The organism is Bacillus cereus group sp. N31, from assembly GCF_016483245.1.
In the GTDB taxonomy this organism is placed as follows: Bacteria; Bacillota; Bacilli; order Bacillales; family Bacillaceae_G; genus Bacillus_A; species Bacillus_A toyonensis.
The window spans coordinates 57,672-115,342 of the sequence record NZ_JAEHCH010000016.1 but is presented as its reverse complement, the minus strand read 5'-3'; the positions used below and the strand labels follow the sequence as shown (position 1 = coordinate 115,342).

Here is a 57,671-nt window from a genome sequence, read left to right as displayed (position 1 = left end):
CGATTTCAACTCCCCTTGTAAATCAGGATGAAATAACAAAAGGGCATACGTAAAGAAAATCATAATAGAAAATGTACAACTTAAAAAATGAGCAGCATATGTACGCTTATTACGAAAAATATTATTAAACGCGAACTGACGAAAAGTCATGCCTTTTCCCTCCTAACAAAGAAAGGACATCCATAATCTTTTGATAAAAGGCTTGCCTGCTTTCACCACAATAAATTTCATTATATAATTGACCATCTTTAATAAATATAACTCTGCTGCAAAAGCTCGCTGCATACGGATCATGTGTAACTAACATCATCGTTGCTTTTTCTTCTTTATTAAGAGTATCTAGCATCTCCATTACATCATTTGAAGATTTAGAGTCTAAATTCCCTGTTGGTTCATCTGCAAGTAATAATTGTGGTTTATGAACGATAGCACGAGCGATTGCAGTTCTTTGAGCTTGCCCCCCTGATATTTCAAACGTTCTTTTACTCAATATATCTGCAATATTTAATTTCTCTGCAATATCTTCCACTCGTTTGTTCATTTCTTGTACAGATACACCATCTAGTGTCATCGGCAATACAATGTTTTCTTTCACTGTAAGTGTGCTAAGTAAATTAAATGATTGAAAAACAAATCCTAATTGTTTCCTACGAAATAAAGCTAAACTGTCTGATGATAACTGAAAAGGATTTGTACCATTTATTAATATTTCTCCCGATGTAGGAGAATCAATAGTAGATACCATATTTAATAATGTTGTTTTCCCGCTACCTGATGGTCCCATAATTCCTACAAATTCACCTTCTTGAATTGATAAATCAATATCTACCAATGCTTTAAAAGGTATTTTCCCTTTATATACTTTACTAATACTTTTTGCATGTAAAATTTCCATTTATATTCTCCCTTCATTTCCACTGCTCACTATAAAGTGTAAATGAATTGTCTTATAGCACATATTGATTCATCTTTCATTTATCTTACACGCTTGTAAGATTTCTAAAAAAACTGATAACAAATCTATTTCCAATATATAATCAACGTATATCTATCTTATAATATTTGTATAGTGGTATGGAATACAATGCTTCTTACTTCTAGTCGCTGAAACACCTTGTATTCTTTATTAGCAACATGCAATATATTATAAAGAATAACTATACAACTTCAAAACAATGAATAACAAGTTATCATATAGTACGAAAAAAAGCTCAGAGTTTTAGCTCTAAGCTTTTTTACTGATTTCATATGCAATATAGCTCCCTTCAAAGAGCTATATTTTTTATCCACTCTGATTTACTCAATACATAATGATTAAATAGTCGATTTTCTATCGTCTGTTGGCTCATATAAATAAATCCGCATTTTTCAATAACTTTATTTGATGGTACATTTTTAATTAAAGCAATTGCGTTGAGGACATTTACATTTGTTTTTTTAAACAAATAGTCAATTAAGCCTTTAGTCGCTTTTGTAGCATAGCCATTATTTTGATATTCACTTGAGATAGCATACATTATCTCTCTGTTTGGTGAAGGGAGTTCTTCTTTAATACCTGTGCAGCACCATCCAATGAATTCATTTGTAGCTTGCTTAAATATTCCTAGCTTTAACATATGATTATCTATGTTATTCGTAGTTTTCACTGCCTCAAGAAATGCTTTATTTGCTGGTATTTCATCATTGATAATCCAATTAACCCTCTGTTCTTTCGTTGATTTCCAGTCTGGCAAAAATTTTTCTATTTCCGGTTGATTCGATATTTTATAAATACTCTCAGCATCTTTCATAGTAAACTCTTGTAGATATATATCTCCACAGTCTATTCTAAATAACTTAGTTGAACTCTCTGCTCCCATGTTAATCCCCCTAAATAATTATAGCGCCTTAATCTGTTTCGTAAGTTCTATAAATCGTTCATCAAGTTCTTTATATTCTTTATCATTAGAAGTTAAAAAGCTTAATTTTCCTAATACTTCTTGTCTCTCTGTTTCTAACGTTAAACGTAACTCTTCAATTTCATCTCTTGTTTTAGGAGGTTCTTCTAGCTGTTTTTGTATCGTATGATTTGAAAACACGAGTTTTGTGTTAGTTGTTTTCTCTAGAAAATATCGATCGTGAGAAACGATAACTAGTGTTCCATTATACTCCGCTAATGTATTTTCAAGCTGTTCACGTGAAGGCAGATCAAGGTGATTTGTCGGTTCATCTAAAATGAGTACGTCTTTTTCATCTAAAATATAAGCCATTAACTTACATTTCACTCGTTCTCCCATGCTCATATGTTCAATCGGCTCTTTCCATTGAGAAGCTTGGAACCCTAAATGTTTCATTAAATTTTGGACTTTCCCTCTTTCTTCAAATGAATCTTTAAAAAATAAATCTTCTGGCGTTTTATCAAGTGGTAAATCAAATACTTCTTGTGTTAAATAACCGATGTTTGCAGATGGTGAAACCCATACTTCTCCTTCCACAGTTTCCGTTCCCATAATCATCTTTAGTAATGTTGTTTTCCCACTACCGTTTGGTCCAACAATCGCAACCTTCTCACCGTGCTGAATTGTAAAATTAACGTTTTCAAATAATATTTTTCCATGAAAGTCTTTTTTTAATTGTTTTACTTCTAAAAAGCGTTTTCCTACTTTTTTACTCGCTTGAATAGAGAACTCAACTGCGTACTCCTCTTTCACACGTTCTACTTTCGTTTTCTCTAGCTCTTTTTCGAGACGTTTTCGTTTTGACTTAACTTGCGCATCCATTCGCTTCGCTTTTACACGATAAAATTCTTTAACACCTTCTTGTTTTGTAGACTGTGCGTGTGCCTTTTGTGACCATGAACTTAATTCTTTTATATGTGTTTCTACTTGTTCAATCTTTTTTTGCTGCTTTTCATATTCACGTTGTTGCTTCAGTCTTTTTTGCTCACGTGCTTTCATATAACTCGTATAATTACCGCTATGCTCAATTAATTTTTTATCCTCAATTGACCATATTTTTGTTGCGACAACATCTAAAAAATATCGATCATGCGATACAACGATAACTGTACCTTTCATATTTTTTATTTGTTTAATGAGAAATTCCGTACTCATCTCATCTAAATGATTTGTCGGTTCGTCTAATATTAAGACATTAGGATTTTTCGCAAATCCTTTTGCTAAGCGAACTTTCAGCTTTTCACCACCACTTAAAGTATGAAAATCGTTCGTTGGCACGCCCCATTTTGCAAGAAGCTCTGCTTCTTTTGCAATCACATCCTTACTAATAAAAGATTCTATTTCTTGTTCAACATATGCTGTTGTCATATTCATTTGCTGCCACTCAACAATTCCTTTTGATGGCTCAATCTTCCCAATTATTAATTGAAGTAACGTTGATTTACCAGCACCATTTTTACCGATTAATCCGATTACATCCCCTTGTTTTACTACTACATTCATTTTTTCTAACAAAGCATTTTCCTTTATATCAACATACACATCATTTAATTTTAAAAGCTCTTTCATATTACCGATCCCTTTCATAAAGGGAGAACAAAAAAATCCTCCCAAAGTAATTTTGGCAGGATTAGTCATTACATTATTTATACCCAAATAAGCTATTACGCAAATCAAATAGCAATACCGTTGAATGGAATTGGGCAGACTAATCCTATTTTTTACAAATTGAAATTTATTTAATTTCAACATTTAAAAATAAGATTAGTTAATCATCGTCCACCCATCATTCCTTTCCGTCGTTAGTAACCATATTGTACCATAATAGTACTGTATGAGTAAATGTAATTATATGTGCTTTTAAAAAGATTGCTTTCTTTAAGGTCTATTTATCAATTCTAAACTTCATATTGAACAAGCATACACCACATTTGTTGTACTACTTGCATTAGATTCCCCTAGTAATAAAATTCTAAACATCCCCCTCTTATATAATTTTTATATAAATTCATCATAAATCATATATTATACATACTAAATTTCAGTTCTTATAATAAAGGTATCATTTTTAAGGGGGATTCTACAATGGAATTTAGCAAACTCGGAAACAGTGGGTTAACAGTAAGTAAGATTGCATACGGGAACTGGATAAACCATGGCGGAAAGGTAAATGTAGATACTGCAAATAATTGTGTGAAAACCGCACTAGATGTCGGAATTACAACGTTTGATACTGCTGATGTTTATTCGGACACGATAGCCGAAGAAATACTAGGCCGGTCTTTAAAAGGCATACGGAGAGAAAGTATAGAACTATGTACAAAAGTATGTCATCCGACCGGACCTGGAAAAAATGATCGTGGATTGTCGCGAAAACATATTATTGAAAATTGTAATGCATCATTAAAACGGTTGCAGACAGACTACATTGATGTCTATTATGCACATAGATTTGATACAACAACTCCCCTTGAAGAAACGATGTTAGCTTTTGCTGATCTTGTAAGACAAGGTAAAGTCCTTTACTTAGGCATAAGTGAGTGGACATCAGAACAAATCACCCGTGGTGCAGCACTTGCACGAGAATTAAGCATTCCACTTATCGCTAGCCAACCTCAATATTCGATGTTGTGGCGAGTTATTGAAACTGATGTAATACCAACATGTCAACGTGAGGGACTTGGTCAAGTTGTTTGGTCTCCCCTTGCACAAGGTATTCTCACAGGAAAATATCAACCTGGTAAACCATTGCCGAATCAATCACGTGCTAACTCTGATGCTGGTAAACCATTTTTCCAAAAACTCGTGCAACGCTGGATGAGCGATGATGTACTCAATGCAATTCAGAAACTTAATCCCATCGCACAAGAAACTAATCTTACCTTACCTCAACTTGCAGTTACTTGGGTATTACAAAATCCAGCTGTTTCCTCTGCAATTATTGGTGCATCAAATCCAGAGCAAATAAGAGAAAACGTAATTGCTTCTAGCGTTAAATTACAACCTGAAATTATGGATCAAATTGATGGTGTACTAAAAGATTTCATTGAGTATGATCCGAGCAAAACAGGTTAAAACACCTTTTTGTTCTACCTATAAAGAAGCTTTCCATTTCAAATCTACACCGACCCTCCTATACAGGTGGGTTATTATCTTTTACATTCACATTGTGAAGTTGTATAAACCTCTCTAACAACTGTTAAAAAGTTCTCTAACACAACGGACTGTTCATCTAGTCTCCATCCAGCATATAAATTTATTTTCGGGGTATTTTCTTGAATTTCTTTATATGTAACCCCCGGTTTTTTATAACTTTCCACTGATGATGGAACGACAGAAATCCCCATTCCTGCTGCAACTAAATTCACAATCGTTTGCATTTGAATCGCTTCTTGAACAATATTTAAACTTACTCCATGTTCCCAAAAGTAACTAATAATTACATCATAAAAGTTTGTACCAAAATGACGTGGAAATAAAATAAATGGTTCATCCACTAATGATTTAATTGGAATGTTACGTAACATAACGAAAGGGTGCTCTTCATGCAAAACCAATTTTAAATATTCTACAGAACAAACTTCGGAAGTTAAAATTTCATTATTCTGCTTGGAACGAATAAATCCAATATGAATTTGTTTTTCATAGAGTGCTTTTATTTGTTGATCTGTTGTCATTTCGCGTAATATGAGCTGAATTTTAGGAAACCGTTCTCGAAATTTTTTAATACATTTATAACGGTTTCTGTAGAATCGACAAACCCAACTATTAAATGTCCTATCTTTCCTTCATCCGCAAGCTGTGTTTCTTTAATCGTTCTATCTACTTGAAGTAGCGTTTGTCGCGCACCTTCTAAAAATATTTTCCCGGCATCGGTAAGCTCAACCATTCTCTTTGTCCGGTAAAAAAGTTGAACCCCTAATTCATCTTCTAATTTACGAATCTCTTGGCTTAAAGGCGGTTGTGCCATCATAAGACGCTCTGCTGCACGACTAAAGTTTAATTCTTCTGCCACTGTTATAAAATATCTCATTTTCCGAATATCTATTGCAATCCCCCCTATTATTAACAACTAGCAAAGAAGCCTTCCTTCTAATAAATCGTAAATAAAAAACAGGAGAAAATATATCAATCCCTTTTCTTTTTTATCATAAATCATTTCATTGTAAATACGAGATGAAAATCATTAAAAATTCTAAATTACAAGTATAACAGTGAATATTATCCTCAAGAGCATCTTATGATAAGTTGAATTATATGTTTTCAGCAATTTTATTACTTGCATATATTATTTCATTTACCATTTTAGTTGAGTAACTAGTTTTTGATATTGTATTCACCTAATTGTAAAAACAAAGAATCATTTATTATTCAATAAAATTTTATTGTTTTTCAATAAAATTTTATTGATTATTTTCCCTTAATAAGCTATTATAAGTTTGCAGAAAATATGAAAGTAAGGATTGAATTTATGGACAAGACATTAAAAATCACAAAATCAAATATGTTTTTAAAGATTTTTCTCATCCCGATTATAGTAGGGATTATTGTTGGTATACTAACTAAATTGGGTCAAGGTATACTTCCAGGAAATTGGAATTCATTAGCTAACCTAGGAAGTGTTTGGTTAGTTCCATCTTTTTTTGTGGCTAGTCTTAGTTATTCTAAGCGTACAGCCATGCTTTCCGGTATACTTGCGCTGCTAGGTATGGTTTTAGGCTATTATGGTTATGCAATAATTATTAAAAATGTAGCTCACTCTGTTTATTTTATATCTGTATGGATTGTATGTGCATGTATAGGAGGAACCATCTTCGGAATTGCAGGTTTTCTATGGAAAGATACTACAAATCCTCTTCATAAATTCGGAAGCGCACTTATAAGTGGAGTTTTTGTAACGGATGGGCTTCACATTCTTTTAAATTTTGAAGACTACAGTCACATGTTACCTGTTGGATATACCGAAGTGATAGTCGGAATTATCTTGATTCTTGTATTGGAACGCTCTAATGCTAATCGAATTTCTTCTTTTTTAGTGGTGATTCCTATCATTATTTTAGGTTTAATTGGATATAAATTATTAAGTTTGTTTGCTTAATTACAATTCATAAAGCTAGCTCTTTCAAAGGGGTAGCTTTTTTCTTACAAAAAATTATCTATCAATTAACTTATTATTAAATCCTTCTAATTTAACAGTCGTATTTATTATCGTTTCATTTACTCGCTATAAAATAAGGCTAAAAAACTTAACTCCAAAGTTCTTTAGCCTAGATCACATTTTTACACATTAAAAAATGTTGTTCGTACAACGGTACCTTTACCAACTTCTGAATGAATTTCTACACGATGCCCTAATTGTTTCGTAATTTCATATACAAGATATAACCCCATTCCAGTTGATTCTTTAAAATCTCTACCATTTTCTCCTGTAAAAAACGGTTTAAATACTCTTGGTAAATCTTGCTTCGGTATCCCGACGCCACTATCGGCTATTTCAAGTACAACAGTATTACCTTCCTTACATGCTTTCACTTTAATCTTTTCTCTACTACCTGATGAGTATTTAATCGCATTCGATATAATTTGTCCTATTAAAAATTGCAACCATTTCGCATCACTTTCTACAGTAATACCTTTATCAATTTCAAGCTCTGGATATACAAAATTCCGGATAAAGAAGCGTTTATGTTCATGCACGGAATCATTTACTACTTTATGTAGTTGGACTCTTTCTACATAAAAATCTTGTGTAAATGCTTCTAAACGCGCGACATATAATGCCATCTCTAATCCCTTTTTCAAGCGATCTGTTTCCTCATTAATACTTTCAAAACGCGAATCCACTTCATCCTGTGTAATTAATTCTATTACAGATAGAGGTGTTTTCATTTGATGAATCCACTGATTCATAAAGGTTAAATGATCATTATTTTTTCTTTCTTGTAATTGCAGCTGATTTTGATAATGACGATATTGTGCATCAAGTAAATCTTGGAGAGCAGTAGATACAACTGCAAAATCAGATTTTTGAACGGATTCATCCAAAGATTGCAATGGATTTGCTAAACGCTCATAAAAAGAACGCTGTGTAAAATAACGAAATATTAAGTAGCTTACCATAAAAAAAGCACCTAAAAACATTGCATATAATGCTGTTGTAATATGATTATGTCCATCAAACCAATATACGAGGAATATGGCTAGTAGTTGGAGCACTGTAAAACAAATAAGTGGTATATGGTCACGTATAAACAGCCTTATCATTTTTCTACACCATTTTCCCAAGTAATATGCAACCTATATCCAACACTACGAATTGTTTCAATCGCATCCTCAATATGTAATGTTTTTAACTTTTTACGCACACGTGTTGTATTTACACTTAATGTATTATCATCAACGTAAGATTCACTATCCCATAACTTATTAAGTAACACTTCTCTACTCACAACACGCGGATAATTTTTCATTAACATTTCTAATAAAATGGCTTCGTTTCTCGTTATATCAATCTCTTGATTCCGCAACTTCAATACAAGCCTTTCGGGATATAAACTAAGTCCTTGTTGCTCAACCATTCGTTCTTCTAGTTTCGGTGCATAATCACCGTAAGCACGTCTTAAATGGCTACGAATTTTTGCCATTACAACTTCATAATGAAAAGGCTTCGGAATAAAATCATCGCCACCATTTTCTAACGCCATAACCTGATCCATCGTACCTTCACGGGCCGAGATAAATAAAATTGGACATGTGGAAACTCCGCGAATTTGACGACACCAATAGTAACCGTCAAAGCTTGGTAAATTAATATCTAATAAAACTAACTCTGGTTGTTCTTCTAAAAATATGTCTAACACATTTTGAAAATCCGATATTACAATTCCTTGGTAACCGTATTTCGCAACATAAGTTGATAATAGCTCCGCAATTTTCATATCATCTTCGACAATCATAATTTTGACCATTCTTAAACTCCTTTTAATTCACAATCTCAAATATACTTATACAAAGTAAATACTACCTCTTTTTATTTCATCCGTAAATTAAAAAAGGATACTTTTAAAAAACAGCATCCTTCTTCTAGTATTCTTATTTAATATTAAATTTACTCCAATTAAAACCTAGCTTTTCCGCATATTCCATTCCTAGTTCCATCCGCGTCGTTTTTAGTGGATCCACAACTTGGCAAACTTTTAAATTACCTGCTGCTGATAATAAAAGAGTTGCATCTGCTTTAGACATTTCTAATTCCTCATGTAAAAATGTCACCATATTATGTACGGCACGATTCGCTGCATCGTCTAACAATTTCTCTGAAGCAATCGTCATTACTTTTTCTTTTTGGATAGCCATTGGTAGTGGCCATTTCTTTCCTTTTATAATCTGAACTGTTACCGTCACCTCACCAGCAACCTCTACTCCACTAACACCAATTTCACCATCACCCATCGCTGCATGTAAATCGCCTAATGCTAATAGAGCACCAGGAACATTTACAGGTAATAACAATGTTGTCCCTTCTTTTATCTCTTTACAGTCCATATTTCCGCCATGGTCATGCGGTGTTCCACAGGAAATACTCTCCTCTTTCGGTGCAGTACCAATCACACCGATCATTGGATTAATCGGAATTTGCAGTTCATTTGAAAACAAAACATGATTATTATGTATTGGGACGATTTTCACTGTATTTTCATTTAGCACTTCACCCATTACACCGAGGTTCGCACCTGTAGTTAAAACACCCTGCTCTGCAATTTTAATCTTTTCAATCGTTACGGCCAATATATCATCCGGTTCTGCACCTGTAATATATACAGGCCCAGTCGCTGGATTAATTCGGTTCCAATCTAATTCTTGGAACACAACATCTTCAGAATCAATTTGGTTTTCAAAGCAATCATATGTTTCAAATACAAGACGGCTCCCAATTTCCACTTCCATACACGGCTTATTTTCTGGTGACATTGCGTAAATAATGTCATCTTTATGAATTCGATACATAATACCTCTCTCCTTTTCTATTTATCTACTATTACTAATTAACTTTTTTTATACAAACTCCTATTAAAATCAAATATTATTTTTATGTAAAAAAGCACGTAGCTTATTTTATAACATACACTCTTTACTATAACAGAAAGGTGGTATCACTATGCCCCTTATTCCATATAACGAAAGCGATGTTGATTTACTAGCTCGTTTAATTCGTGCTGAAGCTGAAGGAGAAGGCCGACAAGGTGAACAGCTTGTTGGCTGCGTTGTTGTGAATCGTGTATTTTGCGATTGCTTAGATTTCAAACAACTCCGTACCGTTCGTGATGCTGTATATCAAAGCCCCGGTGGATTTGAAGCGGTACAATATGGATATTTTTATCAACGCGCTCGTGAGTCAGAAAAAGAAATTGCAAGAAAGGTTTTACAAGGTGAATGGCGCTGGCCAGCACGATGGGCTCTTTGGTATTTCCGTCCAGTTGGAGCTTGCCCACCTGAATGGTATAATCAGCCGTTTGTAGGGCAATTTAAAAGCCATTGTTTTTATGAGCCAAGTGGTGATGAATGTCCAAAACTGTATACACGGTAGTAAAATTTACAACGCAAGCACTTAGATCTTTGAGTACTTGCGTTGCTTTTAGCTATATATTAGAAATCTAATAAAGTGATGATTTTTTTGATGCCTACCACATGTATTAATAACGGTATACGTGGGCCACTTGATTGATTCATAACGAGCCTATATATAATGGTGAATAATAGCTTTTGATTTCCTTTCATTATTTTTTTATTTTCATGATGACAAATCGTATACAGTTGCTCCATTAAATTAGAATATTCTTTATTAGAACGAAGTGTTTTACAAACTTCTTCCACCCAGTTTTTCTGTCTATCTTCTAATGTGTTATAAAACTCCGTATTCTTCTCTTTATTTACCGTAATCAATTTTTCAGATTGAAAATTTCTTATCCAATACTCTGCACGATTACTTATCGCAATCATTTCAGGTAATGCATAACTCCTATCTATTTTCTCTAATATATTTTGTAAAATAGAGGAATCAAAATTTAATAGTGGTAAAGTACTTGCAACTTGATTAAACTTTGGATATTCTTTAAATCGGTTATCAACTCTAGAAAGTTTAATTGCATCAAATAAATCTTCATTTTTTAGTGCTTCATTTTCATAACTATCTTTCAATCGTTCATACTCTGTATAATTTCGGATCACATCTTCATCAAGGCCAATATGAAAAGCTGCGCCTGGCCTATATTTTGCAAACATAAAAAGAATTACTTCTGGTACATACACTTTTAATAAGTCGCTAGGTGTAATGCTATTTCCTGAAGAACTAGACATTTTTTCATGATTACCTTTAAGACCAATGAAATCATAAGCAACGTAATGAGGCGCTTCACGATTGAATATTTCCCTTACAATTTCTTTTGATACATTGTAACTACCTGTTTCCGATGAATGATCTCTTCCGCCTGGTTCAAAAATAACATCCTCTATCATCCATCTCATCGGCCAATCAATTTTCCAATTCAGTTTCATTTTATTTGTATTTACTACCGATAATTCATTTTCATTTCCGCATTCACATGCATACCGTACTGTTTCTAATACTTCATCAAATTGTGTAATCGTTGTTGTATCTTTCCCGCACCTCTCGCAATATAACGTAACTGGATAAAAGTTTTCTCTATCTTCTTCAAAGTGAACTCCTGTTTTAAAACGCATTAAAATATCATATATTTCTTTTCTTTTATGCAAAGCCTCTAATATATTGCCATTATACCTTCCGCTTCTATATTCAGCATGTTGATATATGAATTCCACTTCAATCCCAAATGCTTGAAGCGATTTCTCAAACTCTTTTTCAAAATGCTCTGCATATGAGTTATGACATCCATGCGGATCAGGGATATCACAGTACGGCATACCAATGTATCTTGCAAAAGATGGATCAATATTTTTAGGAACTTTTCTAAACCTGTCATAATCATCCCATGAAAAGATAAAACGAGTCTTTTTCCCTAAATTTTGCAGAGCTCTTACAACAAAATAAGTCGTTACTATTTCACGGAAGTTTCCAATGTGAACAGAACCAGATGGACTAATTCCAGATGCACAAACAAAAGTTTCTTTATTTGGATGTTTTCTAATTAATTCATGTGCTACTTCATACGCCCAATGCATATGTCACTCACCTCAATTATTTTTTGTTTTCACATTTTCAGTTTTATACAACAAAAAAACTCCCACCCCCAAGATTATTCATCTTGAGGACGAGAGTTATTAGCTTCGCGGTACCACCTCAGTTTGTTAATACGTCACCATATTAACCTTTTCAGGTACGGCAAAATATGCTTATACCCTATCTCTATAACGGGAGAACCCGTCGCATCATCCCTAAATAAATTAGTTCCTTGCGCAGCTCCAAGTCTTTTTTCATTAAGATGTATACCGCTCTTTCTCAGCTACCAGAGCTCTCTGTACGTATTCTTTCTTAACTACTCTTCTCTTCCATGCCATTTTAAATGTTGATTTTTACATATGATAATTTATTACACGTTTATTGTCAAATTTTTCTGAACGGTAATACATTACATATAATTATCTAAAAAAATGTTTTATCGCTTCTAATTGAATCTTGTGGCTACATTCATCACAACAATATATCCCTTTCGATTTCTCTTTAAACCGCTTATATTGTTCACTACCTTCATATACTCGGAATATATTTTTACAAGAAAAGCAAACAACCTCATAAAACATCATATGCATTTTCCTCTCTGTGTTTATACACTTTTTTAATATGAGAAGGTCTGTTTTCTACATTGCAAATCTTAAGATTCTCTCGCTAAAAGGTTTACCTCTATTTTTATCGAATTATATAAATATCTTATAATGCGAGGTGAACATCTTGTTTAGTAATATAGAATTAGTTTTAGATGCTAAAGCAACTTTAGCTGAAGGACCATGTTGGAATGAAAAAAAGCAACTTTTATATTGGGTTGATATTATGGAGAAAACATTATGCATCTATAATCCCACTAACAATACAAACCGGGTAATTGCCCTTAATCAGCAAATCGGCTGTGTTGTTCCATATGTAGAGGATGTAGTACTTTTAGCAATGGAAAACGGATTTTACTCTCTTAACCTGAAAACAGAAAAACTGACACATATTTATGATCCTGAACCACATTTAGTAGAAAATCGTTTTAATGATGGGAAATGTGATCCAGCTGGTCGCTTCTGGGCGGGTACTACTGATTTAAATGGAATAAATGCTGCAGGTTCCTTATATTGTTTATATAATAATTTGAGCGTTGAGAAAAAAGTTTCATATGTAAATACATCAAATGGAATCGCTTGGTCACCTGATCATACATACCTTTATTTTATTGATACACCTACTAAAAAAGTAGTTCGTTTTCATTATGATATACGTACTGGAGAAATTAGTAATCCAACTGATGTTATCCTTTTTCCTGAAAATGATGGTTTACCTGATGGGATGACAATCGATGAAGAAGGTAGCTTATGGATTGCACATTGGGGTGGTTCGAAGATTACTAGATGGAATCCTTTGACTGGAGAACAAATATTAAGTGTTCCAATTCCTGCCTTATATGTAACGTCGTGTACATTTGGAGGCCCTAATTCAACTGACTTATATGTTACGACAGCCAGAACAAGAATGACGGATGAAGAATTAAAAAAGTACCCACATGCTGGTGGTATCTTTCGAATTCAAACGAATATAAAAGGCTGTCCTACCTATTCATTTTGCAGTGAACATATTGGAGCTGAAACAATATGAATCGTATCGATTACATAAGACAAGAAGAAAAGAAATATCATGACCTTTGTTATGAACAATATAAACTATTTGAGACTGGATCTTGGCTTTACAAACCAGTTAAAACAGTTATGGACATGATGGACTATTTCGAAAGACAAAACAACTTGCAAGTACTTGACCTCGGATCTGGCGTTGGAAGAAATAGTATTCCAATTGCACAAAAGATAAAAAATTGTAGCGGCACTGTTACTTGTGTCGATTTACTTCATTCTGCTTTAACAAAGTTACAAGTTTATAGCAAAGTACATGGAGTATTTGGAGTAATAAAAACGGAACAAATAGCAATTGAAAACTACGATATTCCTCCTAACACTTATGACTATATCGTTGCAGTATCAAGTTTAGAGCATGTTAAATCAGAAGAAGATTTAACAAACGTGCTCCATTCTATGAAAAAAGGGACAAAAAACGGCGGTATTAATTGTTTAATTATTAACTCTAACATACAAGAAATTGATTTAAAAACGAATGAAGAATTAGAAGCTTTAATTGAAATTAATCTCCCAACCGAAGAAATGATACGTCTATTAAAAAGTATTTATAAAGGATGGAAAGAAGTAAAAGTTGAAATAAAAGAATTAGCTTTTGATATAGTTCGAAATGAAAGACACATTCAATTAAAAACAAATGCTATTACTTTTGTCGTTCAGCAATAATCGTATAAAAAGAGAAGAATATTTCTCTCGGACTCATTTTTATTATACGAAATTTGTATATTTAAATATTTACGAAACAAAACAAAAAAACCATGCTTTGACGTTGTCTATCTAAAGCATGGTTCCTATTCGAGATACTATAAAACTACTCAATTATTAAGAGAATTCATTAACTGGAAGAAATAATCAGGTTCATGAGTCTTATGTAAGTTATACCATGAATGAAGTGTATCCGGCGCAAGTACATCCAATTTTTTCAGTACTTCCATTGCGAACTCCAGAGGGGCTACTCCAGATGCAGTAATGAGATTTTGGTCAGATGCTACAGGTCCCATTTCATACAAATTTTCTCCATTATAATTCGGGCAAACCATTTTCATATAATCTAAACTATTACTTGTATGCTTTCTATCATCTAAGAATTCATAATTTGCAAGCCCTACAGTTGCACCACAAATTGCAGCAACAATTACGCCCATCTTTAAAGCTTCATCAACTTTTTGCAAAATAGGTTTATGTATATTTTCACTCCAAGTATTTCCTCCAGGTAAAATTAATAGATCGTTACTCTCAAACACACATTCATCTAGGGAAATATCTGGCTTTATATTCAAGCCTCCCATTGAAATAACCGTTTCTTTATTTACTCCTACTGTAATTACTTTTAAAGGCGCTAAACCTTTTTTGAAATATCTTCCCGTATTCAGTTCAGCAATTAAATGTCCGTATTCCCAATCTGACATCGTATGAAATACATATAAATAAGCTTTTCTTGTTTGCATTCAATAACACTCCGTTCAAGTACTTTATTCTCTATTACAGCACAACTATTAATTTCAACAAGTGCTACATTAAGTTTAACATTATATTCTATATTTATGGTTTAAAATTCCAAATAGAATACCCATAAAAATCTATTATCACATAAATAAAAGAGCACTCGTTTCCGCAAGTGCTCTTTTCGGGGATTTTGAGATATCCTATTAACGAAAGTTAAGGTTACTTAAAGTTAAGAGGTATTTATAATATATGCTCGTCCTCTTTATTGGTTCATATTCAACATATAGAGATTGTTAGTAATACTTACAATTCTTTATTTATTGTTCTTTCTTACATTTTATCATTAGAAAATTGATTGAAGGCTTATTTTCCATGTTCTTATTTGGTTCGTCAATTTCCGAAACTTGTACTAGTCCATATTCATTAAAATCATGTTTTATAGATTCAGAATCATAGAAGAACATTTTTACACCTTCCATTATCTCAAAATAATCTTGGTCCAACTGTTTCCCTTTTCCGTACATTGGCGCTTTTTTAGAAACCGTTGTAAAAACCATATATCCGCTTGGTTTTAACTGATTATAACAATCTTTAATAAATTTCTCACACTCATGCTTATTCAACAAATGAAGAAGTGCATGACTAAATATCCCATCATAAAGATTGTTATCAAAAGGCATATCATTTACTGAACCGTGATACATACTAATATTTTCTAGTCCGTTTTGCTTTGCTAAATCGATGGCTGTTTTTGAAATTTCAATACCTGTTACATTTATCCTATTATCAATAAAAACCTTTGCATTTCTTCCATATCCAATACCCGGAACTAATATATCCTTAACGTTCTTTTCAAGAAAAAAATCTTTCGTCATAATTGCGGATTCTGTAGGTTCAAATCCCCACATCGTTTGTTTTTCAATAAAACTTGATTCCCAAAATTCCATTATGTATCTATCTCCTTATTTTCAATCCATTTTTAGTATCAAAGTAAAGGCAAATTTTTTGTGTTGTTGGTATATAGTTTTTTCTTCTATTCATACGACTTACCTTAGTCATCGTAGCCCCATTGAATATAGCATAATAATAAGCCTATATCTATTATAAAGATTGGTTAAAAATCTACCCTATTTTATTAATCCTTACGTTTATAGAAAATAAAAAAACAGCCAATATTTTTATTGTAGTATTGGCTGTTTCTCATGAAAAATTATCTTTTTATATTGTATTGATCTAATACTTTTTCTAACATGTCTAAAGTTATTGGTTGTGCTTGTTTTATTAATTGATAACCAATACGCCCATTCGATTCCGCTGTAACTTGCTGTAAATTTTTCACATCATGAATCCCTTTTTCTCTTAATTGCATATAAAGTTGTTGTTCTGACATTTTTGCCCGTATCAAATTTGCTTTTACAATCTTTCCGTTTTCAACAATTACAATGCTACTTCCATTTAGGAATTGCTCCACCTTCCGTGATTTCAATTCAAAGAAATGAATGATAAGTAGTATGCCCGAAAATATGATAGCGGCAAAGATAGATGGAACTACTTTCCTACTTAATACAGGTTCTACAATAATACGTCCAATTGATACAACTATAATTATTTCAGCTCTCGTCATTTGGCTAACAGATGTACTACCTGTCATTTTTAAAACAATAATTCCAGTAAGGGTTAAAATAATACTTTCCCAAATTATATTCATAATAGCCCAATCCTTTAACGGTGAATGTTATTAGCATTCCCATTAAAGGATTATTTTACATACTTATCAAATTTTTAAATCCTTCAGACCATAATGGAAATAAAGGTGTCCATCCATACTCTTTACGTGCCTTATAATTTGAGGCTCCTCTTTCCCAACTATTTTTCCCAGCTTGAGCTTTAGGAGCCGGTGCCCCAATTGCAGCTGCGTATATTGGTAACCATTCTTTACTCGTTGCTGGGGAATCATCTACAATATTTACGATTCCTAGAGGCCAATTAAGAGCTAACATAGCTGCTCTAGCGGCATCTTCGACATGTATAAAAGAACTTATCCCATCTGTTGCAATCATTTCATTATTACGAACTTGATTTGCAATTAAGCCGTTTTCCGCATACCATGTTCCCGGCCCGTATAATACACCGTAGCGAAGAATAATCGACTCTGGTAACTCAGAAACAGCTGATTCTAATTTTAATATGCCATTAACAGTGATTTGCCGAGGCATAGGAGCAGTAATATGTAGTGAATCTTTTTCTGTCGCAAATGTATCCCCTGCTTCATACGCCCATGAAATACTTTGAGCGATTATTTTCTTTACCCCTACATTTTTTGCGGCATCGACAAGGTTACGAGTGCCTTTTGTTCTAATTTTTGCATTATCCTCAAAATTCCATGTAGACAATGACGTTAATTGATGTATAACTACATCGGGAGTTGTTTCTTCCAATACAGAAAATACAGCCTGTCGATTAAACACATCAGCTATTACTGGTATAGCACCAATTTTCTTCATTGCTTCTACTTGTAATTCATTACGAATCATTGCAAATACCGTATGCCCCTCTTTTATTAACATAGGTAATAAAGAACGTCCTATAACACCCGTTGCACCTGCTACAAATATTTTCATATATGTTCCTCCTCATTTAGTAATCATAAATGGGACGAAACAGATGTGAGGTTTGTGACAAATATTTTCTCTATTTTTTCGTTATTCATATGAAACATTTACTTTTGTTTAATTACCCCTGATCTCAATTCTTCAAAACATTGTGTGAGTGAAGTATAATATATTTCATGTGGATGTTTTATCCAAATTTTAAGCTATAACGTTGGCTAGCATCCAGCAGTGATAACATGATAATTGAATTTGATGGATATAGAATACATGAGTATGTTATCGGCCATAACTGTTCTATTAACGAATTAATAACAATGTATTCAAATATAAAAAATGAAGAGATATCTAATGAGGACCTTCTAAGCTTATTTTGTGTACGATATCAATACGAAAAAATTCCAAAATTATTACAAGAAGACGTCATAAGCGATGTTGTCATCGATTTAGATACAGACTATATTTATACACCTAATAGATAACAGTAAGCTAGATTGAATGATTAGAATTTACGATTCTGCTAAGTGTTTAATAAAATAAGTAATTGCCCAAATTAATGTCGCAAATTGAGTGACAAAATACATTGTCCATTCGAAACCACTCAATTTTCTCTCTCGTTTAATCTTTTTTAAATATCTGTAAAATATAAATGTACTTAAAAACATAAGAAGCAAAGATAATTGCTGTAAATCATCGACTATACGTACCGCCATAGACTCCATCGCCCTCCTATTCAAAATAAAAGCTATATTTTAAGGATATCATTTATTGGTATATTTTTCCACACAATGCACTTATGTCATACACAAAAAGAGCACTTAGCTATTGAGTGCTCTAAAAAATTATCAATTTTGATTTAACATACTCACCTTGCATTGGTTTAAAATGATTCTTCTTACTTTTTATACTCCATCTTTATTACTTTTGGTATATGTTCACTATCATATTTTCTCGTATAAATTCCGCCATCTGGAGTAACCACTTGTAACACAATTTCACCACAAACACCATGTGGCATCTCAAATTCACCTTGTGCATTTGAAATACTACGTTCCTCACTTTCAATAGAATCTTCATAAATTTTCACATTAGATATAGGTTCGTTATTTTGATCTATGATAATACCTCTTGAATACTTAGCAACCGCAATGCATTGATCCTCTTTTTTATAATATTTAGTCACAACTATAGCTCCAATTATTATAGCGATACATACAAACAAGAGAATTACTTTGCGTCTCACAACAAACCTCCTAATTCAAATTATTCTTTTCTAAACTGAAAATTCAACTGTCCTGATTGTTTAATTTCCTCAATTACTTTACGAATACCTTCTTCAATCTTATCTTCTTTTACATTCGAAACATTTAACTTTAACAATTTTCCTTTAGGAAAATTCCTCATATAATTCTTATCAATAGTATCGATAATTATTTGAATGTCATCTAATTTTTGTATAAGTGTTGCTGTAACGATATTTTTCTGTATTTCTAAACAAGTGTGTATTCCCGATGTGTTTTGTCTATTATATGTAAATAATGATGGATTTTCATTTTGTACTTTTTCTAATGTTTCTGCTAATTTTATTGATCTATTATAATAGGAAGATTTAATTTTATTTTTATGACGTTCAAACATACCGCTCTTTATATAAATTTCTAAAGCAGCTTGAGATATCATTGGACTATCAATATCTAAAATTTTTTTATATGTATAAAAAGGATCTGCAATGGATGATGGAATAACTGCGACTCCAACTCGTAATCCTGGGAAAATAATCTTTGAATAACTTTTCAAATATATCACATGATTACAATTCTCCAAGCTATATAAAGGATCTGTTTTTGAATCAGTTTCTAAATCTGCTAAATAATCATCTTCCACTATAAATACATTATATTTCTTAGCCAATAATACGATTTTTTCTTTCTCATCTTTAGAATAAGAAGTTCCAAGCGGATGATGATATCTCGGTATCGTATAAAAGAATTTTATTTTTCCCGTTCGAAATATACGCTCCAATTCATTCAAGTCTATACCTTCATTCGTACGTTTAATACCGATTACAGGAACTTTATTTATTTCTAGATATTCAATATATAGATGATATGTTGGCTGTTCAATTAATACAGTTTCATTTTCATTCGGAAATGGTATGGAAGTTAATATAGCAAGCGCCTGCTGAACACCAGATGTTATAAAAATATTTTCTTCCTTTGTAAAGACTTGATAGTTTGCCAGTTGCTTTTGAATAACCGGTATTAAAGATGATAACCCTTTCGGTGTTCCATATACAAACAAATCATTTTTATAAGTATCAATAGCCTTATTAATACAATGTTGAAAATCTAAATACGGGAAAACATCTGGATCTGGTGCTGAAGAAGCGAAATCAATTATCTCGTTATTTTCTATGGTATTCCCTGATTTTTTAACAACGTAGTATCCACTTTGAGGCACGGAATAAATAATATGACGCTTTTCTAGTTCATGAAGTGCACGTATAACTGTTGCCTTATTACATTCATATTGCGTAACGAGTGACCTTATAGACGGTAATTTTTTTCCTTCTTTTACCTCTCCATTTTGAATCATATTTTCTATGTCATTTAAAACATGTAAATACTTATACATTTTACACCCCCTTCAGCAATTCTATATTTAATTACACAGATTTCTCATTCATATAGCATTAATTCCTCAATTAGTTAATTTTTCGATTGTCTATATCGTAAATCCCAATAGCATATGAATCATTTTCAATCCATTTCTTTACTTCTTCTGTATTAAGTACACCTTCAACTTCTTTTTTTATTTTCTGTCCAAGTTCTCTTGCCTCTACTTCATCATCGCTAATCTTAGTTTTTATATCAATGGTAACAGGTTGATTCTGTTTATAATTTATTTGCTGAATCCATACGTAAGTATGTTGTGCCTCTTAAAGATAAAATATTGCTAGAGAAAAAAGAGAAACTGCAAGTGAATACGCTTCATCTATGGGATGTATCAGCTGTAACTCCAGATCAAAAAGTACTTAAACCAATTGCAAATGAAAATGATTTAATTGAAAAAAGCACTCATACCTTCAATAAACTTGATGTTGAATTTTCAGCACTTTTAAACCGAATGCATAAACACGATTGTCTTGATTTAATAAGCCGCAAAGGAAAAGCAGCTGGTGGTTTTTGTGAGTACTTACCAGCTTCACAATTATCTTTTATTTTTATGAACTTAAACTATACACAAGATGATATTATCACTTTCATACATGAAATGGGTCATAGCATTCATAACGAACTCATAAAACCATTAGAATTACGACAGTATATAGAAATTCCCGCTGAAACAGCTGAACTAGCTAGTATGACAATGGAATTATTCTCACTTAATTATTGGGATACCTTCTATACAGACAAAAAAGATTTAAAACAAGCAAAAATTAACTTCTTTAAAGATGTTATTTCATATTTACCTGTTATGCTTATCGTAGATCAGTTTCAACACTGGCTTTATGAAAATCCAAATCATACTTCTGAAGAAAGAAATGAGCAATACTTACAACTTCAAAAAACATATGGATCTAGTGTCATACAAATTGATGGTTACGAAAACTGGATAGCGACGAGCTGGTTACCAGTACTTCATATTTTTGAAGTTCCATTCTATTACATCGAATATGCAATCGCACAACTAGGTGCATTACAAATGTATAAACAATATAAAGAAGATCCTAAACAGGCACTAGAAAATTATAAAAAGGCATTATCACTAGGAAGCTCAAAATCTATAAAAGAAGTGTATGAAGTAGCCGGGATTCGTTTTGATTTTTCTGGTGAAACCATCAAAGAACTAATGCTATTTGTAGAAAAAGAATTAGAATTAATTGAACAAATATAAGAAGAAAGCTGCACCTATATTTTTGGTGTAGCTTTCTTCTTTATTTTATTAATCAGTTCTATGTACTGAGAATCTCCATATCCGATTGCAGGAAAAAGATGAAACAACTTCGTTAATAATTCTTGAGTTGATAAATCTTTATTTTTAGAGATAAATTTCATTACAGCATTATCTTCTTTTAGCATTTCTAAATATAAGTCTATAGCCTGATACATTACAGGTGGTACCTTATAGAAAGTCTTCTTATGGTTTACTAATACTTCATTGTATATCAAAAAATAATGTCCCAATTCAAGCTCAATTTGATTTACTTTAAATTCATCTTCTCTGAAGCTATTTAAGTATACCTTCCCTTCATAAGAAGACTGTTCAAGGTATGAAAGGATAGTAAGTAGGTTCATTTGGCAGAACATATCTTCACCAAACCATAAAACAATACATTTGTACTCTTTTGTAAAAAGTTTTTTTAATGGATTAATCACCTTTTTTGTATAACTTTCTACTGAACTGTTATGTCCTTCTACTCTTGTTTTAATAAACTCATCATCAAAAACTTGTCTAGTAGTTGCATTTATACACATTGCCTCGTTAAATGGCGCATAATCAGACTCCCCCATTAGCTTCTCGGTTTTAAATTCTTCATACATCATTTGACCATTCAATATGTTAAGTACATCTTTAGCAAACAACTCACTCTTCTCATTTCGTAACTGTTCAACCTCTATTTTTCTAGAAATATCCATATTATCGACTCCTTCTATATTTATATTAAGTTTAACAAATGATTGAATTGGCATTTTGTTAAGTTGGTATTCTCTCGGATTCATTCCAAAAACACTTTTGAAAGCTCTACTATAAGCCTCTTGCGAAGAATAATCGTAATCTAATGCAATATCTATTATCTTTTTATCATTCGTCAAATCCTCCGTAGATAAATATAATCTTCTTAAAAGAATATAGCGTCTAATACTAATGCCTGTTACTTGGTGAAATTTAAAAGAACAGTAATAAGGGGAATACCCCATATAACGGGATAATTCATCTAATGAAAATTCCTTTTTTAAATTGCCCTCAATCCAGTCAATCATCTGTTGTATATGTTCATTCATTTAGTTCACTCCTTATTGAAAAGTATAAGAGGGATTCATTTTTTTCTTTTGATATTTCTTGTGTTTTATAACATGAGCTTTCCTCTAAAACCTTTAGACTTTATATGTAAGTATTAATTTTATATTTTTTCAGCTATCTTATTTTGTCATCCTTCTATTAATTTTTCAATTTCCGTTAACTAGTATGTTGGCAACACCTTACTAATTATTAACAAACAGATTACATGATATTTCATTTTAAAGGAGTTGAAAAATTAAACACGAATTTTGTAAATTAGGATTCTTTAGTTTTCACGTTTTAAAATCTAAATTTGGAAAGGACGTTACAATGAACGAGTTAGAAAAAGACATACTTCAGTTTATAAATGAACAATATTCGTTACATTTTATTAACATTAAACCAATAACAAATGAGATGTATGAATGTCTCTCAGAACAAGGTACATACTTCATTAGAATTACAAACTATAAAACATATGAAGAACAGTTAGAGGAAGTTACATATACGAATTTTTTATATCAAAACGGCTTAGGTGTTCCACCAATACTCCCTTCTTTACAAGGGGATCTTGTAGAAAAATTAACATTAGACAAGGAGATTTTTGCAGTATTATATAAAGCTGCTCCTGGTATACATTTACCCAGGTGCGAATGGAATTCTACTATATTTAAAAAGCTTGGTCAACAAATCGGAAAATTACATCGTATATCTAAAAGCTTTGAAAGGGCTAAACCGGTTAAATATATTAACGATTGGTATGAGAATGAAGAATATAATTTTCTTAAGTATATCCCTAAAGAAGAAACAACTATAAGAGAAATTGCATCTAACGTTTTAACTTCTATAAAGGAGTTGCAAAAATCCCCTTCGAATTACGGCTTAATTCACGGAGATTTATGGTTAGAAAATATTTTAGTTGAAAATAATTCAAACTTAACAATGATTGATTTTCAAGACTGTGAAAAACATTTTTATATATTTGATTTAGCCGTTCCAATCTATAGCGCAATAGAATATTCATTTGCTGGAAATGGGAATATTGTTGACTATAAAAATTCTATTACAAAAGCGATTCTTGACGGGTATCAAGAAGAAAATGAACTACCTAAAGAAATGATGGACAAATTTCCTTTGTTTATAAAATTAAAGGAGATTTTTGAATACAGTTTAATGCATATGTATTGGGATAAAGAGGAATTAACTGAGGAACAAATACGGATAATGAATCTTTATAGGCTAAAACTTGAAAAAAATTATTCCTTAATAAATATGTAAAGCGAATGTTGTTTAACTACTTAACTATAGTTGAACAACATCCGCTAAAAACTCGATTGATTAAGAATGTTTTACATATCATCTTTTATTAGTTGTGATTCTTTTACGTGCTGTTTCTTAATTAATATTGCTTTATACAAAAAAGTAATACCTAGTACAGCGAAAATGATACTTACAGGAATACGAGAAATATGGGGAAGGTAGCGCGGAAGAAAGAAAAGACGGACTTTTTCATCCACATCAAATATTTCAAAGACTATTGGTACTATACTTTGGTGAACTAAAAAAAAGATTCCTATAAATACAAAAAGAACAACAACGGCAAGTTTTTTCTTGGGTAATTCAATTGCTTTATTACGAACTTTATTTTTGTGATTATCACTATTTATTTTCATTCCACTTTTCATTTCAAATAGCAACTCAGGACCATTTCTTTCAAGTTTTTTGTAAGCGATGCACCCTAACAGCCATGCTAAAAACAGTCCCGTACAAACCCCAGTCGGTATACCTAACCATTGTAAGAATTGTATATGTAGTGATGTCCCTAACCATACAACTAGTAAAGCGGGTATTATTGTTACTAGCACCATCAATAGCATGAGCCACGTAGTTATAAACATTTTACTCGCGTTCATATCGTCACCAGGTATTATCGTTCCTCTTCCACGACGATGTGGATCAGTAATTGGAATTAAGTTAACTACTGAAAATACGACAATAAGGCCGACTGCCCCACCAAGTAAAGCCGGGATTACTGCAAATATCCATGGATAAATAAAAGTAAGTCCGCTAGAAAAAGTGAAAATTATTGTAGTTAAAATTGCCACAGGACCAATAGCTATCAACCAAGCTAATTGGCGGCCACGCACGTCAATCCTTTCTGCGCCAGGTGTCACCAACGTTAGCCATAACGCACTTCCATCGAAACCATATAAATTACAAGCAAACATACTTGTAAATACAATCATAATTACTCCCGCCCAAGGCATTAAGTATGGTATATCCGCAATTGTAACTATAATCCCATAAAATACACCTATCCATATTCCCATCCGCAAGAAACGCCCTCGTTGTGGATCCTTCCCCCAACTTTTTAGCTCCTTAGTTATGATCGCTCCTATTTTAGGTTCAAAAAAGATTTTTAAAAATTTTCTATAATGCTTATTAGTAATCTCACTTTTGATTTTTTTAGAATCTCTCACTGTACTTCTAGTCAATAATGTAGTCCATATAAATAAAAGAAGTCCACATAATATTGTTATTGCACTCAAGAAAACACTAGTTAATAACCAATTAGATTGACTTCCGTACTCAACAGCAAGTATCGTCCAACTAGATGGCATCATGTAAAGTAGCACAGTATCATTAAATATTATTCTATTGATTACAGGAAGTGCATACCAGCCCACATTTAGAAATGCAATGATGAAACCAATGAACATTGCTCCCATTTCCATACCAACTCTTGATTTCATCGCCTCACTCATAATACTAACTATTACTTTTGATAACAACACTACAAAAACTAACTGTAAAATAATTGCAGGGACCGCAACTATAATTGCATATATACTAATTCTAGCTGCATAGATTAATAATCCTATGAAAGCTAAAAAACTAACGAGTGGGCCTACTCCTATAAAAGTTACACCGAGAAGCATCCTAGCTAGTTTATAAGAATTGAGCGGAAGCAGCACAAAATATTCAGGACGTAATATTCCGTCTCCTCCAGTAAGCATCGGGCCTATAATCCACCCTAGTGTCCAAATAGCGAATGTTACATATAAAATGCTTTTTGATATAGTTTGTTCTGTTGGATAAAAAGAAAAAAGTAGAATAGTTCCAATTGCTAGCAACAAACCGACTAATCCTGTCATAATAAATAGAACTGCCCTGCCACGATTCATTGAATGTTTAAGTATTGATAACTTCATTTGAATTAAAACATTAACCAAGACAATTCCCCTCCTTTAGCGGCGGGTTTGCCTACTAATCGAATGAAAATATCCTCTAGTTTTTCTTCACCACAAACATCTTCCATCTTTCCAGATGAAAGTACTCCCCCTTTCGAAATAATTGCAACGTGATCACAAAGTTGTTCAACTAATGCCATGACGTGACTAGAAAATACTACAGAACCACCTGAACTAACAAATTTCTGTAAAATCTTTTTAATAGTAGTTGCAGAAATGGGATCTACCGCCTCAAACGGTTCATCGAGAACAAGTAATTTTGGCGCATGAAGGAGTGCAAGTGCAAGACCAAGTTTTTTACGCATACCAGTAGAATAATTAATAACTAGAGTCCCCGCAGTATTATTTAACTCTAATACTGCGAGTAATTCTTCTGCCCGTTGAGCAATTTCTTTGGCATCTATTCCTCTTAACAACCCCATATATGTTAATAATTCGCGACCAGTAAGTCTTTCTGGTAAAGCCAATCCATCTGGTAATACTCCAATCAGCATTTTAGCTTGTTTTGGATTACTCCAAACATCAATCCCAAAAACTTTAACGTTTCCGCCATCCGGTCGTAACAAACCAACAGCCATCGATAAAGATGTAGTTTTTCCTGCTCCGTTAGGTCCAACAACTCCATAAAAAGAACCACTTGGAATAGTTAAATCAATACGATTTACTGCAATAAATTCACCGAATCGCTTATGTAATTTCGAAAGTTGTAGCGCAGGAGCGGATTTCTCAAATTCGGTATTCAATAAAATCGATTCATCAGTTTTCATAAAACAGACTCCTTTTTTTTACTACTATATTCTTTGTAAGCAAAATCCAATAATTTTACTCATTTAATTACAATACTGAATCATTAATTTATTTAGTAATGCATTGTTATTAGCTGACACCTTTTCAGTTAGCCTAGCTGCAATAATAATAGGAGCCCATTGAAAGATCTCATCTCTTGATAAGCCCGTATTTCTGCAATATATATGTAAATACATTTCAGTTAATTCTACTGAAGCTTGAGCGTACAATAAATATGTACGAAATACATCTGCACGAATATCACCTGAAGTAGCATCTACCCGATCTATAATTTTCACATTACCATTACTGAGAATTAGATTAAATGGATGGAGATCCCCATGACAAAATCTATGTTCAAATTTGATTGCATCTAACTTATTTAATATATTTTCCTTTTGTTTTTCATCCAATTTATGTACAGATTTAATTTGTCGTTCTAACTTTTCTCTCATTGATTCCATATCATCGGTATTCACACATATAGCATGAATCTTTTTTTGTTCATTAACACAAATATTTATGTAATGCTCTGCTTCCTTTACATTATTAAGCAGTAGATCACCCATACTTTCCCCTTTTACATATTCCATAATAATTGCCTGTCTATCGTGTATCTTTGTCACTTCAAATACGTTTGGAACTGGTAGCCCACATGAATAAGCATATTTTTGTTTTTTCACTTCAAGCATAGACTCTGCTCTGTATCTGGAAGATATTCTTTAAACAGTTTCACAATCTTATTATCATACAGATAAATTTCTGCTGTATTTCCTTTAGCTATTAGCTCACCTAAGTTCAAGTTTTCCCCTCCTTAAAGCATATAGTATTCTACACCCTTATTTTAAATTCACTGCAATGTTAGGAAATCCTTCTACTCATATAAATTCTATCATTACAAAAATCTCTGAAATGCCAAAAGAAAAATACGTATTGAAAACAGCCCTATAATTATTTTCAGCACAATTATAGGGCTACTTTAATGATGTTCATAATTTTTTGTTTCGTTTGACTTAAATAATTGTTATTTTTAGTAGATATTAAAATACCAATCGGAATGTTAGAATTAAAACCCTTAATCTTAAAAGATAGTACTTCTTCATTCAAAATTGTACCTTTGGGTATAATTCCTATAGCATTCTCAAAGAGCATTTGTGGAATAAGGTTCAAAGCACTACAATTGTATACTCTCTTAAAAGACAAATTATTTTCCGCTAATAAAGAACTTACAGATTGATATGAAAAACAACTATTTTCACCTACAATTATGGGGTAATCTATAATATCAAATACTTCAACAAAATCTTTTTGTAGTAAAGGATGATTCGGATGGTTTACTATAAATTCAATTTGTTCATCACTTATTGGAGTGAATTTTATATTCGAACTATTATTATGTCCACACACCGCAAAATCGACCTTATTTTGTTTAATCATCTCTGCTAAAAGTGCAGTATTTCCCACTACAAAATCACAATGTATATATGGTTTTTCATCGTTTAAAAACTTTAATATTATTGGAATTAACCTTTTAGCAAAAGATTCTAATAGACCAATTCTTAAACTCCCTCTCTCTTCATTACTAATACGTTGTGCTTGAGATTTGGAATACTCCCAATGTGTTAATAAGTTTTCTACTTCCTCTGCAAAGAGTTTTCCCTCTTCTGTTAATCTCGCATCCCATCCTCTTTCAAATAATAGAAAACCTATTTCATTCTCTAGCTTTTTTATATGTGTTGTTACAGTTGATTGGGCATAGTTTAATTGTTTAGCAGCTTGTGAAAACGTTCCTTCTTCAATAATTTTTTTAAATGTAATTAATTCTTTTATTTCCATTTGACACACCATCTTTATCGATTTTATTGATAATAAGTTAATATATTTTCAATTATACAAATGAAATGATTGGAAGTAAAATGAATTCAAAAGAAAGGAAGTGCTCTAATATGCCATTTGTTACTGTTTATCATCCTGAAGAATTATCCGATAATAAGTTATTAAAAAATGTAAGTATCAAAATCCATCATTCATTAATGGAACATTTTAATATCCCCGAAAACGATTATTTCCAAATGTTTTTACCTTATCCATCTCATCAGCTGTTTTATGATCCTTCTTATCTATTAGAGGGTTCAACAAAACGATCTAATAATATGATTTATGTTTCAATTACGTGTAGACCAGGAAGAACAATGAATCAAAAAAAGGATTTGTATAATGCTATAGCAACTACCACAGCTACTATATTACACATCTCTAGTGCTGATGTTTTCATTACTTTACATAAGACATCAATTGAGAACTGGCCATTTGGTCAAGGAATAGCTCAAATGTTACATCAACATAATAACTAGATTTTATATTCTTTAAAACAATATAAACTTACCGCTCTCTATAACTAAATAGAAAGTGGTAAGTTTAATTTACTAGCAATATCAGAACGGAACTCTGGTGTATACAAGACAGTAAACGTATATCCCTGCTCAATAAATAATACTTCATTATGTTTACATTCATATGGAACACTATTTTTCTTCAAATTATTTTGTATTCGTTGTAAAAATGCTTGATCTGGTGTTCCGAAAGAAACGTGTACTTTTGGTGGTAAAGCTTTCATAGCAATTGGAATCCAAGCTCGCTGCCACCAAGTTGCAACAATGTATGCAGTACCACCTATAACAAAGTTGAAAATGTCCCCATCTTCCATCGTTTTCATATTTAGATTTGATTTCAACCACTCCGTAAATACAGGTACACTTTTAACAGGAAGACCAATTTCCCTTACGTATAAAACGTTTAACGGTGAATGTGAAACTAATACCTCTTCATTAATATAACTATGTGCGATAATTTCAAGAAGATTTCCATCACCGTCTTTAAAGTATAAATTGAATCGACCGCTCTCCTTGTCAATTGTATGACCATCTTTCCATTTCACAATGAGTAAACCAGATCCTTCAAGCCAGTTTGCTGTTTCTTGAAATTTTGAATATGGAATCTCAAAAGCGAAATGCGCAGGTGCAATTGGTTCATACACTTCCTGAAAACTAATTGTTGTGTATGGCGTTACTTCAAATTGAATAAATGATGCTGTTTCTTTTTTTATCGGAAAAGATAATATATCTCTGTATACTTGTTTTACTCCTTCTATAGAAACAGTTTGTAGTTTAATATCTGAAATGTGTGTAATCATTATAATAAACCTCCAAATTCATTATTTCTATTAGTATTGTATTTCAAAAACTAACAGGAAAAATCCATCTGGAGATTGAAACTTTAATTAACAAACTACTACTTTTGTATTAGAACTGTTGCGTTAACATTTTCAGCTAATACAATCTAAGCTTTAAGCAGTTTGCGTTTTAGTACAAATAATTAGTATGAACGACCACTTCAAGATATAATGAATAATATTTTAAGCTAAAAGGAGTGTTGTGTTGTGACGCAAAGAATTTCTTACTATGATGCTGCACCTGATGCTATGAAAATTATGATGGACATGGAAAAGTACACAAAACAATCCACGATTAATCGAACGACTAGAGAACTTATTAAAATTAGAGTTTCTCAAATCAATGGCTGTGCTTACTGCATAGATTTACATACATCTGATGCACGAAAAATGGGAGAGACTGAACAAAGAATTTATTGCTTAAGTACTTGGGGTGAATGTACTTTTTATACAGCGGAGGAAAAAGTCGCAATTGAATTAGCTGAGCATATTACACTTATTCCTACTAAAAGAGTTCCTGATTCCCTATACAAACGAGTATGTGAACATTATGATGAAAAACAATATATTGACCTTGTCTTGATTATTAATCAAATTAATAGTTGGAATAGAATTTCTATCGCGATGGGAAATACACCGGCAAAAAAATAACACTTTAAGCAAACAACTTACTCAATACGTTTTATTACATCCACTTCAAAAAGGTTGATTCTAATATATTACAAGAATCAACCTTTTTAAATTATATTGGACTTTACCAATGTTTTCTTATTTCTTCTACTATAACCTCCGGATAATCCCAATGTAACAGATGGGTAGAATTCGGGATTAGTTTTACTGTCGCTTTTGTTCTCTCACTAAAAATACTCGCTGTCTTCCCTCTATACTCATCCCAAATTTCTGGTACTGTAGCACGAAGTAATATTATATTAGATGGTAACTCCTCATATATATCCATTGTTTCATCCTTGTGCATACCCTTTACGATATTACCAGCTGTTGTACCCCTCGCATGCCAACATACTTTATTATCTATTTCTATACCAAGATCCTTAACTGCAAGTTCTAATAATGGAGACCATCTTGTATACGCTTCTTTTTCACTTTTAAAGAAATCATCCCAACTATTAAATACATACTCTTCAAAGTCCTTTTCATAATAAGCAATTTCTTCTTCCAACGTTTCTTCTTGAAGCCTTTTCGTTTGGTACCCTCCATCAATGAGAATACTCCCTAATACCTTTTCTGGATTATGTAACAAATAAAATAGCGCTACAAAACTTCCCCACGAATGTGATAGAAAATAAAAATTTTCAATTTTCAGTTCATTCATTATTTCATTTAACCAATTTGCTAAGTTTTGCATCTCGTAATCTTCTGTTCTTTCAAAGGGCGGTGTTTTACCATGCCCAGGTGCATCAATGGATATAAGTCTATACTCTTCCTTTAGTTTTTCTGCGATTTCTATAAAACTTAAACTTGTACTACCTAATCCATGTAAACAAAAAATAACGGGTTTATCATTTTCTCCCCACTCAGTAATATGTACGATTAATTTTTCATTGTTAATATAGTAACGTTTCAAAACAGTTATCCTCCATATTTTAATTTTCAAATTTACATTATGATTATTTCTATTTTTTTTAAGTTTACCCTGCTTTTTTCCATACAAAAAAGCAAATTTTCTTTAAAATAAAATCTGCCTTTACGCTAATGTATATTATAATTTAACAGCAATAATCATAAACCTCTTTGAATTCGTACGAATCCCCTTTTCAGAACTATTCGCGTCGATGAACTTTTGTAAAATAGTAAAATCCTCTTCCTCTTCTCCAAAATTAGGAATAATAGGCGTATGTTTTAATAAAAAAATGAGATCTTCAGGTGTACTGTAATAATCGGTAACATCATATTCACGTACTTGCACGAGTTCAAGTCCTGCATTAATAAGTTCACTCATATACTTTTCTTTTAAAGTGCCATCTCTTTCACCTAAGCATTGTCCTCTGCCAAATGCTTCTTTAAGGTTTAATTTATCATGTTCACAAACTTGTTGTGTTAAGAAAAAAGCACCTTTTTTCATTACTTTTGCTAACTCAGATGCTAGAAACGGTGCATGACAACTAGAAGCAATATCAAAATAAGCATGCGGAAACGTTAAAGCTTCAGAACCCATTTAGAGAAACTCAACATTTTGTACACCTATTTTTTTCAAGTTGGAATGTGCTGTTTCAATCATGCCATTAGAATTATCTATTCCAATTAACAATTTTGCTGAAGATGCTATGTTAAGTACATTCTCTCCTCCACCTGTACCTATATCAAGTAGCATGTCTGATGGTTTGCATCTTTCTTTCACTTCGCCATAAAAGTCCCAAGTGTCTCCTACCGTTTCACATTTCAGCTTACTGAAATCCCACCCATTTAATCTTCCTACTTTATCATAAAAGTTTTTGTATTCTAATTCGTTCATTTTATTATTTCCCCTTTGTAAAATGCATGAAATGTTTAATACTGACGATCCTCGATATAGACTCATAGTTTATATTCTCGTAAAGCTTCTTTTATATCTAGTATGCATTTTTTCAGCCCCGAACAACTAGTTACTTCGAATAATATAGGATTTCATCTACCCCATCTCAATTCGAAGATTCTATGTATAATAACATGTTTTAATTATATATAATAAAATATAAATTATCAAAAAATACCTTTCCGCAAAATCATTTAGTTTACATAATAATTTTATAGTCTATTTTTATCGGTGAATTCTAAATGTCCTCTACCCCAACCACACATACTATCCAACACCGTGCTTACCGTTTTTCCATGCTCAGATAAACTATATTCCACTTTAGGTGGTATTTCTTGATACATTTCACGTTTTATTAGTTGATCTTGCTCTAATTCACGAAGCTGCTTCGCTAATGTTCCTTGAGATATATCGGGTATTAATCTCTTTAATTCACCAAACCGTTTCGTTCCATCTGTTAGCAAAATAAATAAAATCAATGGCTTCCATTTCCCACCGATTATTTGTAATGTCGCTATTACCCCTTTTAATTTAGGTTCTTGTAAATCCATCTTCTCACCTCTCCTCCCCAATCCCATCATAGATCATAATAAATAATCTTTCATGTTATTTCTCCGTTCACTAATTCATTAGTACGAAAGTTGCGACTAAGTACAAGTAAAGTGCGTACTTTTCAAAAACCATTTTTTAACGAATAATAAAAGCAACACACATTTCTTTTTAATTTTATATTAAGGGAGAGGCTTAATCATGTCTTTTACTACATTAAAAGATAAACAAATCGTTATTATTGGTGGAAGTTCTGGTATTGGATTAGCAACAGCAAAACAAGCAATTGAACAAGGCACACACGTCATTATTGCCGGACGCTCGGAAGAAAAGCTAGAGGCTGCTCAAGAATTAATAAATAACAATCACCTTCAAACTTATGTATTGGATAATCAAAATAAAGAGCAATTACAAAATTTTTTCAAAGATGTCGGGAAATTTGATCATTTATTCACACCGGGGGCTTCTTATACACTTGGACCACTAACCGCTACGGAGGAAGTTGCTGAAAGTAGCTTTATCGGAAAGTTTTGGCCTCAATATTATGCCGTAAAATATGCCATTCCTTTTCTTTCAAACTCTGGATCTATCGTGTTAATGTCTGGTGCATTTAGTCAAAGACCACTTAAAGGCGCACCTGCTTATGGAGCTTGTAATGGTGCTATTGAAAGTTTAGGAAAAGCTTTAGCTGTTGAATTAGCTCCGATTAGAGTTAATGTTGTTTCTCCTGGAACGATACAGAGAGAGAATGAAAAAAATGAAAAAAGACTAGCTGCTTATGAAGATTATAAGTCTCTTTCTCTTGTACAAAGACCTGGGAATTATGATGAAATTGCACATACTGTCTTGTATTTAATGCAAAATGGGTTTACTACGGGTAGTGTATTATTTCCTGATGGAGGATACACATATCATTAAATTAATTTTATTCACCTGTATATTATCTTAAGGGCTTTACTTAAAACACAATTTCAATTAGATGAAAAATATTTTTAAGTACCTCATTTATTCTCACATTCAAACTTATAGTGAATGAATTCAACAGACACACCATTTTTCTAAACACTTTGGAGTACAATAAAATAAAAAAGGCATAAAATATGCCTTTTTTTGCTTATTTGTTGATTGGATAACAAACCTCTGTAACCCACTTATTAGGATCCGGTTCCATCGCTGGGCTCACATGATAAATATTAAACATCGGGCCTGCTAATTCGTAACCTTCCGTCTCAATCCATTTTGCGGCTGCTTCATTTACGTTTGTCATTTGTTCATAACTTCCGCTTACTGTTATAGAAGCTACTTTGATTGGCTCTATTTTTTGAAAATGAACATCTTTTGTATTTTCATGCTTTCCTAAGATATTTATCTGTATTTCTATATCCACATCATTTTCTTTGTATTCTTGATCATGGAAGACAGCGATACTATAACTCGGGTGAGCTATACTAATATTTTTCATATGAATTTCTTGCATTAATATACTCCATAAATCGCCTTCACAATTATACGATGGAATAACCTTTCTAACAGTAGCTACATTTCTTTCTGGAATTTCTTTTATTGAAACATGATAGTTCACCTCAACAACATCCTCTCTCATCGTTTTCATTGAGTTTTCGAGGAGACGTAATTGTTTTTGGAGGTTATTCATGTCTTCTTTAATTTGAGTACTACGATTTAGAAATTGCTCCTTTATACTATCTATATTATCGCATTCTATTATTTCTTTAATGGTAGCGATATTAAACCCCATGTCTTTTAACGTTTGAATTTGATTTACTTTCTTTAGTTGAGCCGCTGAATAATATCGATAACCACTTTGCTCATCGACTTTTACTGGCTGTAATAGCTCCACTTTATCGTAGTGTCTCAACATACGTATACTAATGGAAGATAATTTTGAAAAATCTCCAATTTTAAACATGGTTTCCTCCTAAAAATTCTGTCTACTTCGAAGCCCAACTTTATTTTAAACAATGACATCGTGTGAGAGTCAACTGTTTATAACAACTTGAATTATAATTCTTTAATTAATTACCTTCTTTCTGCCTTCTTAAGGCAATTAAGATTGATATTAGTCCGTTTACAGCAAATAAGGTTATTATAATTCTAGTTAGTAAAGCTACATCTGCTGAAAATACTTCAATCGTATGCCACGGTGAATTTGTACTATAAGTAAGAAGTGGGATTAAAATAATTGATAATATTAGAAATAGACTCCCTACGAAAAACCAATTGGATTTTTTACGATTTTTCTTATGTTTATATTTTTTAATTAACATAATCGATGTAATGAAAAGTATGAGTATAATTAACGACATTACAATTTGTGTGATTGGGATATTTTTAGGGACTTCATTAGGTTCTTCACCATTCAAAATACTAATAATCCCCTTTTTCAACACCACTAGTGCCGCCTCTTCTAATACATGATTTTTATTCGTTAAAATCACACCACCCCAGCCGCTATTATTGAAAGTAAACATTTCTGCATGAGCATCAGGGGTAGATCCTGAATGCCAAATCATCGTTTCGTTGTCATTTAAATTCGTTGTTCTTAATCCAAACCCATAACTTTTTTCTGGATTTATTTTATAAAGTGGTGATAAATAAAGGTCAATATTTTCTCTCTTTAAAAATTGAGTGTGCTCTTTGCGAGTTAAAAACATAATATATTGAATCATGTCTTCCAAATTCGCGGTAATATAACCATACGGTGTCCCAGCATTATCATAGGACACTACGCTTTTTCTTGGTATACCAAACCAAGATTGATAGCCTGTTAAATATCCTTTTTCATATGCACTATCTTTATTTGCTGCCGCACCATTCATTTCAAATGGCTGAAAAACATGCTTTTCCATATATGAAGAATATGTTTCATTTGTTACTTCCTCAATAAGTGCACCTAAAACAATATAATTCGCATTACTATATTGATATATTTCCCCTGGTGGAGCAGTTAATTTTACATTTGAAAGTTTCATTACATTTTCTTTTAATGATGTAGAACTTTTTAATTGCTTATCTGATAGCGCTAAACCTTCATATGTATTTATTCCACTCGTATGAGTTAGTAGATGTTGAATTGTTATATTCGAGGTTAATTGAGGATCTTTTAGTTTAAACCAAGGGAGATGTTGTTGAACTGAATCCTCTAATTTTATCTTTTTATCTTCTATTAACTTTACTATAGCTAAAGCTGTTAAAGATTTACTTATTGAACCGATTGCAAACGGTGTTTTACTAGTTACCTTTTTTTCAGACTCTCCAGTAATTCCCCACGATTTTGCGAAGAATACATCTTTATGATGTACAATTGCAACAGAAGCTCCTGGAATGTTCTGCTCCTTTATAAATTTTTCAATGTACTTATCTAAAGTAACTTTAATATTTTGCTCAGCATAAACTTTTGGATGTACGATACATAATATTAATACATTACAAAGAATACAAATTTGAAATACTTTATAGATAATTTTCTTCATTATACTTTAGATAGCTTTCTTTTTTTATAAATTACTAGGCTAATAAATACTAATACAGAGAGTGTAAAACTAATCATTATTAATACATAGTTCCACCACTGATTCTCTGCTATACGATATAAAAGATTATAATTAAATGAATTTTTACTATGAGTTGAATTATATGATTCAGTTAAAAATATTGAAAGTGTAGTTTGTGAGATGAGGTAAGTAATAAATGCAATGAATATGCCACTTAATAGTAGTGAATTTGATTTTCCATTTTCATTTTGAAATTGTTTCATTTTTACTCGTATATCAATTTCATTTATTTCCAAAAAATCTTGAACAAATAATTGAGGAGTTCCTAGATCGTTTAGACTATCCTCACCATCTTCATGACATTCCTGAAAATGTTCTAATAATTGTCGTTTAATATTTTCCCTTTCTTCTATACTTATATCGTATTGCTTTAATTCTTTAAGTACGTCAGTTAAAAATTGCTGTTCTTTACCTTTTAGTTCATTCCTCATTTCAAAAGGTCTCCTTTCAAACCGCTTTTTAATAATGTTTGAATATCAGATTGCAAATTTAGCCACTCATTAATTTTCTTCTCAAGTCGTATTTTCCCGCTGTCATTAATTTCATAATAAATTCTAACTTTGCCACTGGCTGTTACTTCTTGATATGTATTAACCCATTCTTGATTTTTCAACTTAGTTAAAATGGGATAAATACTTCCTACTCCTTTCAATTTTAAATTGTGTACTTCAAGCTCTTTCATAATTTCATATCCATAACTTTTCTTTCTCGATAAAATCGATAATACACACATTTCTAAATGCCCTTTAATTAAACTTGTTCTGTTAAATTTAAAAAATCAGATAATAAAACAAAAGGTTTATAAACACCAATTAACACTCATGACCTATATTTATCTCTAATTTTCACTTTTATAATATAATTATTACATAATATATCAACCTTTTATCCCTTTTAGTTTTGATTCTCCCTTCCACTTATACTTATACTTATACTTCTTTCCGTAGTGAGAAATATTGTATGTGGGACATAAAAATACTAAAAAATCCAACTTCTTAATTTTGACATTAAGAAGTTGGATCTTCTTTCGTTATTTCGTAATAATCATACTGTGCTATTACATTCACCATTAAGAATACACGCTTAATATTAATTGATTTAGTGGTTTTAATAACACATAAACTAATAAAATTTTACTTATTAAGCTCCAAATATTCATAAACAGCCATCATATCTCGTTTATCCAACTCACGAATACGATTAAAAATCGGTATTTCTGCAACGGCCTCCGTTAATAAACTTTCATCCACAACATCACTAACTGTTCCAGTTAACCATGTTTGCACATCTATGCCATCAACAATTTCTTTAAGCCCTTCAGCATTAATACCACTTGCATTACAAGTGACACATGAAATTGTTAATTTAAACACGCCATCATGTAGGTTATCTTCAGTTATAACTTTCTTTCCGTTACAGAATGGACATGGGTTGCTTTTTTTAATTTTATTAATTTGTGTAACTAATTTTTTGTAACCAAATGCTTCGTAAACATATGTTAGTTTTTTATATTTTCCATTTGTGAAATACTGATCTATAATGGTTTCTCTTGTTTCATAAACATTAGAAAAATCACAAATAGTTACTTGATTATTGGCGCTAATGGATTCTATATTCCCTTTAATTTCGTCCCAGAATGGTAAAACATTTTGTAACACTATTTCATAATTTGAAAAACTTGCTTGTTCTAATTCGAACATTTTCAGTGCAACTTGTACTTTTCTTGGCAATAAAGAAACATCTTCCGTCAATCTCATATCTCCACCTATTATAGACTTCAATTTAACGAGTGCCGGTAAATTACCAACTGTGTTCAACACTTCATCCATAGGCTGATTAATTATTTCACGAATATCTGAGTTTCCAAACTTAAGCGATTTATGATGATTTAAAACCGTCCCCTCACAAATTGGACATGTCATGATTTCTTTAGATTCCTTAATTTGTTCTTTAATAGCTGCTTTAGAAATCACAATATATCCACCAATGATCGTATTAAATCCTACCCATGTTCTACGTGTCTTACCTTTCTTATCATAAAATGATTTTTCAAAATACCCGTACCAAAATGTATGTTTTTCCTCTTCTGACATATCATTATAGCTCTTTGATAAATCATGACCGAGTTCATTTTTAATTTCTTCAAATAAAAATTCTATTTTTTCATATTGATAAAATTTCAATACTTTCATGATTTCCGGATCGAATAAACCATCCCAAAATGGAACATTTTTATCTTGTATTGTAATGTCTTTATTAAAGATTTCAATCTTAAGGCGACCTGAACAAGACGGACAGTGATTATCCTGTGAATAAAAATCAAAACTTCTCGTATCTTTATTGGTTGGATGGGAAGCTATAATTTGATTAATTAATCCACCAATCTCATATAAGAAACTATATTGACTATACAAATGTCTTTCAAGATCAATAGCAATTATTGGTGCAATTGTATCAGATTCATATTCGCCATAAATTAATCGGGCCATTGATGATAAACTTTTTAAAATACCACCCTTATAAACGTTTTCAGCATTTTTAAAATAGTTAATATGATTTTCTTTTACATAGTGAATTCCTTCTTTACGCTTTAGCGTTGAAGAAATATGTATTTGTGCAGCCTTTTTCACACTACTCTTTTGACGATAATAATCATTATGACTAATAACATCAAGATGTTCTACAGATTCAAGCTGTCTTTTCCCAAAATCAACAATATAATCCGAACTTTCTAGCATGTAACTATTATGTTCAATCATTATGATTGAGACTGATTCATCTTGTAAAATCCCTCTGACACTATCTATAAATTGATTTAAAATATTTTGTGATAAACCTTTTGAAGGCTCATCAAAAATAAATAAAGTATGTAGGTTTCTTGTGTTGGCAAATAACTCCGACACTAAATGAACACATTGAAACTCACCTGTTGATAATGTTTGTGTTTTTCTTTCTAATGTTAAATAGCCGAGTCCTAATTTGATTAGTAAACTCAAGCGCTTATATGCGATATCTTCATTTGGAAGGTCATCAATAATATCCTCAATTGAACGTTCAAAAATATCATCAATTTCTTCACTATACTTTGTCAGTTTCTTTTTAATATCAAGGAAAGTAGCAACAGTTGATCGACTTGTAATTGACTGATTGCGATCTTGTCCTACCATAACAAGTTTGTCTTTTGGATATCGCTTTTGAAAATCTTTAGCGATACATTCATTAACAAGTGTAGATTTTCCACATCCTGATTCCCCAGTAACAGTTACAAGTCTATTTTTAGAAATCTGAAACTTAGTCATTTGGATATTTCGACAATATAATTCATGGAATGTATAATATTCTGTTGGCACTTCGTAATTTCGTTCTGATAGTAATGGCTTTGGCCTTGGTGATTCTTTCACAATTTTCCCGCCATATTTTCCACTACCAGGTCCAAAGAATAATTGCTCATCAGTTGTATCCAGTACTGTATCTGAATGATCAATGAGCCAAATTTGATTTTTGCACCCTAATTTTTTGATCTCTTCTAATATTTGTAATAATGTTACGTGATCAAGCCCCACAGAAATCTCATCAATAATAATTACTGCATTTTCACTTACTGCCATGAATTCAGCTAAGTAAAGTCGTGTTAATTCTCCACCTGACAACGTACCCATAATTCGATTTAATGTTAAATAGCCGATGTTCATATTAATAATATTTTGTAAAATATGTTGTTTTGCTTCACTAATATTTAATTCTTCTGCTAATGAAAGAATAGATTCAACACTTAAATCGTTAATATCCGAAATTGTATGTGGTCTAGCAAATAACTCAATAGTATGTTGTTCAACTTCTTCACTAAAACGTTTTCCTTTACATTTTTTACACTCAATATTTTTAGTAGTACCACGCCCTTTACAAGCAGCACACCAACCTAGCGGATTATTAAATGAAAAAACCTCAGGAGATAGATTAAATTCTTCAGCAAGTTTTTCACGAATCTCTTTAAAAACACCTGTATGAGTACCAATTGTCGAGCGCGGATTGGAAGAAATCGATGATTTCCCTAGAAAAAGGACTAAAGGCATTTCTTCCATCTTAATAGCACTAAAATTAGTCTCCATTATATTAGGAAATAAATATTGATATTCAGCCTTTGGCAATAAGGAAACTAGACGCTTCTTGGATTCTTCACCAATTGTTTGACAAAGAGTTGTTTTTCCAGATCCAGATATACCAGCAATACCAAGTGATTTATTAAACGGAATGATAGTATCTAATTTATTTATGTTATTTGCAATTAATTGATTTACTTTCATATTAACCTCTATTCTTATTTTCTTAAAAAACATTTTTATAATAGGATAATTACATAATTAATATTACCTATTATGCAATTATCCTTTCAGTTCATGAATATTGATCTTGTATTTTTCAAACCATTGTTGCCACTCATCTTTTGGAAATTCTTTCTCTTTTCCTTCTAACACGGAAGAAAAAAGTTCTAAACAAATATGCCAACCAGCAATATCTTTCGGTGTATGATCTGTTAATTCATGAATGAATTCTTTAAGAAGTAATAGGGATCCATTTCCTGCTTTATGTATTTCAAATCGGACACGATCTTTATCCCATTTGAATTCAAGTACTGCATTTAGTTGACACTCTAAAATATCAATATTTAAAAATGAACCGTCCATCATATCGAACTTTATCATTCCACCTGTTTTAAGGTTTTCAATCTGCAAATTAGACATCCATTTTTTAAGCTTACTGTTTTCAGTTAACACAGACCAAACTTCCTCTATCGTATAAGGAAATTGGCGTTGAAATTTTACAATATACCCAATAGATTGTTTCTCTATCTCAGCTAACATATTTATTCCCCTCACTCTCGTGTAGAATGTATGTTCTTATTTTACACGAATTTATGCATAAAAGAAATCTATATGGAAACTAAATATTAATTTAATGTGTAGATGACATTTTGAAAATTGATTGATTTATTATAATTTCAGCACAAATAAAAAAGCCGCATTTGCGACTCATGAACTAATACCTACTTGATTTGAATGACTTATCTTTTAATTGCGTCAACAATTAACGATGGAAAACCAAGTTTATCGCCTCGATTCCTAGAATCATACCTTTTCGAACGGAAAATAACCCCGTCATTCGCATCCCAGTCGTTGTAATAAAATTGACCATTTTCATCACAATACTCAAGTAGAACTACCTCAAATCCAGCCGTTTCAAACATTTTCGTTATTGTTTTGTAATTATGAACTATTTTATGACTTGCAGCAGGATGATCTTTCGGCCCAGGTCCGCCTATTTGAACTATATTTTGGTATGTTACATCCGGAAAAAATGCATCAGGGACGCCGCATCGAATATGACCTGATGGCTTTAAAAATTCATAACAAATTTCAGCTGCTTTTACACCTTCTTCAAACGTAAGATGTTCCCATACATGCTCAGCTAAAATAGCTGAAATGGAATTGTATTCAAATCTTTCTTCCCAAGTGGTATTGTCTAGTAAATTAAGTTCATCTTCTTGCGTTTGAATCCAACCTGGGTTATTATTAAACACTCCAGCTCCAACTACTACTTTAAGTTCATCTTGTTTTATTACCATCATTTTCACCCCGTAAACATTTTGGTTTATTAATATATTCTATGTTTACTATAACCTTTCTTGCTTCAACAAATTAAGAAACATATATCCCTCCTCTAATATGAAAGAAAAGTTTAAAGTTGTTTCTGAATGAACTAAGAAGCAAATTGGATTTATTAAATAAAACCATTCAGTCGAATGTAACTTTTCTATTATTCCGTTATGTGGTACTTTAGCGGAAAAATGAATTGTTAAACGTCATAAAAATATAATGATTATTATCACAACAAACGAATTAAGGGGAAATTCAGTAGCATGAGCCCGGTACAATACCGAATTCATGCCATTAAAATTGTCTAATGCAAAATCTGTCTAATTTTATGAAAACAGTTCATTATATATACTGTTTTCATAACTATTTACACATGATTTTTCTTAGAGAAATATAACACACCAAACATTACCAAAATACCAACCACATAAAAAATTGTTGTACCGCTGCCACCAGTATTAGGAATCATCCAATTATTCTTCGCATTTTTTACTGTTATTTTTTGTGTCCTTACCGCCTCTGTAATTTCTACCTCTATTGGATCTCTAAGTAACATATATCCGTTTGGTGCTTTTATTTCTTTAATCGTATATTTTCCTAGTACTAATTGCCTGGAAATCACCTTTCCTTTTTCATCTGTTGTTAATCTAGCAACTTCTTTCCCTTCTTTATTTAACACTTGAAATACAGCACCTTTTAGTTTTAAATTGATATCCTTGTCATCAACTTTCTCAATTTCAATTTTCCCACCCGGATCTGGCAATTTCTTATTTCCTATTTTCATTTCTATTACTTTATCTTTTTCTACTTTTACAACTACTTTATCTTTCAATAATTCATAACCTTTAGGCGCTTCTATTTCCACTAGGCTATAGTTTCCTATTGGTAAATCTTTAGATATCGCTTCTCCTTTTTCATCTGTCATTAACTCTCCAACTACTTTTCCGTTTGAATCTTCTATATGAAACTTTGCTCCCACTAATTTTTTATCATCATTATTACTATCTACTTTTTTTATTTTTATTTTTCCTGTACTAGGCTTGTTCCAATGTTTCCAGTTAAATTTGAAATTGTGAAATTCGAATCCACCAGTTTGTTGCACTGCACCGACAAATGCTTGTCCATTAATTGAACCGCCTTTTGTTTCTAATACAGCATTTGGAGCAAATACACTTCCAACAACACCATACCCCTCTGCTGTGATTTTTTTCGCATTAGGAAATACCCAAATCACTTTCCCATATAGCTCAGTAAACGGTGAATCTGGAGAATAGGGTTGTGATGTAGGAATTATCTCTGTAGCCCTTCCTATATTATTCGTGTCATATAAAATAGACCCATTTTTAAATGTAACCTCTCTTGCATCCGAGTACATAACAATAAAATCTTTGTCCTTAGCATTGGGTAAAAATACATCTCTTATTTCTAAATTTATTTTCCCTGTCAATTCTGATGAAACATAAATATTAGGATTGTTTATCTCTTTTCCGATGCCAAAACTCATATTTGGAATTGGGGTATTCGTTTTATATTGACCTGCATCTTGATTGACTTGGTTCACTATGTTACGGAACTCATTGAATTTCGCATCAATTTCTTGTTTTTCTTTAAAAACAATACGAGCATAAGAAGATTGTATTGTACGATCTGGATCACTCTCTTTTGTCATAACGACTATTCCGTTTTGAATGATAAAAGATTCATCTCTTGATTTTTTAAATTTTCCAGACAATAACAAGGACGGATATCCTTCATCACTCCATTTTTCGCCAACTATATTAGATGTACCTGCCGCTGCACCTACAATCGTATAACCTGATGCATCCATATCACCTTGAACTGCGATTGCACCTTCAACGTCTCCACCAACTGCTTTATGGTTACCAAAGATAACTGCATTATAACGCGATATGTCACCTAAACCTTTTAAGTCTACCGTGGATCCATAAACTTCTTTTGGTACATATATGACAAAACTTACACATATCATTAACAAAACCATTAAATGAATACTTACCAGCTTTAATCGTAGCCTCAATTTCCTTGTTCCCCACCTTTACCGTATTTTTCTACAGTCAAAAAAAGTGAACATTAATCAGTGTGGATTTACTTCATCCCTTCTATACCTTCCTTACTTATCCCTAAATTAATGGATCCACTGCCCGTTATTGCGGGATACATGCAATCTATCTAGTTATTTTTTTCTTATAAATTACGACTAGAAACGCACATAACAATAGGATTGGAACTATTACCGTCCACTTATTAAACATAAATACCTCTGTACTTATTTCTTGTTTTTCTTTCTGGTTGAACTCTACACGCTCACCTCGAACGAGCAATCTATTTGTATTTACTCCATAAGGCGTACATGTAATTAATGTTGTATAATCTTTATCTTCCACAATTTTCAAATCGTCCGTTTCGTGTGGTAAAACTACTTTAATTTGATCTACTTTATAAGCAAGAATTTTGTCTAAAGAGTGAATATAAAAAAGATCTCCTTCACTTAACTTATCTAAATCTGAAAATAACTTTGCTGATGGTAAACCACGATGCCCGGTTAAAATAGTGTGCGTATTCTCACCACCTACCGGGAGTGACGAATAATCTAAATGACCTATCCCCCGACTCAATACTTCTTCAGAGGTACCTTGATAGATTGGCAGTTTTATTTTAATTTTCGATATTTCAATATACCCCATTACATCACCTAAATTTAACGCATCGGCATACGCTTGTTGATTACTATTTTCCTCAGCAAATGGATCTGCAAATGTTTGCGTGGAAGTTTGGACTTGTTTATTATAGTCGGCTGCTTCTTTTTCCCTACGTTCAATTTCTTTCTTTTGTAGCGCTTTAATCTTCTTATCATAAGAACCAATCTCAGAATAATGAGCACGAGTCGCCAACCAATTACTAATAGTAGGATATAAAAAAATACCTAATCCAAATAAAAAAATACCTCCTAAAACAAGATTTCGTTTCATATTTCCACCTCTGTATATACTAAAATATCGAAAAGAGGAAAGCATTTTGCTTCTCCCCTTTTCACATCACATGGTTACATGTTCCTAGAACTTAATTTATTAGCAAACTTTTTTCTAAAGAAAACAAACACTACTGTAACCATTAACGTAAGGCCTAGTACAGTAAAAAGAGTCGTTCCTATACCACCCGTTACTGGAAGAATCCATCCACTTTTATTATTTTCTATTGTTAATTTAACCGTTTGATTATTTTCGCTAACCTTTACATCAATTGGGTCTTTTAATAATTGATAAGAAGCTGTTTTACCATCTTCTTTTGTATATGTTGGTGCTTTTGTTTCAAAAATTTGATAGTCTCCGTATGGAATGTTAGACCACTTAATAACACCATTTTCATCTGATACACCTATTACTTCTTTTCCTGCTACAACAACTATTTTCCCTTTTTTATCTTTAAGTACAAACTCTGCACCTTTTAATTCCTTCTTATCATTACCATCAATTTTTGTTAACTCAATAATTCCAGTTGTCGGAACAACAACTACTGGTTTAGATTCTTTTTCTCCAATTACATCATTTTTATTTATAAAATCAATTTTTGCTATATTTAAAATTTCCGAACTAGATGGTACTCCTTCTTTTACTTGTGATTTAATTTGTAAATGAAATTCTTTTTTACCATCTAATTTTGTAAAATCTTTCACTGTAGCTGTTACCTTTTGACCCTCTACAGCTACATCTACAATGCTTGCGTTTACTTCCGCTCCATCAATCTTCACGATTGGCTTTCCTTGAATCACTAAACGATTGTCCAAAGTATCTGTTACCACATATTTTTTGTATTCTTTAATGTCTTCTGGAATTAATGTTTTAATATCATAATTGTAATTAGTTAACGGATTTATTAGTAACGCTTCCAAATCACCATTAATCTTTTTATCAATGGTTGGTTCTTCATAGTTTTTTACTTCTACTTTAACTACTGTACCAGAAGTAATTGTTCCATCTTCATTAATTGTTCCGGAGTTCTTAATAAAAAACTCGCGTTTAGTTGGATCTATTACATAGCCTTTCGGCGCTTTTGTTTCTTGGAAATAGTATTCTCCATACTCTAATCCTTGCACACGAATATAACCATTAGCATCCGTTACTAACTCTTTTTTCACTTCTGTTCCATCTTTTTTAAATACAGAGAATGCTGCACCCGCTAATGCTTTATCGTTTGCACCAGTTTTTATTAAATCAACTGCACCGCGTTTAATCTCATTTTTGGGATACATATGAACATCATAGTTTAACACCTTACCCTCTTTATTCGTTAATGGAATATCTACTGTATACGTATTTGGATTTAGGTTAACATGTGGAGGGCCTGCCACCTCTTTCACTTCATAACGTCCTAGCGGAAGATCTTTTAATACAGCTTGTCCGTTATCATCAGTTACTACTTGAGATGGAGTTGCCCCCGTTACAGGTTTCACATCTTCTTTCACGATTTTTCCATCATTTGAAATTTTTTCAAACGATGTAACCTTTTTTACTTCAAACGTTACACCTTTTAACGGTTTCGCATTTGTTGGCACCTCTTGATTTGCGGAACCATCACCTTCTACTCCTGTTGTTCCCTCTTTTTCTTGTTCGTACTTATGAATTGTTAAAGAACCTTTGGTTGGTGAAGCTGCCTTTACTAATACATTAGACCACGCTGAAAACGTTAAGAATACAACTAGAGGCACACTTAATATTTTTTTCATTTCTCTATTATCCCCTTTACTACTTCTATCATTTTAAAAATCTATTTTTTACTATTACCATCTAAAAATAAAATTGTGTACAAAGTATTAGCCTTGAACGAATAACATAAAACATAGTTGTCCCCACACCCCATTGTTTACAATCACTTATTCACTGTTCTTATTTCTACTATTACGTCGTCTCCCCGTATGATATATGTAATTTTTACTAATTACTTAGGCGCCAATTCGTTAATCTCCCCCTCTTATCTCTATTTGAATCCAATCTTAAACATTTTTTGATACATGTTAGCAGTAACTAGCAAATAAGTGTGATGATTCATATTTTATGCTACTCCCCAAAACTATTACCTGTATATTCAAATAATATGTGCTATTCATGTTAAATTATGGTATTATTCTTAGAAGTTTATAATTTTTATTGATAAAGTTTTCCGTTTCTACTTATGAAAAAAGGAATATGTGTTTATTCAACTATCACGCACAACTGTAAGGAGGAAGAATATGACTAAAAAGCTCAGTCTAGTTGAGATAGAGTACATTTGCAATATGTTTTTCCAATCTTTTGAAGTTCCAGTTTGTTTTTTAGATTGCAACAAAAATATTCTTTTAGCTTTTACATCAAAAAATGATTCACTTTCATTGTATACATCAAAAATAGAACAGTTACATATGCTTTATCAGAGAAATGATTCATATAATTCTCCCATCTTCAGGACTCACCAACATCTAGGGCACTTCATTTTAATTCACATAAAGAGCGATTATATGGTGAACGGCACTGTTATTATTGGACCTGTAACAGATGTAAGCTTTTCTAAAAACGAAACGGATAGCAGCTTTCATTTTATGCCGAATTATAAAAAAACAAGAGACTATTACTTTTCATTGTCACTCAAAGATCAATATTTCTTTGTAAATATGGCGATTTTGTTCCATAACATTCTTTATAAAAAAATTTCAAATGTAAGTACATTTGAAAATAAAAGTGACTCATTTCATGTAAGTCATAGCAGTATCTTAAACGAAGATGTATATATTTCAATGCAAAATAACGAATCTATCTGTCATAATTTGTATTTAGAGCAACAACTACTTGGAGCTATAGAAAACGGGGATAAAGAAACAGTACTCAAATATTATTATGTATTTCAACAAGAGATTCTTTCATCCTTAGCTTCATTCCATCAATTAAGAAGACATAAAAACATTTGTATTTCATCCATTACACTCGCTACTAGATATGCGATAAAAGGAGGGCTTCCATCCGGGATTGCTTACAAGATTTATGATCTACACATCCAAAGAACAGAAAATTTAAAAGACAAAGAATCTGTTTGGCATTTATTAAAAAATGTTTTCTGTACTTTTGCAGACCGTGTGAAGGCACAAAAAACACAGCAACATTCACAGACTATTGCTATTTGCAAAAACTACATTTTCAAAAACATTTACAATCCAATATCTGTTAAACAACTTGCTACATTTTCAAACGTGAATTCGGATTATTTATCTATATTATTTAAAAAAGAAGTTGGTATTTCATTAAGTGAATATATTCAGCGTGAACGAATCGAAGAAGCAAAGAAATTATTAACTTTTACAACCTATTCCTTATCTGACATCTGTGCTTCACTCAATTTTACTGATCAAAGCTACTTTACTAAAATTTTTAAAAAATTCACTAACGAAACGCCTGGTAAATACCGGAAATCTCATCTTGTCATATAGGTGAAACTTCCATTAATACAAAGTGTTTTCAGTAATTAATGAATGGCTATTTAAAACTACTCTAACATTCATGAACTTTACGATTCAGGCTATTTTTAAACAACAAAAACACGTTACTATTTTTAATGAGAATAGTAACGTGTTTTTTACGTAATATATTTCTGTAGACAGAATCACATCCAAGCGCAAAGTTTTATGGAAGCCAAATGTACCACTTAACTACTAACATCTTAGTAAGTAAAAACTTCATCTAAACATTATTGTGTGTAAAAAAAAGCCAAACTATTTTTCAGTTAGTGACATTCGCCCTTCGGTACCGATAATATAATTTACACTTAAGACAAACTGCCTTTTTTGTTTTACTTATTTTTCACTTTATTTTTTCTGGATTATGAATTCTTTTCTTCAAACGAATGATGCCTATGCCTGCCATTATTTTTGTATCTTTCTACATTTACGAACCAAAGTGAGTACTGTTGCTGCAATAACCATCAACATGCCCATTATTGCACTGTTAGTTGTACTTGCACCCGTTTTTGGAAGCTCTTTATATGTATATTCTTTTTTATCATAATTACTATTGTTTGATATATTACTATTACTAGCAAGACCATTAGCTTTGCTAGTGTCTTTATCTTTCACTAGTACTTTTTGTATTGCCTTTACCTCATTACCTACGGAATCTCTGACACTATATATTATTTCATAAGTATCAGCTTTAGATGTATCTACTTTACCATCAACTTTTACTTTAGAAGTAAGGTCATCGTTCTTTTTATTAGTAGCTGATACTCCTACCATTGGGTCAAATTGATCATTCTCATTAATTGTAGTTGTAGCAGGTACTTTTAGTATTGGGTTGTCATTTTTAACTTCTTCTCTAACTTTAACCGTTACAGTTTGTTTCGCAGTTACTTCATGACCTTTAGAGTCTGTAACTGTGTATGTTAATACGTAAGTACCAGCTTTAGATGTATCTACTTTACCATCAACTTTTACTTTAGAAGTAAGATCGCCATCTTCTTTATCAATAGCTAATACTTCTGTCATCGGAACAAATGAATCTCCTACATTAATAGTCACTCCAATAGGCGCTGTTAATTTAGGCTCTATATCTAATATTTCTTCATTTTTCTCTACAATTACAGTCTGCGTATCCGTTGCATTCCCCCCTTGGGAATCGATAACCAAGTAGTTCACAATGTATTTACCTGGTTTAGATGTATCTACATCGCCTTTATGCTGTACTCTATTTGTTAAATCACCATCTTCTTTATCAGCAGCTGTTACATTTCTCATCGGGTCAAACGTATCACCTACACGTAGTGTAATTGTAGACGGTACAGTTAACTCTGGGACTTGGTTTTCGGCAGTTTTTTCGTTTTCTTTCACTGTTCCCTTAATTTTTGCTGCATCAAAAGCTTTTTGGACCGCTTGAACCTCAATTGAGTTCGCTCCATATTTGTTTGTTGCAACTTTAAGGCACGCTAATCTCAATTCTGAGAAATTAGAAGTCATGTTCAATTCATCAGTATTTGCATAGTAGAAAATATCAAACATTTTATCTTCACCAATACCATTTACAGTTACACCGTTATGAGTACCACCTTGAGCAATTAAATACGCAACTTTATTAATAATACTTGAGTTGAAATGAATGCCTCCATTATCCTCTCCATTTAAATCATTATATTTACTATAATCATCTGGATATGGTACTCCATTTGAATAATTGATTGAAGATGGATTTTTCATATTACGGAAAACCGATCCAGTTTGTTCTCCTGTTGTCCAGTTAAATTCCCCGTTATTTATGTATTTCTCAATAGCCGTTCCCATAATATCAGATAACGCTTCGTTAATTGCACCAGATTCTCCGAAAAATTCAAGGTTAGATTCGCTAGAGGTAACCGCATGTGTAAATTCATGGCCCACTATATCGAACGCTTTCACCATGGGGTCACCATATATAAGCATACTAATATTATTAATATTAGCACTAAATGCATTCTCCCAATTTTTAGGGTTATTTGTTCCTCCAGAATCCCATGCATGTACAACTGATACTACTTTTTTTCCCTTATTATCAAAACTATTACGCTTGTATTTATCTTTATAAAAATCATATACCTTTGTTGCTAAAAAATGAGCACTTACCGCCTTTGGATCAGTAAATGTTGGTGAAGTGCTAGTTACTAATATACCAGGATAATATTTTTCTTCATTTGTAATATCTCTATAATTTACATCATATGTCTCAATTCCTTGCCCTCTTGTGTAATCAGCAAGAACATATTTCCCATTACTTTGTTCAGAAATACCAAAAGTGCGAGTTATACCTAAATCATCTTTTCCTGTTCCAGTTAGTGATACGAAATTGTTTTTTCTACTTTCCTTTAATGGTTCAACATGCTCTTCACTTACTTTTAAACCTGATTCTTGTACCATATTTTTCAACATTTCACCATTATCGGCATTCACTAAATAAGTTCCAGATACATAGCTTGGTGTTGCAGCAGCAAATGTAACTTGATATGCATTTGAAGCTTGTCCATTATTTTCATCCACAAAAATAACTTCCTTAACTTCTGGTTCAGAAATGAACTTGATATCGCTCCCGTACTTCGTATAAATATATTGTTTGGCTTCTTCTTTTGATAGCTTAATAGGCTTTTTCAAATCTTCTTGTTTTAAATTTTGCGCGCTATCGCCTGAAACACTTTTAATAACACCCTTATTATCTACGTGTGCAGTTAATTGATGGCCATATACTTCTTTTCCTTCGTATGTTTGCTGCATACGTACGAGTGTAGTCCCATCATACGAACCACGTTTTTGAAAGACTTTATAATCTACTCCTGTTTCTCCATTGACTTGCTTTAGAGAAAGCGCTTGTTCTGTTTTCTCCTTAAGTGCATCCTTTACTACATTTTCTGGTGTCTTTTGTGACGGTTGAGTAAGTTCACCTGAGCGGAACGATTCCTCCTGCATTTGAACTTGTAGTTGATCTGTTTCCTCTGCATGACCTATTCCGTATGGCGCTACAGCTGTTAAAGCCAATCCTGTTGTTAATGCAACTATAGCTATTTCTTTTTTATTTTTCATGATATTTACCTCTTATAATTTCCTAAAATATAAAACTGTTAAAAATTATACTATTCATTCGTATCAAAAAAAGAAAATAAAAAGCATATAAAATTAAACAAAATCGCATAATTTAATGACGTTAATTCATTATTTAAATATAGTTATCCTAGAGAAAATCACTGCTTTTAATGAACTTTTTTATAGATATATATAAGGTTCGATAAATTAAATTTCACGTGTAAATTCTCTTTTTTTAAAGATCCAGTTTGAGTTTTCTAAGGTTATCATAGCAAATAAGCCTTAGTAGGTTTCTATTTTCAGATCTTTCTATTTTAATTTTCATCAATAAATGAAGTCATATAAAAGTGAATTGTGTAACACAATATATTAATTACAGATATAAAGCATATTATAAAAAGGTGACTTCTGTAATCAACAAAAGTCACCTTCTTACAATAGATTCGCAATACATATTATCCCAAAAATGTTTATAATGTATAATTTCTATGTAACAAAGAAAAATAATTTATTAACGAGCATTTTCCAAAACTTTTATTAGGTCATTTATATTTTCAATTTTCTGTTGAAACTGATCAAATTTGCTATGTAGCAATGAAGGATTTTTATCTTCTCTTGAAATAACTTGTTTTAATTCGTGTTCTAATTTATCATACGCATCAAAGAAATTATCAAATTCTACACTTACAAGCTCGTCATTTTCACGATAAAATCTTTTTGCTTCTATATAAGTCATATATGATTTATTTAAAAATCCTAATGAAATTAAATATTTAGAAGTGTTTTCTTGATAAATAGCAATATCACATGCTGTTTTAATATCAGAATAAGTCTTTTGAATAAAACATTGTAATTCAAGAATCTTAAACTTTAAACCATAATTCATTTCATTCCCTCCCATCCTATCTATTCTACATAAAATAATAATATTTTACAAAATAAAATATTATTATGAAAGTGACATTTAAAAAGATAACGAAAGAAGAAACAAATTCAAACTTTTCAATCCTTACTTTTAATCTTCAAATAATCTTTTAATTGTTATATAATAAACTAAATATATAATTAGGAGTAGATATAATGCCAGAAACATTAGAACTCATTCTTTTCATACTTATAGCAATTAGTGCTGTAGGTTATCTAATAAAAGAAATTCAAAAACCTAAGAAAAGAACGCTTGGAATTTCACTAGAATTTTTAGTTTTTTTCTGGTCAATATGGAGAATATCGACTATCATAATTTAATTTATATAATCCCTCTCCTCTCGATAAACCTTACTATTCAATCAATACTGTAAACAACCCATTTCTTAAGCATATGTCTTTAATGGAGCAGCTACCTGTTGCTAGCTGCTCTTTTCTTTTTAACCATTATACACAAATTTTCATATAATATAGTCATTCCTTTCTTATAAATTAAGCTCGTCACTTCGGTTATAAAAATGGGATTATATCCTATAACTTTTTTTAGAATCATCCATAATTTATTTCTGAAAAAGTGCTTTGTTTTACTGAAAGGTGGTTGCGGAAACAACCGCCTTTTTATTTTCAAAAAAATCTAATTTCCAAAAAACTATCCACTGCTTTCTGGAACAGTTTTATAATTTCTAACCTGCTTCCTCGTTTCTAATTCAATATGTAATCTCTCGTTATTTTACTGTCACTTTATAAATAACCTTCTAATAAAAAGACCACCACATATAGTATGTTGGGACTTATTCACGGATTATATATGAGAAATATTTTACGCTCATAGTGCAAAAATAAAAAGCGCAAAGAATAATTCCTTCCGCTTTTTATAACAATAAATACATTTCATATTGTGCTAAAGAATTCTTTTTAAACCCAGATTTCTTTAAAAACCCTTCTAGTAAACTGTTGTTTGGAAAACCAATAGATAAACTTGATAAATTTGATTCTACTCTTGCTACTTGTAATAATTTCATCCCAATCCCAATATTTCTATAATCTTTATCTACGAAAATATAACTAATTTTACCTTGTTCATTTACACATACAGAGCCTTTTAAATCATTATCAACATATGCACCGTAATACGTATTATTTGTTTTTTCAATGTAATCAATATCATTTTGCCAATTTATATGGAAGTTAAGCCATTTCTGAATTTCAAGTTTAAATGTTTGAAATTCTAATCTTTGCACTTCAATATTTTTATTATCTTTATTTGTTAATTTAGTTACATCATTTAAATTATAATAAGAAAGATCATACACTTTTTCATAACCTAATTTGTTATAAAAATGAATCGCCCTATCATTACCTACAATAACTTCAAGAAAAAGTTGCTGGCATTCATTTTGTATCGCTTCTTCTTTATGTAGCTCAAATAACTTTTGACTTACTCCAATGCCGCGAAACTCTGGATGAACAGCTAATGTTCCACAACGCATTGTTTTTATAGTTTCATAAACCTTTATACCACCAAGTATTATGCCAACAGATTTGTCACCATCTAAAGCAAGAAAAGAGTGTTCTAGCGAGTTACCTTCTGGTCCAAAAAATCTTTGTATAAAATCTTCTTTTGAAACATCCATTTTAATAATGTAATCTGAAAATCCATCCTTAAAAGCTCCATACACTAAATCTATACTTACTTCACTACATCTTTTATATTGAATCATATAAATATAATCCTCCGCTTTGGCTTGTTATATACTACATTCAAATACATGAAATGAATTCCTTTCACCTGAATCTTTTAACTATCTATTATTTACTACAGTAATCTCATAAACACGTAAAAAAGCAATTAAATGCTCACATGCTCGTTCACATGCTAACATTTTAAAAACCTTTTGTTCTTCTTTCGTTTTATCATTCGCTTGATCTGAAGCAGCTTTTAAACATAAAAATGGTTTTTTATTTATATGACATACGTAAGCGAAAGCAGCGACTTCTTGATCAACCGCCAATGCTCCGTATACAGTATGCAGTAAATATCTCATTTCGGAACTACGAATACGCTGATCTCCAGATAAGAACGTACCGAAGTGAACTGGATCATAAGATCGTATTTTTTTTATTTTTCTTACAATTGACTTTGTTGTTTCAATAGGTGCTGTTCTACCATCATATAAATTAAAAACATCTTCCCCTGAACCAGCAGCAGTAACATCGTGTTGTATTGCATTAAGTGCTACTACAATGTGACCATTTTTCACCTTATTTGATAAACTTCCGCATATTCCTGTCATAAATAGCTCGTCCGGCTGAAATTCACTTATTAATAATTGTACACAACTAGCACAACTTACTTTGCCAACACCAGTTATTACTGAAATAATTTCCAGATCATTTATATAATGAAAATGAAATTCCCAAGCTGCTCTTTTTTCAATGCGTTCACTCGGATAATGTTGATGCAAATACGTAAGTTCTGGTTCCCATGCGGATACGATTGCGATACGTTTCATTACACACTTCACTTCCCCTACTGTCATTTAAATAAGCTATCTATACTTTCTCGTTCATAAACTGGAATCCACTCTTTGTATTTTTCATATAAGCCTCGTATTATTTCTTTATTCTTCGCAATGACTTCACATCCTCTATCATCATAAATAAACATGACAATATCTTTCGATGCGTTAATGAGAAATACGTCAGGATAAGAAACCTCTTTTTTTGCGTCCAAAACGAGGATAAAGATCTGGAAAATCCTCATGATTAACAGCTTGAATAAGTAGTTCATATTTAATATCTTCCGCAAGACATTTTAAAGAAAATTGAGATGTACAATATAAATCTGCTTCTTCATCTTCAAATAGAAAAGGTAACGTTTCTTGTCTTATACGAAACTTTAAATCTCTCTTTTTAATATATTTATTGTATATATTTATTTTCTGTGGAGTTTTTATATTTTCCTTTTTAAACCGATAAACATTTGCTACTACAAACACTACATCTTCTTTTAAAAATATATCTTCAAATAAGTATTTATTATATGTATATAGTTGAGAGAAGTATTCCATATTTAAATCGTCGGTTCCTTCTACAATTTGATATTTATCTTTCCCAAAATCAAAATGTAGATGATTTTCCCACTGAGAGTATATGGACGGTACTAACGTAACTCCTGGGAATGTTTGATTCATATATTCTTTTAACTGCATTTTCATATCCTTTCTACTCTACAAGTTCTTTTAAATACCAATAAGCTTCTTCTAGCCACGGATGTATAACTTTCAATGTATCTTTTCTTTCCCACAAATATGAAATATATACAAAAGCAGCATGTTCTAAAGATTTTTCTAATCCATTTTTTATATCTACTAAGTATGATGGTGTCCCATTTTGATCCCATTCTATTTTATCTGCAACAAATAACACTAAATCCATCTTCGTTGCATTTTTACGCAATGTAGTATGGCAACAAATTGCACCTAAAATCTCTTCATCTTCCACTTTAAATATCTCTCTTGCGATTACTCTCGATAGTTTTTGATGAATAATCATTGGAAATTTCCGTTCTTCTTGTAATATTTCGATTCCAACTGCTTCAGCAACTTTAATCCGGTCCTCATTCGGAAAGATTGCACTTATATCATGTAAATACCCTGCAATTTCTGCTTTTTCTTCATTTTCATGAAACATTATCGCTATTTTTCGCGCTTCATTTGCCACACGAATTGAATGATGATATGTAAATTCTTTATCGTACTTTAATAGAAACTCTTTTATAGAGTGTTCTATTTTCCCAGTTGGAGTAAATGAACATATTTCATTATATAACACGTTAATCTCCTCCTTATTACGTTCCTTCAATATAATAGGAAATTCAAATAATTCTTCTATTGTTAATTCGTTATGAATGCTTTAATTCCTTTTTAATACGTTACATGAAATTTTATGTAAAATCATTGCTACAAAGTACATAAATGTTTGTTATTATAGTAGTGTTGATGATTTGTAAGGAAAGGAACTAACTATATAATGAATAAAAGCATATTAATTATTGATGATGATAAAGATATTGTAGAGTTACTCGCTGTTTATTTACGAAATGAAGGATATAACATTTTTAAAGCTTATGACGGTGATGAAGCAATACAAATGATATCTGCATATGAAGTTGACCTCATGATTTTGGACATTATGATGCCAAAGCGAAATGGATTAGAAGTTTGTCAGGAAGTGCGTGAAAATAATACTGTACCTATCCTTATGCTGAGTGCAAAGGCTGAAGACATGGACAAAATATTAGGGCTTATGACAGGTGCAGATGATTATATGATTAAACCGTTTAATCCACTAGAATTAGTCGCTAGAGTGAAAGCTTTGCTGAGAAGATCCACTTTCCAAAACGCTGCTACTCAAAAGAAAGACGATGGTATTATTCGTATTCGAACAGCTGAAATCCATAAGCATAATCATACTGTTAAAGTAAATAATGAATATATTAAACTTACATCTATAGAATTTGATATTTTATATTTACTAGCGAGCAATACAGGAAGAGTATTTAGTTCCGAAGAAATATTCGAACGTGTTTGGAATGAAGATGGTTATGGTTCAAATAAAACTGTAATGGTTCATATTAGTAATTTACGGGATAAACTTGAAACAGTAATGAATGGAGAAAAATTTATTCATACTGTTTGGGGAGTAGGCTATAAAATTGAGAAATGAAGCA

The 57,671-nt window shown here is 31.8% G+C and carries 52 protein-coding genes, 6 pseudogenes and 1 other annotated feature (2 of these 59 cut by a window edge); of the genes and pseudogenes, 15 read left to right on the top strand and 43 right to left on the bottom strand.

The genetic code is table 11. The features are described 5' to 3' along the window. The 4 genes from JDS81_RS19370 to abc-f form a co-directional block, all read right to left on the bottom strand. Positions 1-150 carry the beginning of an ABC transporter permease gene (locus tag JDS81_RS19370; protein WP_097952734.1) on the bottom strand. It extends 1,782 nt beyond the left edge of the window, so the window shows 150 of its 1,932 coding nt (coding positions 1-150); the start codon lies at positions 148-150; its stop codon lies beyond the left edge, outside the window. Next, a complete protein-coding gene (locus tag JDS81_RS19365) occupies positions 125-895 on the bottom strand; it encodes an ABC transporter ATP-binding protein (RefSeq protein WP_000404264.1) in 771 nt (256 codons plus the stop codon). Before JDS81_RS19365 ends, JDS81_RS19370 begins: the two co-directional genes overlap by 26 nt. 370 nt (positions 896-1,265) lie before the next feature. Continuing rightward, the gene (locus JDS81_RS19360; RefSeq protein WP_000500622.1) at positions 1,266-1,859 is read right to left on the bottom strand and encodes a GNAT family N-acetyltransferase; all 594 of its coding nucleotides are present in this window, start codon (positions 1,857-1,859) and stop codon (positions 1,266-1,268) included. An 18-nt stretch (positions 1,860-1,877) separates the two neighbouring features. Continuing rightward, positions 1,878-3,506: a ribosomal protection-like ABC-F family protein gene (gene abc-f / locus JDS81_RS19355; protein ID WP_097952859.1), complete on the bottom strand. Its 1,629-nt coding sequence runs from the start codon at positions 3,504-3,506 to the stop codon at positions 1,878-1,880. A gap of 516 nt (positions 3,507-4,022) precedes the next feature. On the opposite strand from abc-f, the gene JDS81_RS19350 reads away from it, so the two are divergent. After that, positions 4,023-5,012, top strand: coding sequence for an aldo/keto reductase family protein (locus JDS81_RS19350; RefSeq protein ID WP_097952736.1), 990 nt, complete (start codon positions 4,023-4,025; stop codon positions 5,010-5,012). A 74-nt stretch (positions 5,013-5,086) separates the two neighbouring features. Here JDS81_RS19350 and JDS81_RS19345 read toward each other — a convergent pair. Then, a pseudogene (locus JDS81_RS19345) lies at positions 5,087-5,985 on the bottom strand (LysR substrate-binding domain-containing protein). Between the two features lie 423 nt (positions 5,986-6,408). Between JDS81_RS19345 and JDS81_RS19340 the strand changes: the two are divergent. Continuing rightward, on the top strand, positions 6,409-7,035 hold the full coding sequence (locus tag JDS81_RS19340) for a DUF6518 family protein (RefSeq protein ID WP_097952738.1): 627 nt from the start codon (positions 6,409-6,411) through the stop codon (positions 7,033-7,035). A 182-nt stretch (positions 7,036-7,217) separates the two neighbouring features. Here the strand turns inward: JDS81_RS19340 and JDS81_RS19335 are convergent, their stop codons facing one another. The 3 genes from JDS81_RS19335 to JDS81_RS19325 all read right to left on the bottom strand — a co-directional run bounded on the left by JDS81_RS19335 (position 7,218) and on the right by JDS81_RS19325 (position 9,944). Beyond that, a complete protein-coding gene (locus tag JDS81_RS19335; RefSeq protein ID WP_097952740.1) occupies positions 7,218-8,201 on the bottom strand; it encodes a sensor histidine kinase in 984 nt (327 codons plus the stop codon). Beyond that, entirely contained in the window at positions 8,198-8,905 is a 708-nt protein-coding gene (locus JDS81_RS19330) for a response regulator transcription factor (protein ID WP_000239006.1), read from the bottom strand. The genes JDS81_RS19335 and JDS81_RS19330 overlap by 4 nt, the downstream gene beginning before the upstream one ends. A 124-nt stretch (positions 8,906-9,029) precedes the next feature. After that, on the bottom strand, positions 9,030-9,944 hold the full coding sequence (locus JDS81_RS19325) for an acetamidase/formamidase family protein (RefSeq protein ID WP_097952742.1): 915 nt from the start codon (positions 9,942-9,944) through the stop codon (positions 9,030-9,032). A 151-nt stretch (positions 9,945-10,095) separates the two neighbouring features. On the opposite strand from JDS81_RS19325, the gene JDS81_RS19320 reads away from it, so the two are divergent. After that, a complete protein-coding gene (locus JDS81_RS19320; RefSeq protein WP_001128414.1) occupies positions 10,096-10,524 on the top strand; it encodes a cell wall hydrolase in 429 nt (142 codons plus the stop codon). Positions 10,525-10,583: 59 nt separating this feature from the next. Here the strand turns inward: JDS81_RS19320 and lysS are convergent, their stop codons facing one another. Beyond that, positions 10,584-12,137, bottom strand: coding sequence for a lysine--tRNA ligase (lysS, locus tag JDS81_RS19315; RefSeq protein WP_097952744.1), 1,554 nt, complete (start codon positions 12,135-12,137; stop codon positions 10,584-10,586). Positions 12,138-12,219: 82 nt separating this feature from the next. After that, positions 12,220-12,476, bottom strand: a binding site (T-box leader). 78 nt (positions 12,477-12,554) lie between these two features. Next, positions 12,555-12,725, bottom strand: a complete 171-nt coding sequence (locus JDS81_RS19310; RefSeq protein WP_044810524.1) for a DUF2197 domain-containing protein — start codon at positions 12,723-12,725, stop codon at positions 12,555-12,557. Between the two features lie 139 nt (positions 12,726-12,864). On the opposite strand from JDS81_RS19310, the gene JDS81_RS19305 reads away from it, so the two are divergent. Both JDS81_RS19305 and JDS81_RS19300 read left to right on the top strand, forming a co-directional pair. Then, on the top strand, positions 12,865-13,767 hold the full coding sequence (locus tag JDS81_RS19305; protein ID WP_142311485.1) for an SMP-30/gluconolactonase/LRE family protein: 903 nt from the start codon (positions 12,865-12,867) through the stop codon (positions 13,765-13,767). Further along, a complete protein-coding gene (locus JDS81_RS19300) occupies positions 13,764-14,465 on the top strand; it encodes a class I SAM-dependent methyltransferase (protein ID WP_001079473.1) in 702 nt (233 codons plus the stop codon). Before JDS81_RS19305 ends, JDS81_RS19300 begins: the two co-directional genes overlap by 4 nt. 149 nt (positions 14,466-14,614) lie before the next feature. Here JDS81_RS19300 and JDS81_RS19295 read toward each other — a convergent pair whose 3' ends face one another. The 4 genes from JDS81_RS19295 to JDS81_RS19280 all read right to left on the bottom strand — a co-directional run bounded on the left by JDS81_RS19295 (position 14,615) and on the right by JDS81_RS19280 (position 17,866). Next, positions 14,615-15,247, bottom strand: coding sequence for a type 1 glutamine amidotransferase family protein (locus JDS81_RS19295; RefSeq protein WP_001194788.1), 633 nt, complete (start codon positions 15,245-15,247; stop codon positions 14,615-14,617). A gap of 315 nt (positions 15,248-15,562) precedes the next feature. Further along, a complete protein-coding gene (locus JDS81_RS19290; RefSeq protein ID WP_097952748.1) occupies positions 15,563-16,192 on the bottom strand; it encodes a class I SAM-dependent methyltransferase in 630 nt (209 codons plus the stop codon). 263 nt (positions 16,193-16,455) lie between these two features. Further along, positions 16,456-16,953, bottom strand: coding sequence for a DUF421 domain-containing protein (locus JDS81_RS19285; protein WP_097952750.1), 498 nt, complete (start codon positions 16,951-16,953; stop codon positions 16,456-16,458). A 55-nt stretch (positions 16,954-17,008) separates the two neighbouring features. After that, positions 17,009-17,866, bottom strand: a complete 858-nt coding sequence (locus tag JDS81_RS19280; protein ID WP_097952752.1) for an NAD-dependent epimerase/dehydratase family protein — start codon at positions 17,864-17,866, stop codon at positions 17,009-17,011. Positions 17,867-18,093: 227 nt separating this feature from the next. On the opposite strand from JDS81_RS19280, the gene JDS81_RS19275 reads away from it, so the two are divergent. Further along, positions 18,094-18,336, top strand: a complete 243-nt coding sequence (locus tag JDS81_RS19275) for a hypothetical protein (RefSeq protein ID WP_097952754.1) — start codon at positions 18,094-18,096, stop codon at positions 18,334-18,336. 27 nt (positions 18,337-18,363) lie between these two features. On the opposite strand, the gene JDS81_RS19270 is transcribed toward JDS81_RS19275, so the two are convergent. The 4 genes and pseudogenes from JDS81_RS19270 to JDS81_RS19255 all read right to left on the bottom strand — a co-directional run. Next, the gene (locus JDS81_RS19270; protein WP_000290883.1) at positions 18,364-18,567 is read right to left on the bottom strand and encodes a hypothetical protein; all 204 of its coding nucleotides are present in this window, start codon (positions 18,565-18,567) and stop codon (positions 18,364-18,366) included. A gap of 182 nt (positions 18,568-18,749) precedes the next feature. Beyond that, complete coding sequence (locus JDS81_RS19265) at positions 18,750-19,097, bottom strand: serine/threonine protein kinase (protein WP_097952757.1); 348 nt, start codon at positions 19,095-19,097, stop codon at positions 18,750-18,752. 20 nt (positions 19,098-19,117) lie between these two features. Next, a complete protein-coding gene (locus JDS81_RS19260) occupies positions 19,118-20,488 on the bottom strand; it encodes an aminotransferase-like domain-containing protein (RefSeq protein ID WP_097952759.1) in 1,371 nt (456 codons plus the stop codon). Between the two features lie 70 nt (positions 20,489-20,558). Further along, a pseudogene (locus JDS81_RS19255) lies at positions 20,559-20,768 on the bottom strand (DUF4030 domain-containing protein); the annotation flags it as partial. Between JDS81_RS19255 and JDS81_RS19250 the strand changes: the two are divergent. After that, positions 20,762-21,751 (top strand): annotated as a pseudogene (locus tag JDS81_RS19250) (M3 family oligoendopeptidase); the annotation flags it as partial. The pseudogenes JDS81_RS19255 and JDS81_RS19250 sit on opposite strands and share 7 nt — an antisense overlap. Before the next feature lie 14 nt (positions 21,752-21,765). Here JDS81_RS19250 and JDS81_RS19245 read toward each other — a convergent pair. Then, positions 21,766-22,860 carry a helix-turn-helix domain-containing protein gene (locus JDS81_RS19245; RefSeq protein ID WP_097952761.1) on the bottom strand — a complete coding sequence of 365 codons (1,095 nt, stop codon included), beginning with the start codon at positions 22,858-22,860 and terminating at the stop codon, positions 21,766-21,768. Positions 22,861-23,188: 328 nt separating this feature from the next. Here JDS81_RS19245 and JDS81_RS19240 point away from each other — a divergent pair, with 328 nt between their 5' ends. Continuing rightward, positions 23,189-24,136, top strand: coding sequence for a phosphotransferase enzyme family protein (locus JDS81_RS19240; RefSeq protein WP_097952763.1), 948 nt, complete (start codon positions 23,189-23,191; stop codon positions 24,134-24,136). 71 nt (positions 24,137-24,207) lie between these two features. On the opposite strand, the gene JDS81_RS19235 is transcribed toward JDS81_RS19240, so the two are convergent. The 4 genes and pseudogenes from JDS81_RS19235 to JDS81_RS19220 form a co-directional block, all read right to left on the bottom strand. Next, positions 24,208-26,091 carry a hypothetical protein gene (locus JDS81_RS19235; protein ID WP_097952765.1) on the bottom strand — a complete coding sequence of 628 codons (1,884 nt, stop codon included), beginning with the start codon at positions 26,089-26,091 and terminating at the stop codon, positions 24,208-24,210. After that, complete coding sequence (locus tag JDS81_RS19230) at positions 26,076-26,876, bottom strand: ABC transporter ATP-binding protein (protein WP_097952767.1); 801 nt, start codon at positions 26,874-26,876, stop codon at positions 26,076-26,078. The genes JDS81_RS19235 and JDS81_RS19230 overlap by 16 nt, the downstream gene beginning before the upstream one ends. A gap of 63 nt (positions 26,877-26,939) precedes the next feature. Beyond that, a pseudogene (locus tag JDS81_RS19225) lies at positions 26,940-27,697 on the bottom strand (phosphotransferase family protein). A 164-nt stretch (positions 27,698-27,861) separates the two neighbouring features. Beyond that, on the bottom strand, positions 27,862-28,731 hold the full coding sequence (locus JDS81_RS19220; RefSeq protein ID WP_000403090.1) for a LysR family transcriptional regulator: 870 nt from the start codon (positions 28,729-28,731) through the stop codon (positions 27,862-27,864). Between the two features lie 110 nt (positions 28,732-28,841). Between JDS81_RS19220 and JDS81_RS19215 the strand changes: the two genes are divergently transcribed. Then, positions 28,842-29,249 (top strand): tautomerase family protein, encoded by a 408-nt coding sequence (locus JDS81_RS19215; RefSeq protein WP_097952769.1) that lies wholly within the window; start codon positions 28,842-28,844, stop codon positions 29,247-29,249. A 44-nt stretch (positions 29,250-29,293) separates the two neighbouring features. On the opposite strand, the gene JDS81_RS19210 is transcribed toward JDS81_RS19215, so the two are convergent. Beyond that, on the bottom strand, positions 29,294-30,088 hold the full coding sequence (locus tag JDS81_RS19210) for a VOC family protein (RefSeq protein ID WP_070173213.1): 795 nt from the start codon (positions 30,086-30,088) through the stop codon (positions 29,294-29,296). A gap of 246 nt (positions 30,089-30,334) precedes the next feature. Here JDS81_RS19210 and JDS81_RS19205 point away from each other — a divergent pair, with 246 nt between their 5' ends. Further along, positions 30,335-30,778, top strand: coding sequence for a carboxymuconolactone decarboxylase family protein (locus JDS81_RS19205; RefSeq protein ID WP_097952771.1), 444 nt, complete (start codon positions 30,335-30,337; stop codon positions 30,776-30,778). A 103-nt stretch (positions 30,779-30,881) separates the two neighbouring features. Here JDS81_RS19205 and JDS81_RS19200 read toward each other — a convergent pair whose 3' ends face one another. The 3 genes and pseudogenes from JDS81_RS19200 to JDS81_RS19190 form a co-directional block, all read right to left on the bottom strand. Continuing rightward, on the bottom strand, positions 30,882-31,712 hold the full coding sequence (locus tag JDS81_RS19200) for an alpha/beta fold hydrolase (protein WP_097952773.1): 831 nt from the start codon (positions 31,710-31,712) through the stop codon (positions 30,882-30,884). A 135-nt stretch (positions 31,713-31,847) separates the two neighbouring features. Next, a pseudogene (locus tag JDS81_RS19195) lies at positions 31,848-32,600 on the bottom strand (class I SAM-dependent methyltransferase). A 272-nt stretch (positions 32,601-32,872) separates the two neighbouring features. Further along, positions 32,873-33,211, bottom strand: a complete 339-nt coding sequence (locus JDS81_RS19190) for a winged helix-turn-helix transcriptional regulator (RefSeq protein ID WP_097952775.1) — start codon at positions 33,209-33,211, stop codon at positions 32,873-32,875. Positions 33,212-33,410: 199 nt separating this feature from the next. On the opposite strand from JDS81_RS19190, the gene JDS81_RS19185 reads away from it, so the two are divergent. After that, complete coding sequence (locus JDS81_RS19185) at positions 33,411-34,127, top strand: SDR family oxidoreductase (protein WP_097952777.1); 717 nt, start codon at positions 33,411-33,413, stop codon at positions 34,125-34,127. 196 nt (positions 34,128-34,323) lie between these two features. On the opposite strand, the gene JDS81_RS19180 is transcribed toward JDS81_RS19185, so the two are convergent. The 10 genes from JDS81_RS19180 to JDS81_RS19135 form a co-directional block, all read right to left on the bottom strand. Further along, a complete protein-coding gene (locus JDS81_RS19180; RefSeq protein ID WP_097952779.1) occupies positions 34,324-35,136 on the bottom strand; it encodes a MerR family transcriptional regulator in 813 nt (270 codons plus the stop codon). Between the two features lie 106 nt (positions 35,137-35,242). Continuing rightward, positions 35,243-36,700: a serine hydrolase domain-containing protein gene (locus JDS81_RS19175; RefSeq protein ID WP_097952781.1), complete on the bottom strand. Its 1,458-nt coding sequence runs from the start codon at positions 36,698-36,700 to the stop codon at positions 35,243-35,245. Further along, on the bottom strand, positions 36,700-37,212 hold the full coding sequence (locus JDS81_RS19170; RefSeq protein ID WP_140158458.1) for a DUF1700 domain-containing protein: 513 nt from the start codon (positions 37,210-37,212) through the stop codon (positions 36,700-36,702). Before JDS81_RS19170 ends, JDS81_RS19175 begins: the two co-directional genes overlap by 1 nt. Next, entirely contained in the window at positions 37,209-37,514 is a 306-nt protein-coding gene (locus tag JDS81_RS19165) for a PadR family transcriptional regulator (RefSeq protein WP_097952783.1), read from the bottom strand. The genes JDS81_RS19170 and JDS81_RS19165 overlap by 4 nt, the downstream gene beginning before the upstream one ends. A 400-nt stretch (positions 37,515-37,914) precedes the next feature. Beyond that, positions 37,915-41,085 (bottom strand): ATP-binding cassette domain-containing protein, encoded by a 3,171-nt coding sequence (locus JDS81_RS19160; protein WP_097952785.1) that lies wholly within the window; start codon positions 41,083-41,085, stop codon positions 37,915-37,917. Positions 41,086-41,163: 78 nt separating this feature from the next. Then, positions 41,164-41,643, bottom strand: a complete 480-nt coding sequence (locus JDS81_RS19155) for an SRPBCC family protein (protein ID WP_097952787.1) — start codon at positions 41,641-41,643, stop codon at positions 41,164-41,166. Between the two features lie 200 nt (positions 41,644-41,843). Continuing rightward, positions 41,844-42,407 (bottom strand): class I SAM-dependent methyltransferase, encoded by a 564-nt coding sequence (locus JDS81_RS19150; protein WP_141499444.1) that lies wholly within the window; start codon positions 42,405-42,407, stop codon positions 41,844-41,846. Between the two features lie 395 nt (positions 42,408-42,802). After that, the gene (locus JDS81_RS19145) at positions 42,803-44,473 is read right to left on the bottom strand and encodes a SpaA isopeptide-forming pilin-related protein (RefSeq protein WP_097952791.1); all 1,671 of its coding nucleotides are present in this window, start codon (positions 44,471-44,473) and stop codon (positions 42,803-42,805) included. Between the two features lie 148 nt (positions 44,474-44,621). Beyond that, complete coding sequence (locus tag JDS81_RS19140; protein ID WP_097952861.1) at positions 44,622-45,425, bottom strand: class C sortase; 804 nt, start codon at positions 45,423-45,425, stop codon at positions 44,622-44,624. Positions 45,426-45,499: 74 nt separating this feature from the next. Continuing rightward, positions 45,500-47,179 (bottom strand): LPXTG cell wall anchor domain-containing protein, encoded by a 1,680-nt coding sequence (locus JDS81_RS19135; protein ID WP_097952793.1) that lies wholly within the window; start codon positions 47,177-47,179, stop codon positions 45,500-45,502. Between the two features lie 504 nt (positions 47,180-47,683). On the opposite strand from JDS81_RS19135, the gene JDS81_RS19130 reads away from it, so the two are divergent. Next, on the top strand, positions 47,684-48,910 hold the full coding sequence (locus JDS81_RS19130; protein ID WP_142312527.1) for an AraC family transcriptional regulator: 1,227 nt from the start codon (positions 47,684-47,686) through the stop codon (positions 48,908-48,910). Positions 48,911-49,342: 432 nt separating this feature from the next. Here JDS81_RS19130 and JDS81_RS19125 read toward each other — a convergent pair whose 3' ends face one another. Both JDS81_RS19125 and JDS81_RS19120 read right to left on the bottom strand, forming a co-directional pair. Beyond that, positions 49,343-52,015 carry a M4 family metallopeptidase gene (locus tag JDS81_RS19125; RefSeq protein ID WP_097952795.1) on the bottom strand — a complete coding sequence of 891 codons (2,673 nt, stop codon included), beginning with the start codon at positions 52,013-52,015 and terminating at the stop codon, positions 49,343-49,345. Between the two features lie 511 nt (positions 52,016-52,526). Further along, positions 52,527-52,901, bottom strand: coding sequence for a hypothetical protein (locus JDS81_RS19120; RefSeq protein ID WP_001106151.1), 375 nt, complete (start codon positions 52,899-52,901; stop codon positions 52,527-52,529). Positions 52,902-53,095: 194 nt separating this feature from the next. Here JDS81_RS19120 and JDS81_RS19115 point away from each other — a divergent pair, with 194 nt between their 5' ends. Further along, positions 53,096-53,260, top strand: a complete 165-nt coding sequence (locus JDS81_RS19115) for a hypothetical protein (RefSeq protein ID WP_001115306.1) — start codon at positions 53,096-53,098, stop codon at positions 53,258-53,260. Between the two features lie 551 nt (positions 53,261-53,811). On the opposite strand, the gene JDS81_RS19110 is transcribed toward JDS81_RS19115, so the two are convergent. The 4 genes and pseudogenes from JDS81_RS19110 to yqeK form a co-directional block, all read right to left on the bottom strand. Next, the gene (locus JDS81_RS19110; RefSeq protein WP_000617087.1) at positions 53,812-54,660 is read right to left on the bottom strand and encodes a GNAT family N-acetyltransferase; all 849 of its coding nucleotides are present in this window, start codon (positions 54,658-54,660) and stop codon (positions 53,812-53,814) included. 81 nt (positions 54,661-54,741) lie between these two features. Further along, entirely contained in the window at positions 54,742-55,479 is a 738-nt protein-coding gene (gene mtnN / locus JDS81_RS19105) for a 5'-methylthioadenosine/S-adenosylhomocysteine nucleosidase (protein ID WP_000215738.1), read from the bottom strand. Next, positions 55,476-56,151: pseudogene (locus tag JDS81_RS19100) on the bottom strand (DUF3885 domain-containing protein). The gene mtnN and the pseudogene JDS81_RS19100 overlap by 4 nt, the downstream one beginning before the upstream one ends. Before the next feature lie 13 nt (positions 56,152-56,164). Next, a complete protein-coding gene (yqeK, locus tag JDS81_RS19095; protein WP_097952799.1) occupies positions 56,165-56,773 on the bottom strand; it encodes a bis(5'-nucleosyl)-tetraphosphatase (symmetrical) YqeK in 609 nt (202 codons plus the stop codon). Between the two features lie 198 nt (positions 56,774-56,971). Between yqeK and JDS81_RS19090 the strand changes: the two genes are divergently transcribed. Beyond that, complete coding sequence (locus tag JDS81_RS19090; protein WP_001043192.1) at positions 56,972-57,667, top strand: response regulator transcription factor; 696 nt, start codon at positions 56,972-56,974, stop codon at positions 57,665-57,667. Beyond that, a protein-coding gene (locus tag JDS81_RS19085; protein ID WP_001243283.1) for a sensor histidine kinase crosses the window boundary here: on the top strand, positions 57,657-57,671 show its beginning. Its footprint extends 1,143 nt past the window's final position; the window shows 15 of its 1,158 coding nt (coding positions 1-15); the start codon lies at positions 57,657-57,659; the stop codon falls past the right edge of the window. The genes JDS81_RS19090 and JDS81_RS19085 overlap by 11 nt, the downstream gene beginning before the upstream one ends.

Coding starts and splice junctions, on each gene's coding strand:
- JDS81_RS19365 (WP_000404264.1), bottom strand. CDS start 895: ATGGAAATTTTACATGCAAAAAGTATTAGTAAAGTATATAAAGGGAAA.
- JDS81_RS19360 (WP_000500622.1), bottom strand. CDS start 1,859: ATGGGAGCAGAGAGTTCAACTAAGTTATTTAGAATAGACTGTGGAGAT.
- abc-f (WP_097952859.1), bottom strand. CDS start 3,506: ATGAAAGAGCTTTTAAAATTAAATGATGTGTATGTTGATATAAAGGAA.
- JDS81_RS19350 (WP_097952736.1), top strand. CDS start 4,023: ATGGAATTTAGCAAACTCGGAAACAGTGGGTTAACAGTAAGTAAGATT.
- JDS81_RS19340 (WP_097952738.1), top strand. CDS start 6,409: ATGGACAAGACATTAAAAATCACAAAATCAAATATGTTTTTAAAGATT.
- JDS81_RS19335 (WP_097952740.1), bottom strand. CDS start 8,201: ATGATAAGGCTGTTTATACGTGACCATATACCACTTATTTGTTTTACA.
- JDS81_RS19330 (WP_000239006.1), bottom strand. CDS start 8,905: ATGGTCAAAATTATGATTGTCGAAGATGATATGAAAATTGCGGAGCTA.
- JDS81_RS19325 (WP_097952742.1), bottom strand. CDS start 9,944: ATGTATCGAATTCATAAAGATGACATTATTTACGCAATGTCACCAGAA.
- JDS81_RS19320 (WP_001128414.1), top strand. CDS start 10,096: ATGCCCCTTATTCCATATAACGAAAGCGATGTTGATTTACTAGCTCGT.
- lysS (WP_097952744.1), bottom strand. CDS start 12,137: ATGCATTGGGCGTATGAAGTAGCACATGAATTAATTAGAAAACATCCA.
- JDS81_RS19310 (WP_044810524.1), bottom strand. CDS start 12,725: ATGCATATGATGTTTTATGAGGTTGTTTGCTTTTCTTGTAAAAATATA.
- JDS81_RS19300 (WP_001079473.1), top strand. CDS start 13,764: ATGAATCGTATCGATTACATAAGACAAGAAGAAAAGAAATATCATGAC.
- JDS81_RS19295 (WP_001194788.1), bottom strand. CDS start 15,247: ATGCAAACAAGAAAAGCTTATTTATATGTATTTCATACGATGTCAGAT.
- JDS81_RS19290 (WP_097952748.1), bottom strand. CDS start 16,192: ATGGAATTTTGGGAATCAAGTTTTATTGAAAAACAAACGATGTGGGGA.
- JDS81_RS19285 (WP_097952750.1), bottom strand. CDS start 16,953: ATGAATATAATTTGGGAAAGTATTATTTTAACCCTTACTGGAATTATT.
- JDS81_RS19280 (WP_097952752.1), bottom strand. CDS start 17,866: ATGAAAATATTTGTAGCAGGTGCAACGGGTGTTATAGGACGTTCTTTA.
- JDS81_RS19275 (WP_097952754.1), top strand. CDS start 18,094: ATGATAATTGAATTTGATGGATATAGAATACATGAGTATGTTATCGGC.
- JDS81_RS19270 (WP_000290883.1), bottom strand. CDS start 18,567: ATGGCGGTACGTATAGTCGATGATTTACAGCAATTATCTTTGCTTCTT.
- JDS81_RS19260 (WP_097952759.1), bottom strand. CDS start 20,488: ATGTATAAGTATTTACATGTTTTAAATGACATAGAAAATATGATTCAA.
- JDS81_RS19245 (WP_097952761.1), bottom strand. CDS start 22,860: ATGAATGAACATATACAACAGATGATTGACTGGATTGAGGGCAATTTA.
- JDS81_RS19240 (WP_097952763.1), top strand. CDS start 23,189: ATGAACGAGTTAGAAAAAGACATACTTCAGTTTATAAATGAACAATAT.
- JDS81_RS19230 (WP_097952767.1), bottom strand. CDS start 26,876: ATGAAAACTGATGAATCGATTTTATTGAATACCGAATTTGAGAAATCC.
- JDS81_RS19220 (WP_000403090.1), bottom strand. CDS start 28,731: ATGGAAATAAAAGAATTAATTACATTTAAAAAAATTATTGAAGAAGGA.
- JDS81_RS19215 (WP_097952769.1), top strand. CDS start 28,842: ATGCCATTTGTTACTGTTTATCATCCTGAAGAATTATCCGATAATAAG.
- JDS81_RS19210 (WP_070173213.1), bottom strand. CDS start 30,088: ATGATTACACACATTTCAGATATTAAACTACAAACTGTTTCTATAGAA.
- JDS81_RS19190 (WP_097952775.1), bottom strand. CDS start 33,211: ATGGATTTACAAGAACCTAAATTAAAAGGGGTAATAGCGACATTACAA.
- JDS81_RS19185 (WP_097952777.1), top strand. CDS start 33,411: ATGTCTTTTACTACATTAAAAGATAAACAAATCGTTATTATTGGTGGA.
- JDS81_RS19180 (WP_097952779.1), bottom strand. CDS start 35,136: ATGTTTAAAATTGGAGATTTTTCAAAATTATCTTCCATTAGTATACGT.
- JDS81_RS19175 (WP_097952781.1), bottom strand. CDS start 36,700: ATGAAGAAAATTATCTATAAAGTATTTCAAATTTGTATTCTTTGTAAT.
- JDS81_RS19170 (WP_140158458.1), bottom strand. CDS start 37,212: ATGAGGAATGAACTAAAAGGTAAAGAACAGCAATTTTTAACTGACGTA.
- JDS81_RS19165 (WP_097952783.1), bottom strand. CDS start 37,514: ATGTGTGTATTATCGATTTTATCGAGAAAGAAAAGTTATGGATATGAA.
- JDS81_RS19160 (WP_097952785.1), bottom strand. CDS start 41,085: ATGAAAGTAAATCAATTAATTGCAAATAACATAAATAAATTAGATACT.
- JDS81_RS19155 (WP_097952787.1), bottom strand. CDS start 41,643: ATGTTAGCTGAGATAGAGAAACAATCTATTGGGTATATTGTAAAATTT.
- JDS81_RS19150 (WP_141499444.1), bottom strand. CDS start 42,407: ATGATGGTAATAAAACAAGATGAACTTAAAGTAGTAGTTGGAGCTGGA.
- JDS81_RS19140 (WP_097952861.1), bottom strand. CDS start 45,425: ATGAAACGAAATCTTGTTTTAGGAGGTATTTTTTTATTTGGATTAGGT.
- JDS81_RS19135 (WP_097952793.1), bottom strand. CDS start 47,179: ATGAAAAAAATATTAAGTGTGCCTCTAGTTGTATTCTTAACGTTTTCA.
- JDS81_RS19130 (WP_142312527.1), top strand. CDS start 47,684: ATGACTAAAAAGCTCAGTCTAGTTGAGATAGAGTACATTTGCAATATG.
- JDS81_RS19125 (WP_097952795.1), bottom strand. CDS start 52,015: ATGAAAAATAAAAAAGAAATAGCTATAGTTGCATTAACAACAGGATTG.
- JDS81_RS19120 (WP_001106151.1), bottom strand. CDS start 52,901: ATGAATTATGGTTTAAAGTTTAAGATTCTTGAATTACAATGTTTTATT.
- JDS81_RS19115 (WP_001115306.1), top strand. CDS start 53,096: ATGCCAGAAACATTAGAACTCATTCTTTTCATACTTATAGCAATTAGT.
- JDS81_RS19110 (WP_000617087.1), bottom strand. CDS start 54,660: ATGATTCAATATAAAAGATGTAGTGAAGTAAGTATAGATTTAGTGTAT.
- mtnN (WP_000215738.1), bottom strand. CDS start 55,479: ATGACAGTAGGGGAAGTGAAGTGTGTAATGAAACGTATCGCAATCGTA.
- JDS81_RS19090 (WP_001043192.1), top strand. CDS start 56,972: ATGAATAAAAGCATATTAATTATTGATGATGATAAAGATATTGTAGAG.